The organism is Pseudomonas sp. MF6776, assembly GCF_016613125.1.
Taxonomy (GTDB): Bacteria; Pseudomonadota; Gammaproteobacteria; order Pseudomonadales; family Pseudomonadaceae; genus Aquipseudomonas; species Aquipseudomonas iridis.
In genome coordinates this window covers 56464-104672 of record NZ_JAENSQ010000020.1, presented here as the reverse complement: position 1 = coordinate 104672, position 48209 = coordinate 56464, and the positions used below count along the sequence as shown (strand labels likewise).

General features: G+C 59.1%; 48 protein-coding genes and 3 pseudogenes (1 of these 51 running past the window's edge). 30 read left to right on the top strand and 21 right to left on the bottom strand.

Annotated features, from left to right (window positions below; all coding sequences use genetic code 11):
* Positions 1 to 118, top strand: a pseudogene (locus tag JJD74_RS30900) (IS30 family transposase); the annotation flags it as partial.
* A gap of 54 nt (positions 119 to 172) precedes the next feature.
* Here JJD74_RS30900 and JJD74_RS31270 read toward each other — a convergent pair.
* The 3 genes and pseudogenes from JJD74_RS31270 to JJD74_RS21295 all read right to left on the bottom strand — a co-directional run.
* Positions 173 to 850 (bottom strand): annotated as a pseudogene (locus tag JJD74_RS31270) (WxcM-like domain-containing protein); the annotation flags it as partial.
* A 106-nt stretch (positions 851 to 956) separates the two neighbouring features.
* Positions 957 to 1901 carry a glycosyltransferase family 2 protein gene (locus tag JJD74_RS21300; protein WP_200616742.1) on the bottom strand — a complete coding sequence of 315 codons (945 nt, stop codon included), beginning with the start codon at positions 1899 to 1901 and terminating at the stop codon, positions 957 to 959.
* Positions 1898 to 2995 (bottom strand): DegT/DnrJ/EryC1/StrS family aminotransferase, encoded by a 1098-nt coding sequence (locus JJD74_RS21295; protein ID WP_200616741.1) that lies wholly within the window; start codon positions 2993 to 2995, stop codon positions 1898 to 1900. The genes JJD74_RS21300 and JJD74_RS21295 overlap by 4 nt, the downstream gene beginning before the upstream one ends.
* A gap of 550 nt (positions 2996 to 3545) precedes the next feature.
* Between JJD74_RS21295 and JJD74_RS21290 the strand changes: the two genes are divergently transcribed.
* The 6 genes from JJD74_RS21290 to fabF all read left to right on the top strand — a co-directional run bounded on the left by JJD74_RS21290 (position 3546) and on the right by fabF (position 10394).
* Positions 3546 to 4517, top strand: a complete 972-nt coding sequence (locus tag JJD74_RS21290) for a UDP-glucose 4-epimerase family protein (protein ID WP_200616740.1) — start codon at positions 3546 to 3548, stop codon at positions 4515 to 4517.
* Entirely contained in the window at positions 4514 to 5533 is a 1020-nt protein-coding gene (locus JJD74_RS21285) for an MraY family glycosyltransferase (protein WP_200616739.1), read from the top strand. Before JJD74_RS21290 ends, JJD74_RS21285 begins: the two co-directional genes overlap by 4 nt.
* Before the next feature lie 108 nt (positions 5534 to 5641).
* Positions 5642 to 7636, top strand: a complete 1995-nt coding sequence (locus tag JJD74_RS21280) for a polysaccharide biosynthesis protein (protein ID WP_200616738.1) — start codon at positions 5642 to 5644, stop codon at positions 7634 to 7636.
* A gap of 109 nt (positions 7637 to 7745) precedes the next feature.
* A complete protein-coding gene (locus JJD74_RS21275; RefSeq protein WP_042560336.1) occupies positions 7746 to 8081 on the top strand; it encodes a ComEA family DNA-binding protein in 336 nt (111 codons plus the stop codon).
* A 211-nt stretch (positions 8082 to 8292) separates the two neighbouring features.
* The gene (locus tag JJD74_RS21270; protein ID WP_042560335.1) at positions 8293 to 9087 is read left to right on the top strand and encodes an SDR family NAD(P)-dependent oxidoreductase; all 795 of its coding nucleotides are present in this window, start codon (positions 8293 to 8295) and stop codon (positions 9085 to 9087) included.
* A 32-nt stretch (positions 9088 to 9119) separates the two neighbouring features.
* Positions 9120 to 10394 carry a beta-ketoacyl-ACP synthase II gene (fabF, locus tag JJD74_RS21265; RefSeq protein WP_200616737.1) on the top strand — a complete coding sequence of 425 codons (1275 nt, stop codon included), beginning with the start codon at positions 9120 to 9122 and terminating at the stop codon, positions 10392 to 10394.
* Here the strand turns inward: fabF and JJD74_RS21260 are convergent.
* The 3 genes from JJD74_RS21260 to eat form a co-directional block, all read right to left on the bottom strand.
* A complete protein-coding gene (locus JJD74_RS21260; protein WP_200616736.1) occupies positions 10391 to 10948 on the bottom strand; it encodes a TetR/AcrR family transcriptional regulator in 558 nt (185 codons plus the stop codon). The genes fabF and JJD74_RS21260 overlap by 4 nt on opposite strands.
* Before the next feature lie 139 nt (positions 10949 to 11087).
* On the bottom strand, positions 11088 to 11255 hold the full coding sequence (locus JJD74_RS21255; protein WP_080896048.1) for a DUF2897 family protein: 168 nt from the start codon (positions 11253 to 11255) through the stop codon (positions 11088 to 11090).
* 131 nt (positions 11256 to 11386) lie between these two features.
* Entirely contained in the window at positions 11387 to 12751 is a 1365-nt protein-coding gene (gene eat / locus JJD74_RS21250) for an ethanolamine permease (protein WP_047302406.1), read from the bottom strand.
* A 397-nt stretch (positions 12752 to 13148) separates the two neighbouring features.
* Between eat and kdpF the strand changes: the two genes are divergently transcribed.
* The 6 genes from kdpF (at position 13149) to JJD74_RS21220 (ending at position 21312) form a co-directional block, all read left to right on the top strand.
* On the top strand, positions 13149 to 13238 hold the full coding sequence (gene kdpF, locus JJD74_RS21245) for a K(+)-transporting ATPase subunit F (protein ID WP_007899818.1): 90 nt from the start codon (positions 13149 to 13151) through the stop codon (positions 13236 to 13238).
* 8 nt (positions 13239 to 13246) lie between these two features.
* Positions 13247 to 14941: a potassium-transporting ATPase subunit KdpA gene (kdpA, locus tag JJD74_RS21240; RefSeq protein ID WP_200616735.1), complete on the top strand. Its 1695-nt coding sequence runs from the start codon at positions 13247 to 13249 to the stop codon at positions 14939 to 14941.
* A gap of 10 nt (positions 14942 to 14951) precedes the next feature.
* A complete protein-coding gene (gene kdpB / locus JJD74_RS21235) occupies positions 14952 to 17009 on the top strand; it encodes a potassium-transporting ATPase subunit KdpB (protein WP_200616734.1) in 2058 nt (685 codons plus the stop codon).
* A 228-nt stretch (positions 17010 to 17237) separates the two neighbouring features.
* Positions 17238 to 17783 carry a potassium-transporting ATPase subunit KdpC gene (gene kdpC / locus JJD74_RS21230; protein ID WP_042560329.1) on the top strand — a complete coding sequence of 182 codons (546 nt, stop codon included), beginning with the start codon at positions 17238 to 17240 and terminating at the stop codon, positions 17781 to 17783.
* A gap of 130 nt (positions 17784 to 17913) precedes the next feature.
* Positions 17914 to 20565 (top strand): sensor histidine kinase, encoded by a 2652-nt coding sequence (locus JJD74_RS21225; protein WP_047302403.1) that lies wholly within the window; start codon positions 17914 to 17916, stop codon positions 20563 to 20565.
* Positions 20566 to 20613: 48 nt separating this feature from the next.
* A complete protein-coding gene (locus JJD74_RS21220; protein ID WP_200616733.1) occupies positions 20614 to 21312 on the top strand; it encodes a response regulator in 699 nt (232 codons plus the stop codon).
* Between the two features lie 466 nt (positions 21313 to 21778).
* On the opposite strand, the gene JJD74_RS21215 is transcribed toward JJD74_RS21220, so the two are convergent.
* Positions 21779 to 22825 carry a patatin-like phospholipase family protein gene (locus JJD74_RS21215; RefSeq protein WP_042560326.1) on the bottom strand — a complete coding sequence of 349 codons (1047 nt, stop codon included), beginning with the start codon at positions 22823 to 22825 and terminating at the stop codon, positions 21779 to 21781.
* Between the two features lie 216 nt (positions 22826 to 23041).
* On the opposite strand from JJD74_RS21215, the gene JJD74_RS21210 reads away from it, so the two are divergent.
* The 3 genes from JJD74_RS21210 to JJD74_RS21200 all read left to right on the top strand — a co-directional run bounded on the left by JJD74_RS21210 (position 23042) and on the right by JJD74_RS21200 (position 25203).
* The gene (locus JJD74_RS21210) at positions 23042 to 23320 is read left to right on the top strand and encodes a hypothetical protein (RefSeq protein WP_042560325.1); all 279 of its coding nucleotides are present in this window, start codon (positions 23042 to 23044) and stop codon (positions 23318 to 23320) included.
* 80 nt (positions 23321 to 23400) lie between these two features.
* The gene (locus JJD74_RS21205) at positions 23401 to 24165 is read left to right on the top strand and encodes a CHAD domain-containing protein (protein ID WP_200616732.1); all 765 of its coding nucleotides are present in this window, start codon (positions 23401 to 23403) and stop codon (positions 24163 to 24165) included.
* 243 nt (positions 24166 to 24408) lie between these two features.
* Entirely contained in the window at positions 24409 to 25203 is a 795-nt protein-coding gene (locus tag JJD74_RS21200; RefSeq protein WP_042560323.1) for an acyl-CoA thioesterase, read from the top strand.
* Between the two features lie 23 nt (positions 25204 to 25226).
* Here the strand turns inward: JJD74_RS21200 and JJD74_RS21195 are convergent.
* From JJD74_RS21195 to JJD74_RS21185, 3 genes and pseudogenes are all read right to left on the bottom strand, one after another.
* A pseudogene (locus JJD74_RS21195) lies at positions 25227 to 25457 on the bottom strand (terminase); the annotation flags it as partial.
* Positions 25458 to 25685: 228 nt separating this feature from the next.
* A complete protein-coding gene (locus JJD74_RS21190; protein WP_200616731.1) occupies positions 25686 to 27167 on the bottom strand; it encodes a methyl-accepting chemotaxis protein in 1482 nt (493 codons plus the stop codon).
* Positions 27168 to 27352: 185 nt separating this feature from the next.
* Positions 27353 to 28159, bottom strand: a complete 807-nt coding sequence (locus tag JJD74_RS21185) for a TatD family hydrolase (RefSeq protein ID WP_200616730.1) — start codon at positions 28157 to 28159, stop codon at positions 27353 to 27355.
* Between the two features lie 236 nt (positions 28160 to 28395).
* Here JJD74_RS21185 and JJD74_RS21180 point away from each other — a divergent pair, with 236 nt between their 5' ends.
* The 3 genes from JJD74_RS21180 to JJD74_RS21170 all read left to right on the top strand — a co-directional run bounded on the left by JJD74_RS21180 (position 28396) and on the right by JJD74_RS21170 (position 30916).
* Positions 28396 to 29817 (top strand): transglycosylase SLT domain-containing protein, encoded by a 1422-nt coding sequence (locus JJD74_RS21180; RefSeq protein ID WP_042560320.1) that lies wholly within the window; start codon positions 28396 to 28398, stop codon positions 29815 to 29817.
* Between the two features lie 107 nt (positions 29818 to 29924).
* Positions 29925 to 30359, top strand: a complete 435-nt coding sequence (locus tag JJD74_RS21175) for a DoxX family protein (RefSeq protein WP_047302390.1) — start codon at positions 29925 to 29927, stop codon at positions 30357 to 30359.
* A gap of 248 nt (positions 30360 to 30607) precedes the next feature.
* Complete coding sequence (locus JJD74_RS21170; RefSeq protein WP_042560318.1) at positions 30608 to 30916, top strand: hypothetical protein; 309 nt, start codon at positions 30608 to 30610, stop codon at positions 30914 to 30916.
* On the opposite strand, the gene greB is transcribed toward JJD74_RS21170, so the two are convergent.
* The 3 genes from greB to JJD74_RS21155 are packed head-to-tail and all read right to left on the bottom strand — an operon-like array spanning position 30917 to position 34636.
* Complete coding sequence (gene greB, locus JJD74_RS21165; protein WP_025113125.1) at positions 30917 to 31414, bottom strand: transcription elongation factor GreB; 498 nt, start codon at positions 31412 to 31414, stop codon at positions 30917 to 30919.
* Between the two features lie 34 nt (positions 31415 to 31448).
* The gene (locus tag JJD74_RS21160) at positions 31449 to 33953 is read right to left on the bottom strand and encodes an ABC transporter permease (protein WP_200616729.1); all 2505 of its coding nucleotides are present in this window, start codon (positions 33951 to 33953) and stop codon (positions 31449 to 31451) included.
* Entirely contained in the window at positions 33953 to 34636 is a 684-nt protein-coding gene (locus tag JJD74_RS21155) for an ABC transporter ATP-binding protein (protein ID WP_042560282.1), read from the bottom strand. Before JJD74_RS21155 ends, JJD74_RS21160 begins: the two co-directional genes overlap by 1 nt.
* A gap of 10 nt (positions 34637 to 34646) precedes the next feature.
* Here JJD74_RS21155 and JJD74_RS21150 point away from each other — a divergent pair, with 10 nt between their 5' ends.
* The 3 genes from JJD74_RS21150 to JJD74_RS21140 all read left to right on the top strand — a co-directional run bounded on the left by JJD74_RS21150 (position 34647) and on the right by JJD74_RS21140 (position 36683).
* A complete protein-coding gene (locus JJD74_RS21150; protein ID WP_042560281.1) occupies positions 34647 to 35252 on the top strand; it encodes an arylesterase in 606 nt (201 codons plus the stop codon).
* Between the two features lie 57 nt (positions 35253 to 35309).
* Positions 35310 to 35603 (top strand): hypothetical protein, encoded by a 294-nt coding sequence (locus tag JJD74_RS21145; protein ID WP_007908575.1) that lies wholly within the window; start codon positions 35310 to 35312, stop codon positions 35601 to 35603.
* A gap of 108 nt (positions 35604 to 35711) precedes the next feature.
* The gene (locus JJD74_RS21140) at positions 35712 to 36683 is read left to right on the top strand and encodes a L,D-transpeptidase family protein (RefSeq protein ID WP_042560280.1); all 972 of its coding nucleotides are present in this window, start codon (positions 35712 to 35714) and stop codon (positions 36681 to 36683) included.
* A 124-nt stretch (positions 36684 to 36807) separates the two neighbouring features.
* On the opposite strand, the gene oprI is transcribed toward JJD74_RS21140, so the two are convergent.
* Positions 36808 to 37059 carry an outer membrane lipoprotei OprI gene (oprI, locus tag JJD74_RS21135; RefSeq protein WP_003183784.1) on the bottom strand — a complete coding sequence of 84 codons (252 nt, stop codon included), beginning with the start codon at positions 37057 to 37059 and terminating at the stop codon, positions 36808 to 36810.
* Between the two features lie 636 nt (positions 37060 to 37695).
* Between oprI and JJD74_RS21130 the strand changes: the two genes are divergently transcribed.
* Positions 37696 to 37977, top strand: coding sequence for a GNAT family N-acetyltransferase (locus JJD74_RS21130; protein WP_003226804.1), 282 nt, complete (start codon positions 37696 to 37698; stop codon positions 37975 to 37977).
* Positions 37978 to 38037: 60 nt separating this feature from the next.
* On the opposite strand, the gene JJD74_RS21125 is transcribed toward JJD74_RS21130, so the two are convergent.
* Both JJD74_RS21125 and JJD74_RS21120 read right to left on the bottom strand, forming a co-directional pair.
* Positions 38038 to 39114 carry a 3-deoxy-7-phosphoheptulonate synthase gene (locus JJD74_RS21125; protein ID WP_042560279.1) on the bottom strand — a complete coding sequence of 359 codons (1077 nt, stop codon included), beginning with the start codon at positions 39112 to 39114 and terminating at the stop codon, positions 38038 to 38040.
* 129 nt (positions 39115 to 39243) lie between these two features.
* Positions 39244 to 39687 carry a PilZ domain-containing protein gene (locus JJD74_RS21120; RefSeq protein WP_200616728.1) on the bottom strand — a complete coding sequence of 148 codons (444 nt, stop codon included), beginning with the start codon at positions 39685 to 39687 and terminating at the stop codon, positions 39244 to 39246.
* Here JJD74_RS21120 and JJD74_RS21115 point away from each other — a divergent pair.
* From JJD74_RS21115 to cysB, 5 genes are all read left to right on the top strand, one after another.
* A complete protein-coding gene (locus JJD74_RS21115) occupies positions 39686 to 40072 on the top strand; it encodes a thioredoxin family protein (RefSeq protein WP_047302379.1) in 387 nt (128 codons plus the stop codon). The two genes, JJD74_RS21120 and JJD74_RS21115, sit on opposite strands and share 2 nt — an antisense overlap.
* Positions 40073 to 41026: a putative 2-dehydropantoate 2-reductase gene (locus tag JJD74_RS21110; RefSeq protein ID WP_200616727.1), complete on the top strand. Its 954-nt coding sequence runs from the start codon at positions 40073 to 40075 to the stop codon at positions 41024 to 41026.
* A 30-nt stretch (positions 41027 to 41056) separates the two neighbouring features.
* A complete protein-coding gene (locus tag JJD74_RS21105; RefSeq protein WP_042560275.1) occupies positions 41057 to 41962 on the top strand; it encodes a 5'-nucleotidase in 906 nt (301 codons plus the stop codon).
* A 97-nt stretch (positions 41963 to 42059) separates the two neighbouring features.
* The gene (locus JJD74_RS21100; RefSeq protein WP_200616726.1) at positions 42060 to 42563 is read left to right on the top strand and encodes a universal stress protein; all 504 of its coding nucleotides are present in this window, start codon (positions 42060 to 42062) and stop codon (positions 42561 to 42563) included.
* Positions 42564 to 42676: 113 nt separating this feature from the next.
* Positions 42677 to 43651 (top strand): HTH-type transcriptional regulator CysB, encoded by a 975-nt coding sequence (gene cysB, locus JJD74_RS21095; protein WP_042560273.1) that lies wholly within the window; start codon positions 42677 to 42679, stop codon positions 43649 to 43651.
* A 9-nt stretch (positions 43652 to 43660) separates the two neighbouring features.
* Here cysB and JJD74_RS21090 read toward each other — a convergent pair whose 3' ends face one another.
* Together JJD74_RS21090 and JJD74_RS21085 are read right to left on the bottom strand one after the other, a co-directional pair.
* Complete coding sequence (locus JJD74_RS21090; RefSeq protein WP_200616725.1) at positions 43661 to 44143, bottom strand: GreA/GreB family elongation factor; 483 nt, start codon at positions 44141 to 44143, stop codon at positions 43661 to 43663.
* Between the two features lie 2 nt (positions 44144 to 44145).
* Complete coding sequence (locus tag JJD74_RS21085; protein WP_200616724.1) at positions 44146 to 44553, bottom strand: hypothetical protein; 408 nt, start codon at positions 44551 to 44553, stop codon at positions 44146 to 44148.
* Between the two features lie 124 nt (positions 44554 to 44677).
* Between JJD74_RS21085 and earP the strand changes: the two genes are divergently transcribed.
* Positions 44678 to 45820: an elongation factor P maturation arginine rhamnosyltransferase EarP gene (gene earP, locus JJD74_RS21080; protein ID WP_042560270.1), complete on the top strand. Its 1143-nt coding sequence runs from the start codon at positions 44678 to 44680 to the stop codon at positions 45818 to 45820.
* Between the two features lie 48 nt (positions 45821 to 45868).
* Positions 45869 to 46438, top strand: a complete 570-nt coding sequence (locus JJD74_RS21075; protein ID WP_007908599.1) for an elongation factor P — start codon at positions 45869 to 45871, stop codon at positions 46436 to 46438.
* Positions 46439 to 46519: 81 nt separating this feature from the next.
* Here JJD74_RS21075 and JJD74_RS21070 read toward each other — a convergent pair whose 3' ends face one another.
* The 3 genes from JJD74_RS21070 to JJD74_RS21060 all read right to left on the bottom strand — a co-directional run.
* Entirely contained in the window at positions 46520 to 46939 is a 420-nt protein-coding gene (locus JJD74_RS21070) for an organic hydroperoxide resistance protein (protein ID WP_042560269.1), read from the bottom strand.
* 268 nt (positions 46940 to 47207) lie between these two features.
* Positions 47208 to 47663: a MarR family winged helix-turn-helix transcriptional regulator gene (locus JJD74_RS21065; RefSeq protein WP_196304170.1), complete on the bottom strand. Its 456-nt coding sequence runs from the start codon at positions 47661 to 47663 to the stop codon at positions 47208 to 47210.
* 73 nt (positions 47664 to 47736) lie between these two features.
* Positions 47737 to 48209, bottom strand: the end of a protein-coding gene (locus JJD74_RS21060) for a LysR family transcriptional regulator (RefSeq protein ID WP_150593151.1). The gene runs 484 nt beyond the window's last position; the window shows 473 of its 957 coding nt (coding positions 485-957); its start codon lies off the right edge, out of view — the gene reads right to left on this strand; the stop codon is at positions 47737 to 47739.

Sequence of the window (48209 nt, the reverse complement as noted above, 5' to 3'; positions counted from 1 at the left end):
GACCGTCGAAGCCGTCAATCGGACAGTAGCGAGGATCAATCTACGCCCGCGCAAGCGCTTGGGCTGGAAGACGCCGTACGAAGTGCATACAGGGGTGAGCGTTGCACTTATGTGTTGAATTCAGGTACTGTATTCCCCAAGTGAGCGGCGGCAGATAGATGCCTTTGTTCGGCGCGTCCAGCAAGACTTCGGCACGGTTGGTGCCGTCATCAACAACCACAGCACAACTGCCTTTCACGCAAATCAGGAATTGATGGCATTTGTGGTGGGCATGCTCGCCTCGTGTCTTCTGGCTTGGAACATTGAACACTAGGAAGTAGCGCTTCGGCGTGAAAGGAATTTCCTTGTGAAATTCACCTACGGACAGGTCGCCGCGCATGTCGGCGATGTACTTGAAGCGATGGGTGGTTACATCGCCCACACCGATGCGCACTACAGCTTCCGACTGCTCTTGCGCTTTTACTGCAGGGCTTTTGGCCGCATCACTGGATGCGGAGTTTTCCACATAGCCGGTGATACGCGCCGGTGACCCGGTGACAATGGCGTACGGTGGCACGGATTTGGTGACAACCGCACCCGCACCGACCATTGCACCAGTGCCGATGGTGATGCCCGGTAGAATCACTGCGCCACCGCCAATAGAAGCGCCGTCCTCGATAACGGTCTGCGAAAACGACTCGGGGTAAACCTTGGAGCGCGGGAACTTGTCGTTGGTGAACGTGGCATTTGGGCCGATGAAAACGTCGGCGCCTATTCGAAGGCCGTCCCACACATAAACACCGGATTTGATCGTCGTGCGATCGCCGATTACGACATCGTTTTCGATCAAGGAATGCGAGCAGACGTTCACGTCGTTACCGATCACTGCGTCCGGGAAGACCACCACGTATTGCCAGATGCGCGTGTTTTTGCCGATATTTCCGGATTTAACATCTGCAGTGGCGTGAATGAAGGCATCAGACACTTGAGTTCTCCTTGTTGTCGAGTTTTATGCAGACAATGGCTAGCGGGCGTTGCTTGCTGTTTTCGTAGGCCCGCCAGGCATAAGTGCCAACGAGGCCGATGCCGAGTAAATTCAACGTTCCGAGCAGTAGCACGACCAGGATAGTGGCGGCATAACCGGGTACATCAATCGCACCTGACAGTTTTGCAATAATCACCATCAAGCCGATGAACAGCGAGACGATCGAACCCATTGCGCCCATTCGAGTGAGGAGTCGGATCGGGTAGTCGGTAAAGGCGAACACACTGTCCATCATGTATTCGAACTTTTTCTTGAATGTCCACGCTGACTTGCCTTCCAGGCGGGTCTGGCGTTCGTATTCGATGAATTTTCGGCGGAAGCCCAGCCAGAAGATCAGAGCGATCAACGACGAGCGCGACTCGTTCAGTTGCAATAGTTGCTCGCGGAATGCCTTGTTGCAGCCGAAAATGTCTACGCCGCCCTTGGGCATGTCATGCACCACCAGGCGGCGGTACAAGCCCCAGAAGATCGACGATGCCATCCGGCTGGACAGCGGATCCTGTCGGGCGTTGCGCGTACCAATGGCTACATCGCATTCATCAGCGGCCAGTGATTGGAAGAAGCTGATCAGAAGCTCCGGCGGCTCTTGCAGATCGGCCGCCATTACGCCGAAATACTCGCCCTTGGCGGCCATCAAACCGGTGCGAATGGCCGGAAATGAACCGAAGTTGCGTGAATGGGCAAGTAATTGTGCAGGAAAGCTCATAGCGCCCAATGCCTGCTTGAGCAGCGCAAACGAATCATCCGGGCTGCCGTCGACCACGAAAACCACTTCGAGCTGATTCTCGAGCGCGTGGTTCATGTCCGTCAGGGCTTGAATCAGTCGGGGAATCGAGTCGGAGTTTTTATAGACTGGAACGATGACGGAATATCTCATGCAGCCCATCCATTGACCGCTGCGACAACATTGCTGATTTCTTCGTCGGTCATTTCCGGGTAGCACGGAAGTGTCAGGATCAGAGCGGCCAATTGCTCGGTGTTGGTCAGGCTCAGATCGGCAAATTGCTGGCCGAAGACTGGTTGTTTGTAGTCCGGGATAGGGTAGTGAATGTCGGAGGCGATCTGCGCTTGGCGCAAATGCAGCTGCAGGGCGTCGCGCTTGGGCGACTTGATGACATACAGGTGGGCAACTGATGCCAGGCCGACGTCCTGCGCGTGCTCAATGTCGCTGTGCTGAATTTCGTTTCTGTAGCGTGCAGCGATCTCGCGACGGCGAGCGTTGCCTTCGTCGAGATGGGGTAGGAACTCGGACAGGATGGCCGCCTGCATTTCATCCAGGCGGCTGTTACGGGCCCCGTCCAGTTCAACGCAATATTTGGAGGACCAGCCGTATTGCCGTAATTGAGCCACGCGTTGCGCGATTTGTGCCGAGTTGGTCACAACCGCGCCACCGTCGCCCAGTGCGCCAAGATTTTTGGTCGGATAAAAACTGAAGCTTGACGCATCTCCGAATGTGCCGACGCGTTGTCCATCGCGCTCGGCACCGTGAGCCTGAGCGCAATCTTCTAGCAAAGGAACATTGTTCGTCGCGCAGTACTCAGCGATTGCCTTGATGTCGGGTACCGCCAAGCCATACAAGTGAGTCACGACTATGGCTTTGACGCCGGCTTCGATGGCCTCTTTGACATGGGCAAGGGTCACCACGTGAGTATTGAGATCGACGTCCATGAAAACCGGTGTTGCGCCGATGGCCAGCACCGACGTGGTGGTGTACATGCCAGCATTGGCAGCCGTCGCTACTTGATCCCCTTTACCTACACCCAGCGCTTTAAGCGCGAGTTCGATGGCATCAGTGCCGTTGCCGACGCTGACACAGTGACCAGCATTAAGATATTTCGCGAAATCCGCTTCGAAGCGTTTCACTTCTGGCCCCAAAATCACCCAGCCGCTGGCGACTACCCGTTGCACCGAAGAATTAATTTGAGATTGAAACTTGACTATCTTCGCTGCAAGGTTGTTGATTTGCTGCATGGGGGCTCTCCATTTCGAAGCAAAAAGCGGGCGATATATAATTAATCGGCGAAGTTCGCCGAAATCATCAATGCTGGGATGTGGCCATGTCCTCGATCAGACATGCCATCAGTTCCTTTTCCGGACGGATTCTATCCGTACCCCGGCCCCGCTCCAACCAGCAAAGTGCATTTACAGTGAACAATATCAGCTGTAAGACGCTGCTTTTGCTGTCAAACCGGTGTGTTGGCGAATCGACTAGTCGTCGATTCCGCCGCAGTAAGCTCACTCCATATTTGAGGCGTTTTCGAATTTCAGCGTAAGTTTGAAGCTTTTGGTGCAGATCAGGCCGGTAAATAAGTCGATGGATTAATGCGTTACTTGTGCCGAGAGTGGTCTCGGGAGCGGTGGATGAAGTGGCTAACCGGCCTCCAATTCAATAAACTGCGGGTCTCAAGCTGTTCTTACTTTCAATCTTCGGCCTCGCGCGCCAGCGATCGGGTTCGCCTTTGGTTTACAAAGACTGGCGTCCACCTCTTCACAGATTTTCAAGTTTTCACAAGGGTCGCCCATGAGCTCCAAGACATTTCTGGTAACCGGTGGCAGCGGTTTTGTGGGGCGCGCATTAATCGAGCGATTGGCGAGTTGTGCAAACTTTTCGGTGATAGCTCCAGTGCGCAACGTGTCCACCAGGTTTCCCGATGGTGTGCGTTCGATCCCGTGGGGCGGTTTGAGTGGCGGGCATGACTGGGGGAAGACATTGTGCGGCATCGAATGTGTTATCCATGCAGCTGCACGGGTTCACGTCATGAAAGATGTCGCGGTAGACCCGCTGGCGGAGTTTCGCGCCGTCAATGTCGACGCAACGCTTAATCTGGCACGCCAGGCTGCAGCGGCGGGCGTCAGGCGCTTCATCTTTATCAGTTCGATCAAGGTCAACGGTGAGGCCACTGCTGTGGGTAAGGCCTTCACCAGTGAGGATGTGCCGGCGCCGACGGACCCTTACGGCATTTCCAAGATGGAGGCTGAGCAGGCACTGCAGACGCTGGCCGTCACCTCGGGCATGGAGGTGGTGATCATCAGGCCGGTGCTGGTTTACGGTCCCGGGGTCAAGGCCAACTTCCAGAGCATGATGCGCTGGCTTCATCGCGGAGTTCCGCTGCCGTTTGGTGCAATACGCAACCAGCGCAGCCTGGTTGCGCTCGATAATCTGGTGGATCTCATTCTGACTTGCGCCGAGCATCCTGCGGCAGCGAACCAGGTTTTCCTTGCCAGTGATGGTGAGGATTTGTCGACGACCCAGCTGCTACGCCGACTGGCCAAGGCATTGGGAGCGCCCTCGCGATTATTGCCGATCCCTGTATGGCTCATGAGCGGCGTTGCTATTGTATTGGGACGAAGGGCATTGGCGCAGAGACTGTTCGGTTCTCTGCAAGTAGACATCAGTAAAAACCGGCAACTTTTGAACTGGGTTCCTCCTTTGACCCTTGATCACACCTTGAGCCTTACGGCACAGCATTTTCTGGACTCTCGTCGAACATGAATTACGGATGGTTCATCGCAGTCATCGCCTTTCTCGCTTTTGCGCTGACATGGGCACTGCGCTACTACGCCTTGTCACGCAGCTTGATCGATATTCCCAATGCCCGAAGTTCGCATTCGGTGCCGACGCCTCGTGGTGGAGGCGTTGCGATTGTCTTGACGTTCACACTGGCGCTGGTGTTTCTGGAGTGGCGGGATCTGCTCGCCACTTCGTCGTTTTGGGCGCTTGCAGGTTCAGGGGCGCTGGTGGCGCTGATCGGCTTCATGGATGACCACGGCCACATTGCCGCACGCTGGCGGTTGCTGGGGCATTTCGGAGCGGCGACCTGGCTGCTTTTCTGGATGGGTGGAATGCCCCCGATGCAATTATGGGGCGTCGCGATCGATATGGGTCTGGTGGGGCATGTACTGGCGGCGTTTTATCTGGTGTGGCTACTGAATCTCTACAACTTCATGGATGGCATAGATGGCATCGCTAGTGTCGAGGCCATTTGTGTGTGCCTGGGTGCGGGTTTACTGGCTTGGCTGGGAGGATGGGCACAACTGATCTGGGCGCCGCTGCTACTCGCGGTTTGTGTGGCGGGCTTTCTGGTCTGGAATTTTCCACCGGCGCGTATCTTCATGGGAGATGCCGGTAGTGGGTTCCTCGGCCTGGTGCTGGGGGGGCTGTCAGTGCAGGCGGCGAGCGTCAGCGCCGAAATGTTCTGGGCCTGGCTGATTCTGCTGGGTGTCTTCATAGTCGATGCCACTTTCACGCTGCTTCGCCGTTTGCTGCGCGGGGAACGGATTTACGAAGCCCATCGCAGTCATGCATACCAATTCGCCTCTCGTCGGTTCAATAGTCATTTGGCTGTCACACTGACAGTGGCGGCGATCAATTTGATCTGGTTGTTGCCAATAGCAGTAGCGGTTATACGATTTGGTCTTGACGGCTGCCTAGGACTTATTCTGGCCTATGCTCCATTGCTGTGCTTGGTGGTGCTATTTCGCGCAGGTGAAAGTGAAACGGCTCCATGAAGAACCCGTCACCGTTTTGTCATTTGCGGTTAAAGTGCAATAAAAGCCTCGGCTCGACTACGGTGCTGCGGCAGTTGAAGGGAGGAAGCTGATTTGTTTGAAGAGTCAATGGATAAGATCAGAGAACGTCTGCTAGGGCTGCCCAGACGTCACAAGCGCCTGCTGCAGGTAGCAACGGATGTTATTCTGGTCTGGGCCGCTCTTTGGTTGGCATTCATCGTTCGACTCGGCATCGATGATATGTATAACCCGTTCAGGGTCCACTTCTGGTTGTTCGCGTGCGCGCCGGTGGTGGCAATTCCTCTGTTCATCCGTTTCGGCATGTATCGCGCGGTGATGCGATATTTCGGTAATGACGCGTTGATCGCCATTATCAAAGCTGTCAGTTTGTCCTCATTGATTTTAGCCGTGGTTGTCTATTGGTACAGCAATCATGAAGCAGTGGTGCCTCGTTCGATCATTTTCAATTACTGGTGGCTGAGTCTGGTCATCATTGGCGGCTTGCGGCTATGCATGCGTCAATATTTCATGGGGGATTGGTTCACGGCAGCGCAACATGTGCCATTCACCAACCGCGACAACGGTCTGATCAAAGTGGCCATTTATGGTGCCGGTGTAGCGGGCAACCAGTTGGTGGCGGCGTTGCGCATGGGCAAGGTGATGCGCCCAGTGGCCTTCATCGATGATGACGCGAGCATTGCCGATCGTTCGATCTCCGGTTTACATGTCTACAAACCCAAGCATATTCAGGAAATGATCGATGTCACTGGTGCTCAGGAAATCCTCCTGGCGCTTCCATCCTCTACCCGCGCCAGGCGCCGGGAGATTCTCAACCTGTTGGAAGGCTTCCCGCTTCATATTCGAAGTGTGCCGAACTTTACTGATCTGGCCAGTGGTCGGGTCAAGGTCGAGGATATTCAAGAGGTCGACATCGCCGACTTGTTGGGGCGCGATTCGGTGCCCGCACAAGGCGATCTGCTGGAGCGGTGCATCAAGGGCAAAGCGGTGATGGTCACTGGTGCTGGTGGCTCTATTGGTTCGGAGCTGTGCCGACAGATTTTCGCGCTGGGTCCGACCACGCTGCTGTTGTTCGACCACAGCGAATTCAACCTTTACAGCATCCTGACCGAACTCGAGCAACGTGGCTGCCGGGAGTCGGTTTCCTTACATCTGCTGCCGATTCTTGGCTCCGTCCGCCACCCGGAAAAATTGCTCGACGTGATGCGAACCTGGCGCGTGGATACCGTTTATCACGCCGCCGCTTACAAGCATGTGCCGATGGTGGAGCACAACATTGCCGAAGGTGTATTGAACAATGTGATCGGCACGTTGAACACTGCCCAGGCGGCACTGCAGTCGGGGGTCGCCAATTTTGTACTGATCTCTACCGACAAGGCCGTTCGTCCCACCAACGTAATGGGCAGTACCAAACGCTTGGCCGAGTTGGTCCTGCAGGCATTGAGCAGAGAAATTGCGCCAGTGCTGTTTGGGGACAATGCCAAGGTGTCTCGGGTCAACAAAACCCGTTTCACCATGGTTCGTTTCGGCAATGTCCTGGGCTCGTCAGGATCTGTTATTCCCTTGTTTCACAGTCAGATCAAAAATGGCGGCCCGCTGACTGTCACCCACCCGAAAATCACCCGCTACTTCATGACCATCCCGGAAGCCGCGCAATTGGTCATCCAGGCTGGATCAATGGGGCAGGGGGGCGATGTGTTCGTACTGGATATGGGCGAGCCGGTGAAAATCGTCGAACTGGCGGAAAAAATGATCCATCTGTCCGGTTTAAGCATTCGCTCCGATCGTAATCCACAAGGTGATATCTCTATCGAATTTACCGGCTTGCGCCCGGGTGAAAAGCTCTACGAGGAACTGTTGATCGGCGACAACGTGGCGGTTACGCCACACACGATGATAATGACTGCCAATGAAGACCACTTGCCTTGGGAGATACTCAAGGGCAAGTTGAGTGAGTTACTCGGCGCGGTCGAGCAAGACGACTACTCCCGCGTCCGCCAGCTCCTGCGCGAAACCGTCTCCGGCTACACCCCCGACGGCGAGATCGTCGACTGGATCTACCAGCAACGCCGCCTCGAGCCCTGATTGTTTCACATCCTGTAACGCACGCATTTTTGACTTGAGCCCGTCATGACCTACATTTGAAGAGCAGCTTCGGAAAGCTGCTTTCTCAAATGATGATGGAGCGTCACTAATGCGTACTGGTTATTTCTATTCCCTGATGTTTGCTCTGCTCACTAGCGCCTCTATTGCGGTGGTTGCGGCGCCTGTCTCCCCGCCTGTGCCGCCAGAAGCGTCGATCGTGATCGACGCTGCGGCGTCTTCGAAAAGTGCAAAAATCAATCTCAACGAGGCCGACTCGGCAACGCTGCAAAAGGAACTGTCGGGTGTAGGCGAGGCCAAAGCCAAAGCGATTGTTGCGTATCGTGAAACAAATGGGCCGTTCGCATCCGTGGACGAGTTGCTGGAAGTCAAGGGTATCGGCAAGGCGATCCTGGATCGCAATCGCGACAAGCTGGAAGTGAACTAAGCTTATTGTTCAACGCCAAGGGGCCGGTCATTGACCGGCCTTTTTGTTTTTCTGGTAAGGCGTTTGACTGAGGAAACCAAGAGCACGCCCGTCGGATAGCCAAAAATTACGGCTATCATATTGCGTTGAGATTATGCATATAATAATTTCCACGCGCTCTGTATCAACCCGATCCAGAGGGCTATCTCTCAAGCATTCCAGGAGTCCTGTCATGAATTCTGTTGCGTCCCAAGGTACCGCTCTCGTCACTGGCGCATCCTCTGGTATCGGAGCGATTTACGCAGAGCGGTTGGCATCGCGCGGTTTTGACTTGTTGTTAGTGGCCCGCGACCAAGAGCGTCTGGACAGTGCCGCAAGCAAGCTGCGTGACGCCCATGGTGTTCAGGTCGAAGTGCTTAAGGCGGACCTGACGCAAAAGGATGACGTGCTCAAACTCGAGCAGCGTCTGCGCAGTGATTCGAGCATCAGCCTGCTGGTCAACAACGCCGGCGTTGCGGCTGACGGTCTGTTGGCCAATGCAGATTTAGAGAATCTCGAGCGGCTGATCCAGCTCAACGTCACCACGGTCACTCGTCTGGCATCGGCCGCTGCAGCGAGTTTTGCCAAGGCGGGTCGCGGCACGATCATCAACATTGCCTCGGTCGTGGCGCTGTTTCCAGAGCGTTTCAACGCCACTTACAGTGCCAGTAAAGCCTATGTGCTGAGCCTGACCCAATCGCTGAACGCTGAACTCGACGGCACCGGTGTAAAAGTCCAGGCGGTGCTGCCCGGCGTTACCCGCACTGAAATCTGGGAGCGTTCCGGAATCGATGCCAGCGGCATCCCGGCCGAAATGGTCATGGAAGCTGGCGAGATGGTCGATGCCGCGCTGGCAGGTCTGGACCAGGGCGAGCTCATTACCATCCCGTCCCTTCCGGATGCGGGTGAGTGGCAAGCCTTTGTGGCTGCGCGGCTGGTGATGGCGCCGAACCTGTCCCGCAGTTCGGCTGCCAGTCGCTACAAGTAAGTTCTTCTGAATCAGTTAGAGGTGCACGCGGTATGGATCAGCGTCGAATAGTCGTCACGGGCATGGGCCTGGTTTCACCCTTGGGCAGCGGTGTCGAGGTTGTTTGGCAACGTTTGCTGCAGGGGCGTTCCGGGTTGCGCAATTTGCCTGAAGCAGTGGTCGCTGACTTGCCCACGAGTGTTGGCGGCCGAGTGCCGACTCTGGAAGAAGACGCCGAGGCCGGTTTTGACCCGGATCGCGCCACCGCGCCGAAAGAACAGAAGAAGATGGACCGCTTCATCATGTTTGCCATGGAGGCCGCGCGGCAGGCGCTAGAGCAGGCTGATTGGCATCCGGAAATTGCTGCTGATCAGGAGCGCACCGCGACAATCATCGGTTCCGGTGTCGGTGGTTTCGGTGCGATTGCTGATGCCGTGCGTACGACTGATAGCCGTGGCCCGCGTCGTTTGTCGCCGTTCACCATTCCGTCGTTTCTGGTCAATCTGGCAGCCGGGCACGTATCGATTCAGCACCACCTCAAAGGACCGTTGGGGGCGCCAGTGACTGCTTGCGCTGCCGGCGTTCAGGCGATTGGTGATGCGGCGCGATTGATTCGATCCGGTGAAGCCGATATCGCCGTGTGCGGCGGGGCGGAAGCGTCGATCGATCGAGTCAGCCTTGCCGGTTTCGCGGCTGCGCGGGCGCTGTCCAGTGGCTACAACGACACTCCACAGCGAGCCTCACGTCCATTCGACAGTGGACGTGATGGTTTTGTCATGGGCGAGGGCGCCGGCCTGTTGGTGATCGAGTCTCTTGAACATGCCTTGGCTCGTGGCGCGCAGCCCTTGGCGGAACTGGTCGGTTACGGCACCACGGCCGATGCCTATCACCTGACCGCTGGGCCGGAAGACGGCAGTGGTGCACGGCGGGCAATGGAGCTGGCTCTGGCTCAGGGCGGTATCACGCCGGATCAGGTCCAGCATCTGAATGCTCACGCGACGTCCACGCCGGTTGGCGACCTTGGCGAGTTGGCGGCGATCAAGGCGTTGTTCGGTGCAGAAAGCAAAATCGCCGTGACCTCGACCAAATCCGCCACCGGCCACTTGCTGGGTGCTGCGGGTGGACTTGAGGCGATCTTTACGTTGTTGGCAATTCGCGACCAAGTGGTGCCGCCGACGCTCAATTTTGACAATCCTGATCCTGCCAGCGAAGGCGTGGACATCGTCCATGGCCAGGCCCGGCCGATGCCGATCGAATATGCGTTATCCAACGGGTTCGGCTTTGGCGGTGTGAATGCCAGCGTGCTGTTCAAGCGTTGGCAGGCCTAGTCTTTGGGTTGTTTGAGGTGCTCGCGGGTGACATCGAGGATGCGTTGAGCGAACTCGGTATCCGCGACACTGCGTGACAGCAGTAAGGCGCCAACCAGGGTCGACATGATGACGATGGCCCGGTCGGCGCCATTGTCACCTTCGAGGGTGTCTTCGATCTGATTCAGTCGTGCGTTGAGCACGGCGTCACTGGTTGGACTGGGTTGTCCACGCAATCCCAGTTCCGCAGAGATGGTCAGGAGGGGGCAACCTTCATGTGGCGATGTCTGATGCCATTCGGACAGGTAAGTGTCGATAAACACTTGCAGCGGATGTTCTTGGGCAAAAATTTCAGCGCATAACCCATCAACCTGGTCGCCTGCCTCTTGCAGTGCCTTTTCGACCAACTCGTCCTTCGATCTGAAGTGCGAGTAAAAACCGCCGTGGGTCAGCCCCAGCGCTTTCATCAACGGCTGAAGGCCGGTCGCACCGATTCCATCCTTGCGGAATCGCGCCGAGGCTTCCTTGATTATTCGTTGATGTGTCTGGGCTTTATGGTCCTGCGAGTAACGCATCTGGATCTCTCCGCAACAATACCCGCATATTAACCATGGAAAATTAAATGGTGACTGTACTTCTACTTCTAAAAAAACACGCAGAAGGGCAGATACGGATCTGAAAAACAAACCCCGCCAGTTAGGCGGGGTTTTTTCTTTAGCGGTCTTGGGCTTCTTTCGCGTCCGCCTCGGCATTGCGTGCGGCGACGCGTTTGCGTTCTTCGTCGGTCAGTTCGACCTTGTTGGCGGTGTCTCGCAACATCATCAACCCGCCCACGATCGAGCCGATTGCAACGACAAGAATCAACCAGGCATACCAAGGCATAACGGCTCTCCTTAAAGGCAGATCGGTGGGCGAGGATTTCGCCGTTAACCGCTGCATACAACTTTTGAGCGAAGTTAACTCGCAGTGGTTCCATTCTAGGCCCGTTATGCCCGGTGCACCCGATCAATCCCTCAATGACCCGTGAGCATCGCGTCGGCCGGTGCGTTGGCACGCAGTTGGCCAGTCAGCATGAAATAACCAAACCCCACCGCCATGAAACCGAGGAATATCAGCCCGATCAGTGTGTTGAACCACGCCATCGCCACCAGACACACCACCGCCAGTACCAGCGCAATCATCGGAATCAACGGATAGCACGGCGCACGGAAGGTGCGCTCAAGGTTAGGCTCGGATTTACGCAGTTTGAACAGGCTGAGCATGCTCATGATGTACATCACGATCGCGCCGAACACCGCCATGGTGATCATCGCGGCAGTGAGGGTCATGCCGCCGAGGTTGATCAGGCCGTCGCTATAAATAGCCGCGATGCCGATGATGCCGCCGGCGATGATCGCCCGGTGCGGCGTCTGGAAGCGCGACAGTTTTGCCAGCGATGCGGGCAGATAGCCGGCGCGGGCGAGGGCGAAGAACTGGCGCGAGTAGCCAAGAATGATCCCGTGAAAGCTCGCCACCAGACCGAACAGGCCGATCCATACCAGCATGTGCAGCCAGCCGGAATTATCGCCGACCACGGTTTTCATCGCTTGCGGCAGTGGGTCGTTGATGTTGGCCAAGGTGCGCCAGTCGCCGACGCCGCCGGCAAAAAACATCACTCCCATTGCCAGCAGCACCAGAGTCAGGATGCCGCTGATGTAAGCCTTGGGGATCGTGCGTTTCGGGTCCTTGGCTTCTTCGGCGGCCATGGCTGCGCCTTCGATGGCGAGGAAGAACCAGATGGCGAACGGAATCGCGGCGAACATCCCGGCAATCGCTGGCGCACCGAAAACGTCCGAACCGGCCCAGCCATTGAGCGCGAAGTTACTGAAGCTGAACGCTGGAGCGACGACGCCCATGAACACCAGCAGTTCGGCGACGGCGAGCACGCAGACGATCAACTCGAAGGTCGCCGCCAGTTTCACCCCAAGGATGTTCAATCCCATAAAGACGATGTACGCACCGACTGCCGCGTGTTTCGGATCAAGCGCCGGAAATTGCACATTCAGATAGGCACCGATGGCCAGCGCAATCGCGGGTGGAGCGAAGACGAACTCGATCAGCGTCGCCAGCCCGGCGATCAATCCGCCTTTTTCACCAAACGCTCGACGGCTGTAGGCAAACGGCCCGCCAGCGTGAGGAATTGCGGTGGTGAGTTCGGTGAAGCTGAAGATAAAGCAGGTGTACATGGTCGCGACCATGAACGAGGTCACCAGAAAACCTAGCGTCCCGGCCACGCCCCAGCCGTAACTCCAGCCAAAGTATTCCCCGGAAATCACCAGCCCCACGGCGATACCCCACAAGTGCAGCGTGCCCAGCGTGGGTTTGAGTTGTGTGTTCATGCGTTTGCTCCCTGAACGGTTGGAAAGCTCGGGGGAGGGCGTGTGCAGTGGGCGTGCCATTTTGTATTGGCGGGTCGTAAAGGGCTTGAATCTGTCGTATCGGGGATGTTCGTAGCTGAATGTGCAAGGTTTATGCGCCAGTAGGGTGCGATGTTGCCCGCTCTGCGGTCTTCGCGAGCAGGCTCGCTCCCACAGGGGGAATGCATTTCAATGTGGGAGCGAGCCTGCTCGCGAAAAGGCCAGCCCAGACCCCGCAAAACCTGGCTGTAACGAACGCATAAACCCACTCTTTACGCTTTCTTTATGCCCCGCGCGCACCCTCGCTCTCGTTCCTTTACAGCCTCCTTCCCGACAATCACTCCACACGCGGCAATACGCCGTAACACGGAGATATTCCATGAGCGTTCTGGACGGGGTGTCACTGCTATTGGCAGTGGGGCTGTTCATTTATCTGTTGGTTGCGCTGTTGCGCGCGGATCGGAACTAGGAGCGGCTATGCACAGTTATGACTATTGGCTGATCCTCGCGTTCTTTGCGTTGGTCTTGCTGCCGGCGCCGTTCCTCGGGCGCTTTTACTACAAGGTGATGGAAGGCCAGCGTACCTGGCTGACGCCGATTCTCGGTCCGGTCGAGCGCGGCTGTTTTCGCGTGGCCGGGGTCAATCCGCAGGATGAACAGAGCTGGCAGAAATACGCGCTGGCGCTGCTGGCCTTCAACCTTGCCGGTTTCCTGCTGCTGTTCACGATTCTGCTGTTTCAGGATCACTTGCCGCTGAACCCGCAGAACCTGCCGGGCCTGGAATGGACTCAGGCGTTCAACACCGCGGTCAGTTTCATGACCAACACCAACTGGCAGTCCTACAGTGGTGAAGCGACGCTCAGCTACCTGAGCCAGATGGTTGGCCTCACCGTGCAGAACTTCGTCAGCGCCGCCACCGGCCTCGCCGTGTTGGTCGCGCTGTGCCGTGGCATCGGCCGCAAGTCGAGCAAGACACTGGGCAATTTCTGGGTCGATATGACCCGCGCCACCCTCTACGGTTTGCTGCCGCTGTGCCTGCTGCTGGCGCTGTATCTGGTCTGGCAGGGCGTGCCGCAAACCTTCGCGCAGTATGTGAATGCGGTGACCCTGCAGGGCGTTGATCAAGTGATCCCGCTCGGCCCGGCTGCCAGTCAGATTGCGATCAAGCAACTGGGCACCAACGGTGGTGGCTTCTTCGGCGTCAACTCGGCGCATCCGTTCGAGAACCCGACCGCGTGGAGCAACCTGTTCGAAGTTGCCTCGATCATCCTGATCCCGGCGGCGCTGGTGTTCACTTTCGGCCATTACGTGAAGGACCTGCGTCAGAGCCGCGCGATCATCGCCTGCATGTTGGCGCTGTTCCTGATCGGCGGCGCGACTTCGCTGTGGGCTGAGTACCAGCCGAATCCGACCCTGAACAACGCTGCCGTCGAACAGACCGCACCGCTGGAAGGCAAGGAAGCGCGTTTCGGCACCACCGCTACTGTGCTGTGGTCGGTGACCACCACGGCGGCGTCGAACGGCTCGGTCAACGGCATGCACGACAGCCTCAATCCACTGAGCGGCATGGTTGCGCTGGTCAACATGATGGTCGGCGAAGTGATCTTCGGCGGCGTCGGTGCCGGGCTTTACGGCATGTTGCTCAACGTGTTGATCGCGGTGTTCCTCGCCGGTCTGATGATTGGTCGTACGCCGGAATACCTGGGTAAAAAACTCCAGGCGCGAGAAGTGCAATTGCTCGTGGTCACGCTGCTGGTGATGCCGGTCGGCGTGTTGGTACTCGGCGCGATCGCCGCCACCCTGCCAGGCCCTGCGGCGAGCATCAGCAACCCCGGCCCCCACGGTTTCAGCCAGTTGCTCTACGCCTACACCTCGGCCGGTGCGAACAACGGTTCGGCGTTTGGTGGTTTGAGCGCGAACACTCCGTTCCACAACCTGATGCTCGGCCTGGGCATGTTGATCGGTCGTTTCGGCTACATCCTTCCGGTTCTGGCCTTGGCCGGCAGCCTGGCAATGAAGAAAACCGCACCGATCGGCCAGAACAGCTTCCCGACCCACGGCCCGCTGTTCGTGACCCTGTTGACCGTGACCATTTTGCTGGTGGGCGGCCTGACCTTTTTGCCGGCTCTGGCGTTGGGTCCAATCGCTGAACACCTGAGCCTGGGCTTCTAAGGAGTCAATGATGAATATGCCCGCAATCAAACCCGCTGCCGCCAAAGCACCGGAACAAGCGAAAACCGCGATCTCGGCCCTGTGGCGTCCGGCGCTGGTGCAAGCCTTCGTCAAACTCGACCCTCGGCAACTGAAGCGTTCGCCAGTGATGCTGGTGGTCGAACTGACCGCGATTTTCACCACAGTGCTGTGCTTCATTCCCGATGCTGATGTGCCGACGTTCGTCGCCGCGCAAATTGCCCTGTGGCTATGGTTCACCGTGTTGTTTGCCAACTTCGCCGAAGCCTTGGCCGAAGGTCGCGGCAAGGCCCGCGCCGACAGCCTCAAGGCTGGCAGCGAAGGCTTAAGCGCTCGACGCAAACAGGCTGACGGCAGCTTCCAGGTTGTGCCGGCGACAAGTCTGCGCAAGGACGATGTGGTGCGCGTCGAAGCGGGGGAGATGATCCCCGGTGACGGCGAAGTCATCGAAGGCATTGCTGCGGTCAACGAAGCGGCGATTACCGGTGAATCGGCGCCGGTCATTCGCGAGTCCGGCGGCGACCGCTCGGCCGTCACCGGCAACACCCGACTGGTGTCTGACTGGCTGCTGGTGAAGATCACCGCCAACCCCGGTGAATCGACTCTCGACCGCATGATCGCTTTGGTCGAAGGCGCCAAACGCCAGAAGACCCCAAACGAAGTCGCGCTGGATATCCTGCTGATCGGTCTGACGCTGATCTTTCTGCTGGTGGTGGTGACCCTGCAACCCTTCGCCCATTTCGCTAACGGCAGCCTGCCGCTGGTGTTTTTGGTGGCGCTGTTGGTGACGCTGATTCCGACCACCATCGGCGGCCTGCTGTCGGCGATCGGTATCGCCGGGATGGATCGTCTGGTGCGCCTGAACGTGATTGCCAAGTCCGGTCGCGCGGTGGAAGCCGCGGGCGATGTGCATGTGTTGCTGCTCGACAAGACCGGCACCATCACCTTCGGCAACCGTCGGTGCAGCGCGGTGTATGCCGCGCCTGGCGTGACGGGCCGTGACTTGGCCGAAGGTGCGTTGCTTGCGTCGCTGGGTGACGAAACCGCCGAAGGCAAATCCATCGTCGAGTACCTGCGCGGCCTGCATCCGCAACCTGAGCCTTCGCCGCAAACCCTGACTGTTGTGCCGTTCAGCGCTGAAACCCGCTTGTCCGGTGTCGACTACCAGGGCCGCATCTATCGCAAAGGTGCGGTGGATTCGCTGCTGAGTTTCATCGGTCAACCACGCGCCGATCTGGCGCCGGCCCTGTCGCGGGAAATCGACAAAATCGCCCAGAGCGGCGGCACACCGTTGCTGGTCTGTGTGGACGGTAAATTGCTCGGCGCGATCCACCTCAAGGACGTAGTCAAACCGGGTATCCGCGAGCGTTTTGCCGAGCTGCGCAAACTGGGGATTCGCACGGTGATGGTCACCGGTGACAACCCGCTGACCGCTGCTGCGATTGCGGCTGAAGCGGGCGTCGATGACGTCCTCGCCGAAGCCACCCCGGAAAAGAAACTGGCGCGTATTCGCCTCGAGCAGAACGACGGTCGTCTGGTCGCGATGTGCGGTGACGGCGCCAACGACGCCCCGGCGCTGGCCCAGGCCGACGTCGGTATGGCGATGAACGATGGCACGCAAGCCGCACGCGAAGCGGCGAACATGGTCGACCTCGACAGCGATCCGACCAAGCTGCTGGACGTGGTGCAGATCGGCAAGGAATTGCTGGTGACCCGTGGTGCGCTGACGACCTTTTCCATCGCCAACGACATCGCCAAGTACTTCGCGATTCTGCCGGCGTTGTTCGCCTCGATCTACCCGCAACTGGGCGTGCTGAACATCATGCACCTGAGCAGTCCGCAGAGCGCGATTCTGTCGGCCATTGTGTTCAACGCGTTGATCATCGTAGTGCTGATTCCGCTGGCTCTGCGCGGTGTGCGCGTGCAAGCGGCGAGTGCGGCGGCGTTGTTGCGACGCAATCTGCTGATCTATGGCGTGGGCGGGATTCTGGTGCCGTTCGTGGGGATCAAGGCGATCGACATGCTGCTCACGGCGCTGCATCTGGTGTGAGGCTGAAGAGCTCCTCACCCTAACCCTCTCCCGGGGTGGGAGGGGACTGATTGAGGTGTTTTGGCGAGTTACGCCGACCTGAGATACCGAGCCGAACTCAGGTCTTGAAAAACACATGGATCGGCTCCCTTTCCCCTCGCCCCCTTGGGGGAGAGGGCTGGGGTGAGGGGGAAGAAATTTCCCTGACACGCCACCAAAAGTTTGCCCAACGAATTCGAGGATTATGAAATGTCCACAATGATACGTCCGGCCCTGAGCCTGCTGGTGCTGATGACCCTGGTCACCGGCGTTGCCTATCCGCTGGTCGTCACGGGCGTCGCGCAGGTCGCGTTTCCCGAGCAGGCCAACGGTAGCCTGGTGCACGACGCCGCCGGCAAAGTCCGCGGTTCATCGCAGATCGCCCAGGATTTTGTCGGCGATGCATGGTTCCATCCGCGCCCATCGGCCGGCGCCTTTGCCACTGTTTCCAGTAGCGCAAGCAACTTGGCGCCAAGCAATCCGGCACTGGCCACCCGCGTGATCGATGACGCCAACAAGTTGCAGGTTCCAGGTCAAGGCCCGGTGCCGCTGGCGCTGCTGACTACTTCCGGCAGCGGCCTCGATCCGCACTTGCCTCCGGCGGCAATTGCCTATCAACTGGCGCGTGTCGCGCAAGCGCGTAACCTGCCGGTGTCGACCGTGCAGCAACTGCTTGATGCGCACATCGAGCGGCCGCTGGTGGGACCGCCGGTGGTGAATGTGCTTGAGTTGAACATGGCACTGGAAAAACTCTGAATCGGCGGCGCGGCCATTCGCGAGCAGGCTCGCTCCCACAGGGGCCTGCATACTCCTCGTGGGAGCGAGCCTGCTCGCGAAGAGGGCCACTAGAACACTGCATAACCATCAGCAAGAGAGAACTTCAAGCATGAGCGACTCCGGCCGCGCCGACGCACTGTTAGCAGACCTGCCCCGCGACGGCCGAGGCCGGCTCAAGGTTTTCCTTGGCGCCGCGCCCGGTGTCGGCAAGACCTACGCCATGCTCCAGGCCGCCCACACCCAACTGCGCCAAGGTGTGAAAGTCATCGCCGGCGTCGTTGAAACCCACGGCCGTGCCGAAACCGAAGCGTTGCTCGGCGGCTTGCCGCAGCAGCCTCTGGTGCGCTCGGAATACCGTGGCGTGATGCTCGAAGAAATGGACCTCGACGGCCTCCTCGCCGCCAAACCGAAGCTGGTCCTGGTCGATGAACTGGCCCACAGCAACGCCCCCGGCAGTCGCCATGCGAAACGCTGGCAAGACATTCAGGAACTGCTCTCGGCCGGCATCGATGTTTACACCACGGTCAACGTCCAGCACCTCGAAAGCCTCAACGATCAGGTGCGCGGCATCACCGGCGTGCAGGTGCGCGAAACCCTGCCGGACTGGGTGCTGCAAGAAGCCTTTGAGTTGTTGCTGATCGACCTGCCGCCGCGCGAATTGCTCGAGCGACTGCGCGAAGGCAAGGTCTATGTGCCTGAGCAGGCGCGGGCGGCAATCGATGCATTTTTCACCCAGACCAACCTCACCGCATTGCGCGAACTGGCGATGCAAACGGCAGCGGCACAAGTCGATAACGACCTCGCCCAAGGCTATCGCCAAATGGGTCAGGCCGCGCCGGCGGTGCGCGGACGTTTGCTGGTCGGCATTGATGGCGATGCCCAGGCCGAGCGTCTTGTGCGTCACGCCAGCCGCGTTGCACAGCGTCGGCATTTGCCGTGGAGTCTGGTGCACGTTGACAACGGCAGCGTGCGCGACGAGCAATCACGTTTGCGTTTGCAAAGTGCTCAGCAACTCGCCGAACGTCTCGGTGGCGAAGTGGTGTTGCTGCGCGCCGGCGAGGTGGCGAAAACCCTGATCCAGCATGCTTCCGAACGCCGCGCGAGTCTGGTGCTGGTGGGCCAGTCCCGGCCACGATTGCGCCGTCGTCTGTTCGGTGGAGGGCTGGCCGCGCGGTTGTTGCGTCAGGCTCATGGGCTGGAAATCAACGTCCTCGACAGCGATCAACAACAGGATCAACCGCGTACTCGAAATCCACTGACACTGGTTTGGTTTGACTACATGCTGGCGCTGGTCGCCACGGTGTTGGCCACTGCACTGGCGTGGGCAGTGTCGAGTGTGTTGCCGCTGCCGAACATCTCGCTGGTGTTCCTGGCGGCCGTGTTGCTGGTGGCGGTGCGCAGCAGTCTCGGCCCGGCGCTGGCCTGTGCGGCGTTGTCGTTTCTGACCTACGACTTTTTGTTCATACCGCCAAATTTTTCGTTCAGCATCCAGCGCGAAGAAGACGTGCTGACCTTGCTGTTCTTTCTGTTGATGGCGGCGCTCACAGGCAATCTGGCTGCGCGTCAGCGTCGGCAATTGCAGGCGTTGCGCGACACCCAGGAAGAAACCTCCGAGCTGCTCGACCTGTCGCGCAAACTCACCGCCGCCACCGACCGCCAGGCCGTGGTCAATGCCGCCGCGCAGCACCTCAATGGCTGGAGCGATCTGCAAATCTGCTTGCTCAATCGTGACGGGCAAGCTGGCTGGAAAGTTGAAACCGGTGGGCCGCTGCAATTCACCGAGTCCGAACGCGCTGCCGCCGATTGGGCCTGGCAGCATGATCAACCGGCCGGGGTGGGCACCGGCACGCTGCCGTTCGGTCGCTGGTGGTGGTGGCCGCTGTCGGTCGAGGACGGTCCGCTGGCGCTGCTCGGGGTGTGCGCCAAAGAGGGCCAGACCTTGAGCGGCCAGCGTCGCCGCTTGCTCACCGCGCTCAGTCAGCCGCTGGCACAGGCGTTGGCTCGCGCGCAGTTGGCGGATGATCTGGAAGCGGCGCGCTTGCACGGCGAAACCGAGCAATTGCGCAGTGCGCTGCTGGCCTCGGTTTCCCATGATTTGCGCACGCCGTTGACGTCCATGCGTGGCAGCATCGACAGCCTGTTGGCCCTCGGCGAAGCGATCCCGCTGGAGGATCGACGCGAGCTGCTCGAAGGCACCCGTGATGAAGCCGAGCGCCTCGACCGCTACATCCAGAACCTGCTCGACATGACACGCCTGGGCCATGGCGCGCTGAAACTCGCGCGCGACTGGGTGTCGCCGGCCGATATCGTCGGCAGTTCGCTCAATCGTCTGCGCGCAGTGCTCGCGCCGTTGCAGGTCAGCACCGAGGTGCCAGCCGAGTTGCCGTTGCTGTACGTGCACGCGGCGTTGATCGAGCAGGCGCTGGTCAATGTGCTGGAAAACGCCGCGCGTTTCTCGCCACCCAACGGCCGATTGCAATTGAATGCTGGCGCGAACGACACCGAAATTTACTTCTCGGTCAGCGACGAAGGACCGGGGATTCCCGAAGACGAGCGGGCGAAGATTTTCGATATGTTCTATACCGCCGCACGCGGTGATCGCGGCGGCCAGGGCACCGGCCTCGGCCTGGCGATTTGTCAGGGCATGGTCGGTGCGCATGGCGGACGAATCAGCGTTGCCGATGGCATTGACGGGCGCGGCACCTGCATCACCTTGCACCTGCCATTGCAGGCGCAACCGGGGATGGACGATGAAGCCTGAATCCGACTGCGCTACTCTCTTGCCAATCTTTTGTGTTGATGTGAATTCATGAGCCAGACCGCGACCATTTTGGTCATCGACGACGAACCGCAGATCCGCAAGTTCCTGCGCATCAGCCTCGTTTCACAAGGCTACAAAGTGCTCGAGGCCGGCACCGGCGCCGAGGGCCTGGCGCAAGCCGCGCTGAATAAACCGGACCTGCTGGTGCTCGACCTCGGCCTGCCGGACATGGACGGCCAGCAAGTGCTGCGCGAATTTCGCGAGTGGGCCACGGCGCCGGTGCTGGTGCTGTCGGTGCGCGCCAGCGAAGGGCAGAAGGTCGAGGCATTGGACGGCGGCGCCAACGACTACGTGACCAAACCGTTCGGCATTCAGGAGTTTCTGGCGCGGGTGCGCGCGTTGTTGCGTCAGGCGCCATTGGGAGAAGCGCAGCAGGCCGCGCTGAATTTCGGCCCGCTGACGGTGGACCTGGCCTATCGACGGGTGTTGCTTGATGGCGTCGAAGTGGCCCTGACCCGCAAGGAATATGCGGTGCTGGCGCAACTGGCGCGGCATCCGGGGCGGGTGATCACCCAGCAACAATTGCTCAAGGATATCTGGGGGCCGACGCACACCGAGGACAGTCATTACCTGCGGATCGTGGTTGGGCATTTGCGCCAGAAACTGGCGGATGATCCGACGCGGCCACGGTTTATCGTGACAGAGGCGGGGGTCGGGTATCGGCTGATTAGCGACAACACCCTTTGAATTTTATGTTGTCCTTTCTGGCCTAATCGCTGGCAAGCCAGCTCCCACAGGTTTCTCGGGTGTGTTTGAGCTTGTCTTTCACACTAAACACTTTGGGAGCTGGCTTGCCAGCGATGAGGGCCTGGCATTCAGCAGAGAGTTTTAGGACTCTCCCACAGGTATCTCGGGTGTGTTTGCGCTTGTCTTTCACACTAAACACTGTGGGAGCTGGCTTGCCAGCGATGAGGGCCTGGCATTCAGCAGAGAATTTCAGGGTTCTCCCACAGGTATCTCGGGGTGTGTTTGAGCTTGTCTTTCACACTAAACACTGTGGGAGCTGGCTTGCCAGCGATGAGGGCCTGACATTCAGCAGAGAACTTCAGGACTCTCCCACAGGTATCTCGGGTGTGTTTGAGCTTGTCTTTCACACTAAACACTGTGGGAGCTGGCTTGCCAGCGATGAGGGCCTGGCATTCAGCAGAGAATTTCAGGGTTCTCTGTTTTGCTCCTCTTCATACCGATCCAGGGTATCCCGCGCAATTTCTCTTCCCAGCGCGATCAACTCCGGCGCCTTGTAAAACTCGAAAAACCGGCACACCCGCTTCGGCACGTTGATCAGGATGTCCGGCGGATACCCTGCAATCTTGTACTGCGCCAACGAGGTCTGCATCACCTCGAAACTCTGGTTGATCAAGTCCAGCAATGACGCCGGCCCCACGTTATCGATGATGAATGAACCGGTTGCGGATTTCGGTGCGCCTTCACGCTCCGGGGCGGCTGCCGGTTGCTGGTTTTCCGGTTCGGCGCCTTCAATCCAGGGATTGATTTCAGCGGCCTGCGCGCGCAGCGCTTCCTGCTCAAGTTTCAACATCTTCTCGGCCTGGGTGCGACGGAACGGCATCTTCGAACCGAGCGAATTGATCAGGCTGTCGAACCGCGAGCGGAAGGCGGGCGGGCGCTGGATCACCGGTAATTTGTAATGCCGCTGGTTGGTCGAGTTGAGATTGACCGCGATGATCAGATCGCAATGACTCGACACCACCGGTACGATCGGCAGCGGGTTGAGAATTCCGCCGTCAACCAGCATCCGGTTGCCTTGCATCACCGGGGTGAACAGGCTGGGAATCGCCGCCGAAGCGCGCATGGCCTGATGCAGACAGCCTTCCTGAAACCAGATTTCCTGCTGGTTGGTGAGGTCGGCCGCGACCGCGGTATAAGGGATACGCAGGTCTTCAATGTTGATATCGCCGACGATCTTGCGGATCTGACCGAAGACCTTTTCTCCGCGAATCGCGCCGAGGCGGAAACTCACGTCCACCAGGCGCAGCACGTCGAGGTAATCCAGGCTTTCGATCCAGTTCTTGTATTCATCGAGCTTGCCGGCGGCGTAGATCCCGCCAACCACCGCGCCCATCGAACAACCGGCAATACAGGCGATGTCATAACCGCGTCGTTCGATCTCTTCAATGACTCCGATATGGGCGTAACCCCGGGCGCCACCGGAGCCCAGCACCAGTGCGACACGCTTTTTCATCAAACTTCCTCCCGACAAGGTTGCACAATGCACCCATCGGGCAGGGGGCTCAATCGCCGAGGTCGTTCAGCGCGCCGATGACGTCGTTTTTTCGATACTGTTTGACCACTCGGCGCTATCCTCTGGCCATCGCCTATTCATGGGGCGGCAAGGCACTTTTTCGCAGCCTTATCGTCTTACCTGCACGACTGTTGACCTATCTTTGAGGTGTGAGTGATGAAAGCCTGGATCTGTGTACCGTTGTTGGCCCTGGCATTGGCCGGTTGCGCCGGTAAAACCGCTTACCGCGACAGCTGCGGCAGCCAGCTCGACACCGCGTGGCATGAGTTGGACCTGGCCAAGGCCGAAGGCTTTGCCGGCACCGTGAGTTATTCCAAAGCGCTGTCATTGCTGACGGCCGCCAAGACCCAGCAACAATTTGAAGGCTTCGAAGGCTGTGCGAACAAGGCCGAGAAGGCGCGTTTCTATATTCGCGAATCCCGCGCCGGCCGCTAAGCTGCTGACTTGGCACAAGTCGGCTGAGGCTGCGACATTGCAGACTCGGTCGACAGGCTTTTTGAATCAGGGAGCAAGTGATGTCTGCGTTGGTTGACGGCTTGGTGGCTCATGTCCTGAGCCTGGAAGTACGATTGCTGGCCTGTCAGGCGCGCCTCACCGCGCGTACCGACCCTGAGGCGCTGCACGATCTGCGCACCACGGTGCGACGCTTGCGCAGCCTGTTGCGGCCGTTGCGCGGCTTGCCCGGTGTCGAGCAACTGGAAGACGCAGCGTCGGCGGTCGGCCAGTTGACCACGCCGTGGCGTGATCGCGAGGTGCTGGCGGCGTATCTGCTCGAACACGATCAACCCGAAGCCGCCCAGCGACGCATGGCGCAGATGGCCGAAGCCTACCCGGCGCTGGCGGCGAGCCAGGAAGTGGCCTCGCTGCTGATGATCCTCGACGCTTTCCCGCGCTTCTTGCGTGCCTCGCAGCGTCAGGGCCTGCTCAAGCGTCTGGGCAAGCGCATCGAAAAACGCCTCGGCAAACAATGGGAAAAACTCGACGAAGCGCTGCACGATCCGGCCCATGACCGGCATCGTCTGCGCCTGCTGATCAAGCGTGTGCGTTATGGCATCGAAGCTTATCCCGAACTGGATCGCTTGCCCGAGTCAGCGCTGGAACGGCTGAAATCCGCGCAAGGGGCCTTGGGTGATTGGCACGATTGCTGGCAGTGGCTGGCGCGGGCCGAGCTGGAACCGGACCTGCAGCCATGTGTCGCGACCTGGCAGGCGACCATGATCAAGGCTGAAGCCAAGGCCGATCGGGTGCTCGAAAAACTCAGCTCTTCCTGTTTCAAATAATCCCGCAATCTCCCTGTAGGAGCTGCCGAAGGCTCGGGCCGCGATCGGACGATCTTTTGATTTTTAGTTTTTAAAAACCAGATCAAAAGACCGCAGCCTTCGGCAGCTCCTACAGGGGTTTTTTATTGGGTTTGAAATTGGCGTAAGGCCTATCTGTCTGCCCATTTGACCGGAATAGACGCTGCGGCGCTCTGCGTGGCTGGTTAAGATCCCCGCATTCATTTTTCGTTTTTTGAGGTTGCCATGCGCTTTAGCGATCTGCTTGATGCGGTCCGTCGTGGTCCGGAACTGACCATTCCCGCCGAATGGGGTCAGGGCCGCGCGAGTTTCGGTGGCCTGGTGGCTGCGCTGCAATTCGAGGCCATGCGCGCCAGGGTGCCGGCGGATCGCCCGGTGCGTTCGCTCGCGATCACCTTTGTCGGCCCGGTCGAGCCCGAAGTGCCGGTGCAATTCGAAGTCGATGTTCTGCGAGAAGGCAAAGCCGTCAGCCAAGTGCTGGGCCGGGCGATGCAGAACGGTCAGGTGGTGACGATCGTCCAGGGTAGCTTTGGTGCCTCACGACCATCAGAGGTAGCGGTGGAAGCTTATCCCGCGCCGCAAATGAAGCACTGGGACGAATGCCAGGAGTTGCCGTACATCAAAGGCGTGACCCCGGAGTTCATGCGACACTTGGCGATGCGCTGGACCAACGGCGGCATGCCGTTCACCGGCACCCCATCGCGGCTGATGGGTGGTTGGGTACGACTGCGTGGGGATGTGAAAGAAGAGCCGGTCAGTGAAGCGCATCTGCTGGCGCTGGTGGATGCGTGGCCACCCGCGCTGTTGCCGTATCTGAAAAAGCCTGCACCGGGCAGCACGTTGACCTGGACCATCGAATTCGTTCAGCCGCTACGCGACTTGAGTACGCTGGACTGGTGCCAATATCTGGCAGACATCGAGTACGCCGCCGACGGTTACGGTCATGTCGCCGCCAAGCTGTGGAGCGCGCAAGGGGAACTGATCGCCATGAGTCGTCAGACTGTCACGATCTTTGCCTGACTCGATGCCGACGCTGGCGCTCACGCTTCCAGGTGGTGACCGTGGCGCTGTAAACCCAGCGCCGCGACGATGCCAATCACACCGATGGCCACGCTGACCAGGCTCAGGCTGAACACACCGGAAACGATCAACAGAAACGCCACGATGAACAACGGTACTGCGATCAAGTGCAGCACCTGATGGGTCGGATGCTGGTGATTGCCCGGGTGCGCGCGCCATTGCCACGCGGGAAGGTTGGGGTGACGTTTGCCCATGTCTGATACTCCTCGATCCGTGTTGAACACATGGGTGAAGAATAGGCCGGGGCGTGAAGGGCGGCGAATCAAGCTTGGCTATGAACGCGATAGGCTTCATCGCAGGAATTGATATTGACCGGGCTGACGCCATCGCGTGCAAGCCTGCTCCCACAGGATTGAGCGGTGTTCACATAATTTGCGTCCGCTAAAGATCCCTGTGGGAGCGGGCTTGCCCGCGATGGGCCCTCAGAGTTTCAACTGTCCAATGGCTTTGCTCAGTTCCCCCGCCAACGTCGCCAACTCATTACTGGTCGTCGCCGAATCCACTGTCTGCTGCACGGTGTTCTCGGTCACATCGCGAATGCTCACCACCGCCCGATTCATCTCCTCGGCGACCTGGCTTTGCTGCTCTGCCGCCACGGCGATCTGCGTGTTGCTCTCACGCATCTGCGCGACTGCTCCGGTGATCTCTGCCAGTGCCTCGCCCGCTTCCTGCGCCTGCTGCACACAGTCGTCAGCCTTGTACGAACTCTCCTGCATGAAATCTACCGCATCACGCGTGCCGGCTTGCAACGCCGACACCATGCTGGTGATCTCGTCGGTGGAGGTCTGCACGCGTTTGGCCAGGTTGCGCACTTCATCGGCGACCACCGCAAACCCACGGCCCATCTCACCGGCGCGGGCCGCCTCGATGGCGGCGTTGAGCGCGAGCAGATTGGTTTGTTCGGCGATGCTGTGAATCACGCCGACCACGCCGTTGATCTTCTGGCTGTCCTCGGCCAGCCGTTGAATCATCTGCGCGGTCTGTTGCACGCCGCTGGACAGGCCGGTAATCGAATGCTGAACCCGTGCCACCACTTGCTGGCCGCTGCCGGCGAGGGCATCGGCGGTTTGTGACAGATCGCGGGTGGCGCCGGCGTGCTGGGCGATGTGGTAAACGGTGGCGGTCATTTCGTTGATCGCCGTGGCCGCCTGATCGGTTTCACTCTGTTGGCCGAGCATGCCGTGACGCACTTCGTTCATGCTCGACGCCAGGCGCGCAGCCCCGACATCCAGTTGCCGTGCGGTATTGGCGACAGTGGTGACGACGCGCTGATAACCGGCCTGCATTGCATTGAACGCATTGGCCATCTGCCCGACTTCATCCTTGCCGGCCAGCGGCACGCGGGCGCAGAGGTCGCCGCTTTTTTCAACGTGCAGCATCACGTCTTTCAACGTGTTCAGTTGGCTGAGCAGGAAGCGGATCAGCAGTTGCGAAGCGCCAAGCATGGCAAGCATCAGGATGAACACCGCCACCGCGTAATTGGCGAAGCGCTCCCCGAACACTTGAGTCAGGCTGGGGCCATAAGCGACGACCGCGACTTGCTGACCGTCGGCGCGGCTGAAAACTTCGGCGCCGATCAGCAGGTTGTCGCCGAACAATGGCAGGTGATTGATCTCGTGCCAGCCATTGCTTTCGGTGATCTCCAGCAGCGGCTGATCGTTGAGGCGCGGTACTTCGCCGCGTTTAAACGTCAGCACTTGCTCGGCCTTGGGCAGCGGTTGCCCGGCAGGCCAGGCCTTGAGCAACTGCGCCTGAGTTTGCGCCGACGATTGGGCCGCGTGACTGCGCGCCTGCTGTTCGAGTTGAACGGCATATAGCACCAGCAGCAGGGTGGTGACGAAGGCGACCGCGTTGACCGCCCAGAATTTGTATTTCAGCGAGATGTTGCTAAGCCAGGCACCCATGGAGGTCTTCTCTGATAGCGGAAACAGTTTTGGCAAGGTGCCAGCATTGTGCTGCTATGCAGGGGAGCCTATTTGATGTGGGTCAACAGATCCGGTGGTGAAAGAAAAAGATCGCAGCCTCCGGCAGCTCCTACAAGGGAATGCCGTCCATGTAGGAGCAGCCGAAGGCTGCGATCTTTTGATGTTCAGGCCAATTCAGGGAGACCAAAAAATACCCGGCTGCAAGCGGTCGTGTGCGCCGCCAGATCTTCCTCGGTCTCGCCCCGATGCAACGCCACCTCACGCAACACCTCAGTCAGATACGCCGGCTCATTGCGTCCGTTCTTCGGTTTCGGTCGCAGGGTGCGTGGCAGCAAATACGGCGCGTCACTCTCGAGCATCAGCCGCCCGCGCTTGATCTCCTTGACCAGCGGATGCAGATGCGTGCCTCGGCGCTCGTCACAGATCCAGCCGGTAATGCCGATGTGCAGATCCAGGTCGAGATAGCTGAATAACGCCTTTTGTTCGCCGGTGAAGCAATGCACCACGGCGGCGGGCAGTTGATCGCGGAAATCCTTGAGAATCTCCAGCAGGCGCTGACTGGCATCGCGCTCGTGCAAGAACACCGGCAATTGCAGTTCAACGGCCAGTGCCAGATGCTCTTCGAGGACTTTTTCCTGCTGCGGGCGCGGCGAGAAATCGCGGTTGAAATCCAGCCCGCATTCACCCACCGCGAGCACATTGGATTCCTTCAGCAAACTGCGCAGGCGTCGGGCGCTGTCAGCGTTCCAGTCACTGGCCGAATGCGGGTGAATCCCGGCGGTGGCGAACAGTCGTTGACCGCTTTCATCCAGCTGCTGGCAGAGTTCCAGCGCCTGCTCGCTCCCCTCGACGCTAGTGCCGGTCAGCACCAGTTGGCAGACCCCGGCGGCATAGGCGCGGTCGAGTACGGCCTGGTGTTTGTCGGCGAAACTTGGGCTGGTCAGGTTGACGCCGATATCGATGAGTTGCATGGTTGCTACCTCGGGCCGAAGGCCGGAAAGCATACCAGAGCTGTAGATTCATAAGAAAAACCAAGAACTACAAAGAGTTATCGCTGTTTTTTGATGCCGCGAAACAGCTTGGCTTGGCAGTAATGCCATCACTGTGCCAGTCTCTCGCACGTTGCCAGCGCTCCAGGCGCTCTGTTTTCGTCGGTGATTTCAACCGTTGCGCGGTGATTTTGCCCCGTATCCTTTCCGGAGAGTGGATGATTCGTCCCTCGGTTTTGCTGCTGTTGTGTGCATCGTTGCTACTGCCAATGACGGCGGTTGCGCGTCTGCCCGGGCCGCTACAAGCCGTGCCCGCCGCCAAAGTCCGCGATCTTTCGGAGATTCGCAGCAGCCGCGTGTTGCGGGTGCTGGTCAACCAGAGCCGTAACAGTTCCGGTGAAGTCCAGGGCCAGGCCATCGGCGTCGAATACCATCGCCTGCGTGCCTTCGAGCAATACCTCAATGGCCACTCCCGGGATGGCCAGGAAATTACCCTCAAGATCATTCCCAAAGCCAAGGATCAACTGCTCGGCGCGTTGCAGCGTGGGGAAGGTGACCTGGTGGCGCCCGGGGAATTGCTCGAACTGCAACCGGGTTATGCGGTGGCCAGCAGTGAACCGATCGCCAGCAACGTGCCGTTGGTGCTGGTGGGCATCAAAGGCCAGCGGCGCTACACCAAGGTCGAGCAACTCGCCGGTAAAACCCTCGCGTTGCCAACCGGCAGCGCAGCAGGGGAGGCGATCAGTCAGCTCAATCAAAAACTGGCGTTGCACAAACTCGCGCCGATCAAGATCGAATGGGTCGATCCGACGCTGGCCGTCGAGGATGTACTGGAGATGGTTCAGGGCGGCATTTTTCAACTGACCGTCGTTGAACTGCCGATTGCCGAGCGCTGGGGCAAGATCCTGCCCAAGCTGCGTGTTGATCGACAACTGGTGATCAGTGAGCCGGGTGAGGAAAACTGGTTCGTGCGCCGTGATGCGTCGATGTTGCGGGCCAGCGTCGACCGCTTCCTCAGCGGTTACAAGAAACCGGCGAACGAAGACGCGGCGTTTCTGCGTATTTATCGCAGGCTCTATCAGGTTCACTATCCATTGGCCAAGGCCGACCGTCAGCGTCTGGAAAAACTGCGCCCGACCCTGCAAAAACACGCTGCTGCACAAAATATGGATTGGTTGAATCTGGCGGCGCTGGCGTTCAAGGAATCGGCACTGCAACCCAACGCCCGCAGCGGCAGTGGCCCGACCGGGCTGATGCAGATCACGCCATCCGCCGCCCAGCGCGTCGGCGTGAACAATATCCAGAATCTCGATGCAAACGTGCAGGCCGGGGCCAAGTACCTGGCGCTGATCCGCCGCAAGTTCTTCAACAGCCCCAAACTTAACGAGCGCGAACGCATGGCGTTCACGCTGGCGGCCTACAACATCGGCCCCGAGCGAGTGCAAGGCATGCGCGCCGAAGCCCGGCGCCGTGGACTCAATCCCAACCAGTGGTTCTTTCAGGTCGAGCGTATTGCCATGGAGCAGGTGGGAATGGGGGCCGTCAGCTATGTTAATAGCGTGAACAAGTATTACTTGGCGTTCGATCGGGAGCGCGAGTCGTTGGAGCCCGGTGGACAGAAAGTTGTCTCACGGAAATGATCAAATAAATCGATTGTTATGGCGAAATATTTGCGCTTTAAACATGAAAATAACTGATTAATATAGCGGCCAACCCACACACACTTTCGCAAAACAAGGAACGCAGCATGAGCTCTCTGATCAACAAGGTACTGTTCACCCGCGCTGGCTACGGCCTGACCATCCTGCGCATCGTAGTCGGCGTGATCTTCGCCGCTCATGGCGCACAAAAACTCTTCGGAATGTTCGGTGGGTATGGACTTGCCGGCACTGCACAGTACATGGAGAGCCTGGGTCTGACGCCGGGTTACGCCATGGCCGTCCTGTCGGGTGGTACCGAGTTTTTTGCTGGCCTGGCGCTGATCATCGGCCTGCTGGTCCGTCCGGCAGCCTTGGGTTTGACCGTCCTGTCGCTGGTGGCGATCTTTACCGTGCACATCAGCAACGGTCTGTTCATGGCCAACAACGGTTACGAGTTCGCCTTGGCTTTGCTCGGTGGCAGCCTCGCGGTACTGATCGAGGGCGCCGGCAAGCTATCGGTGGACCGCGCCATCGCCGGTTGACCGCTCTGGCTCAAGCAAAAGGCCCGCATTGTGCGGGCCTTTTTTTGTTGTGGCTGATTCTTGACACTGATCGGTCACGTTCTCTAGGATGTTGCCCATGCGCCGATTTAAACAGCTACTTGCGGGGCGCCAGGTGACTCGATCAGTCACCGTCAGAAGCCGGAACAGGGCTTCGAAATACCGCTAAAGCGCTGGTTCGGTGTTGCCTCTCACCTGCCATGCAGACTTTTGAGGCAGAGACACGACTAATGAATGCATTACGCCCTCCAGCACGTCCCGCGCCGATCACGGCACATATCACCCAGCGCAATCCAAAAATCCTCCTTGGCGGTAAACATCAGCCGACGCTGTTGCGTTATCTCGACGGCTGGCCACGGCGCAGCGGCGGTCCTGCCGCGTTCCTGATCCAGTTCGTTGAGGACGGCGAGTCGCTGACGCGTTTTGCCAGTGACAGTTTCGATCTGGCGGTGATTCAGTCACCGAGTCAGGAAGAGGCCTCTGAAATGATCAAGCAACTGGTGCGTGTCGCGCGGCAGGGGCTGATTACCCGTCGCTGATTACGGGTAATCGATCGCCACGATGTAAACGCATTGTTCGCCGGTCGGGGTTTGCACGCGCACTTCGGCATCCAGCGCCTTGCCAATCAAGGCGCGGGCCAACGGCGAATCAATGCTGATCAGGCCCAGCTTCAGATCCAGTTCATCAGGGCCAACGATGCGGTAGCGCGATTGCTTGCCGTCTTCGTCCTCGATGGTGACCCAGGCGCCGAAGTAGACCTTGTTCGGATCGCTGGGTTTTTCGCTGACAACCTTGAGTGCTTCCAGACGTTTGGTGAGGAAGCGCACACGACTGTCGATTTCGCGCAGCATCTTCTTGCCGTAGGTGTATTCAGCATTTTCCGAGCGATCCCCCTGAGCCGCCGCCTCACTGACCGATTGCGTCACTTGCGGGCGGCGCACGTGCCACAACTCATGGAATTCGGCACGCATCCGCGCTTCACCTTCAGGGGTGATCAGCGCGGTGCCGGCGGTGCGGGGAGGGCGATAACGGCTCATGGCAACTTCTTGTGGTGACGAGCGCTTGAGTCTATCAACCCTCGCGCAACACTGTCAGCGGACTTGCGTTGAGTGCCCGGCGCGTGCCGAACACGCCAGCGCCGCCAATCAGCACTGCGCCAATCAGCGGTAGCACCAGCAGCCACGGATGCGGATGCCACGGAAGATCGAATGCGTAGCGATACAGCACCAGACTCACCACTTCCGAGCCAATCGCCGCAAGCAAACCGCTGACCGCGCCGAGCAGGCCGAACTCGATGCGCCGGGCCTTGATCAGCAATTGCCGCTCCGCACCCAATGCACGCAGGAGCGCGCCTTGGCGAATGCGTTCATCCAGCGTCGCTTGCAACCCGGAAAACAGCACGGCCATACCCGCTGCCAGGACAAACAACAGCACGTATTCCACCGCCAGAGTGACCTGGGCGAGGATGCTGCGTAGCTGTTCAAGCAAGGCTTCGACCTGAAGAATGGTCACTGCCGGGAAGGCGCGCGAGAGTTCGACGATCTGCTGGTCGTGACCCGCGGCCAGATAGAAACTGGTCAGGTAGGTCGCTGGCAGATCCTTCAATGTGCCGGGCTGGAAAATCATGAAGAAGTTCGGCTGGAAGTTGTCCCAATTGATATCGCGCAGGCTGGTGACTTTCGCTTCGCGATTGACCCCGCCAACACTGAACACCATGTGGTCGCCCAGCTTGAGCTTGAGGCTCTCGGCAACTTTGCCTTCCACTGACACTCCCGGTACATCACCGGTTGGCTGGTCGGTCCACCACGATCCGGCTGTCAGTTTGTTGCCGGCGGGCATATCCGCGGCCCAGGTCAGGCTGAGGTCACGTTGCACCGCGCGGTCGCCGGCAGAATCCTTGCTGACGATTTGCCGCACCGGCTCACCGTTGATGCTGATCAGCCGCCCCGGCACGACCGGGTACAGCGGCGCCGCTTGCGCAGACACCTTGATCAGGTGATCGGTGAAAGCCTGTTTGTCCGCCGGCAGAATATTCAGGGCAAAGTAGTTCGGCGCGTTTTTTGGCAGCTGGTTTTGCCAGGTGTCGAGCAGTTCGCCACGCAACAGCGCGATCAGCGCCATGGACAACAGGATCAGTCCGAAGGCCAACGATTGACCCGCTGCGGCCAGTGGGTGGCGCAACAGTTGGCCGAGGCCAAGACGCCACGGCAACGATGCACGGGCGAGCATCCGCCGCAGGCTTTGCAGCAACAACAGCAACAGGCCACCCAGCACCAGCGCAGCGACGACGCCACCGCCGAGCAGTGCGAACGTCAGCAGCAGATCAAGGCTCAGGCGCCACATGATCAGACCTAGAGCGCCCAAAGCGGCGCCGTAAACCATCCAGGTACTCGATGGGATCGGCAGCATGTCGCGGCGTAGCACGCGCAATGGCGGTACACGACCCAGCGCGGCGAGCGGCGGCAGGGCGAAACCTGCCAGCGCCACCAACCCGGTGCCGATCCCTGCGATGGCCGGAAACAGGCCGCCCGGTGGCACATCACTCGGCAACAGATCATGCAGCAGCGCAAACAAACCCAACTGTGCCAACCAGCCAAGCAAAGCGCCGCTGAGGCTGGCGAGCAGACCAAGTACCGTCAGTTGCAGGCTGAACAACACCATGGTTTCGCGGCGTGACAAACCGAGGCAACGCAGCAACGCACTGGCATCGAAACGACGGCTGGCGAAGCGATTTGCCGACAGAGCGACGGCCACCCCGGCCAGCAACACCGCGACCAGGCTGGCCATGTTCAGATAGCGTTCGGCTTTGCCCAACGCGCCACCAATCTGTCGGTTGCCGTCGCGGGCATCCTGAATCCGCTGGTTCGCCGCGAGCCCCGGTTTGATCAACTGTCGATAGGCTTCCAGCGCTTGCGGCTCGCCGCGCCACAGTTCGCGGTAGCTCACCCGACTGCCGGGCTGCACCACTGCGGTGGCGGCAAGATCGTCGAGATTGATCAGCACCCGCGGCGTCAGGCTGTAGAAGTTGCCGGCGCGATCCGGCTCGTAGGTCAGCACCCGGGTCAGCTTCAATGTCTTCGAGCCGACATCGATGCTGTCGCCGATCTTCAGATCCAGCGCAGTCAGCAGACGTGCCTCGACCCAGGCTTCGCCCGGTTGTGGTTCGCCACCGGTCTCTTCAGTGGCGAAGGGCGCCGGCGCGCTTTTCAGTTCGCCGCGCAATGGATAAGCGCGATCAACCGCTTTGATGCTCGACAACTGAATGCCTTTGTCGGTGGCGATGACGCTGGAGAACTCCACCACTTGCGCATGGTTCAGACGCAGTTCGGTGCCGCTCCTGATCTGCTCCTCACGGGCCGGCGAGCTGCCTTCAAGCACCAGGTCTGCGCCGAGAAACTCGGTGGCACGCAACATCATGGCGCCGTTGAGGCGAGCGCCGAAATACCCGATGGCGGTACTCGCCGCCACCGCCACGACCAGGGCGAAGAACAATACCCGCAATTCTCCGGCGCGGGCATCGCGCAGCAGTTGGCGGATGGCGAGGCTGAATAGACGCAATAGCGGCAGACGTGCCATCAAGGCTCCAGTGGGGCGACCAACAGCCCGGCTTCAAGACGGATCAGGCGCCGGCAGCGGTGGGCCAGGCGTTCGTCGTGGGTCACCAGCACCAGCGTGGTGCCGCGTTCCTTGTTCAATTCGAACAGCAAGTCGCTGATGCGTTCGCCGGTGTGGCTATCGAGGTTGCCGGTGGGTTCATCGGCGAACAGCACGTCAGGTTCGGCAGCAAACGCCCGGGCAATCGCCACACGTTGTTGCTCGCCACCGGACAATTGGCGCGGAGAGTGCGTCAGGCGCTGGCCGAGGCCGACCCGTTGCAGCAATTGGGTGGCGCGCTCACGGGCGTCTTTGCGGCCATCAAGCTCCAGCGGCAACATGACGTTTTCCAGGGCATTGAGGCTGTCGAGCAATTGGAATGACTGAAAGACGAAACCAACGTGCTCGGCACGAATGCGCGCGCGCTGGTCTTCGTCGAGACCGCTCAGGTCCTGGCCGGCCAGCGTGACTTCGCCGCTGCTGGGCAGGTCGAGTCCGGCGAGCAGGCCCAGGAGGGTGGATTTGCCGGAACCGGACGCGCCAACGATGGCCAGGCTGTCGCCCTTGTTCAGTTCCAGGCTGAGTTCGTGCAGGATAGTCAGTTCACCTTCCGCGCTGGAAACCACTTTGCTGAGGTTCTTCGCGGTGAGAATGCTTGCGCCCATGGAGAATCCGATGCGAGTGTGGTTTTTGAGTGCTGGCCTGGCCTTGATGTGCATGGCCCAGAACGCAGCGGCGGGTACTGTCCTGATCGTTGGCGATAGTATCAGCGCCGGTTTCGGCCTGGATACCCGTTTGGGGTGGGTGTCGTTGCTTGAGCAACGGCTTGAACAGGAGGGTTTCGACGATAAAGTGGTCAATGCCTCCATCAGTGGCGACACCAGTGCCGGAGGCCAGGCGCGGCTGCCCGCGCTGCTTGCAGAGCATAAGCCTGATCTGGTCATCCTCGAACTGGGCGGCAATGACGGCCTGCGCGGAATGCCGCCAACGCAATTGCAACAAAACCTTGCGGCGATGATCGACAGTTCGCGACAAAGCGGCGCGAAGGTGCTGCTGCTGGGCATGCAGTTGCCGCCCAACTATGGCAAGCGCTACACCGATGCTTTCGCCGAGGTTTACGGCAAACTCGCCGACGACAAGAAAATCCCGCTGGTGCCGTTTTTCCTCGACGGCGTGGGCGGTCATCCGGACCTGATGCAGGCCGATGGTCTGCACCCGGCGGCCGGGGCTCAAGGCAAGTTGCTGGAAAATGTCTGGCCGACGCTGAAACCGCTGCTTTGAGGCTTTTCTAGCGGCAGGCTTTCGGCTAATGTGGCGCCCCCTTAATCGGAGGCCCCGATGTCGCGTTCTGCCTGGTCCCTTTTTGCCTATCAACTGATCGAGCCTGACGAGCAGCTGGATCTGTTCGCCTGCCAGGAAGTGCGGGTGCATCTGGTGACACGTCAACTCGAACTCGGTGGCTCGGCCGATCGCACCTTGTGCGGCAGCCTGCTGCCGGCGCAACCGCGCTGGTCGAGCGTGGATCGCCGGGTCTTTCAGGACCAGCGGCTGTGCTCGCTGTGCCGGGCGATCCTTGAGTCGCAGAAGCGCGGCACTTCGCCGATCTGGCCCGAGTTGCGTTTCGAGCTCTAAGATGAAAAGAGCGCAGGCACGGTCTATCGGCCTGTCTCCCCGAATATTCCAAGTGCGGTGTACAATCGCGCTCTTATACCCTTGTTGATCACGCGAAGGATTTTCCGGATGTTGCCGCGCTTTCCTGCCGTCACCCGCTGCCTGTCACTTGCCGCCCTGTGTGTGGCCGGTCCCGTTGCTGCATTGGAGCTTCCCTTGCCACCACCCGGTGAAGACATCGTCGGCCAGGTGCAAGTGATCAAAGCCAAGTACGAAGACACCTTCGCCGATCTGGGCACCACCTACGATCTGGGCTATTCGGAAATGGTCGCGGCCAACCCGGGCGTCGATGCCTGGCTGCCAGGTGCCGGTACCGAGATCGTTCTGCCGACGCGTTTCATTCTGCCGCCGGGCCCGCGTGAAGGTATCGTCATCAACCTTGCCGAATACCGCCTCTATTACTACCCCAAAGGGCGGAACGTGGTGTACACCTTCCCGCTGGGTATCGGGCGTGAAGGTTGGGGTTCGCCGATCGCGCACACCACCATCACCGCCAAAACCCCTAATCCGACCTGGACGCCTCCAGCGTCGATCAAGGCTGAACACGCCGCTGATGGTGATCCGCTGCCAAACGTGGTGCCGGCCGGTCCTGACAACCCGCTGGGCCCGTTCAAGTTCACCCTGGGCACGCCGGGTTACCTGATCCACGGTTCGAACAAGAAGTTCGGCATTGGCATGCGCACCAGTCACGGTTGCTTCCGCATGTTCAACAACAATGTGCTGGAAATGGCTGGCATGGTGCCGGTCGGGACTTCGGTGCGCATCCTCAATGATGCGTACAAGTTCGGTCGCAGTGGCGGCAAGGTCTATCTGGAAGCGCACACGCCGATCGACGACAAAGGTAATCCGTCGGTGGTCGACAAGCACACGGCGGTGATCAACGCGATGCTCAAGCGTGAAGACATCACCAACAACCTGCGCATGAATTGGGATGTGGTGCGCGATGTAGTCGCAGCCGAAGATGGCCTGCCAACCGAAATCGGTACGCCTGGCACCTCGGCGCCGATGGTCTCCAGCGCCCCGATCGATCTGCAGCAGTAAGCTCAAACAAAGAACCCGCCGATGCGTGAGCGTCGGCGGGTTTTTTATTGTCCGGACAAAAGCATCCGGCACAAAAAAGCCGACCCAAAATATGGGTCGGCTTGATAATAATCCCGAAGGACTATTACTTGCGGCTAGCTTTTTCCAGCATGCGCAGAGCACGCTCGTTAGCTTCGTCAGCAGTCTGTTGTGCTTTTTGAGCAGCAGCCAGAGCTTCATCAGCTTTACGGTAAGCTTCGTCTGCACGAGCCTGGGAGCGAGCAGCTGCGTCTTCAGTAGCGGTCAGACGTGCTTCGGTTTCTTTCGATGCGCTGCTGCAACCGGTAGCCAGAACTGCGGCCAGAGCCAGAGCAGAGAATTTCAGAACGTTGTTCATCGTGTTCCCCTTCAAGGACTTTCAATTAAGTGGCTGTCTCCTCCGATTGAGGAAATAGCCGGCGTACATACTACCCATTACTTGTAGTAAGTAAACTGACGTAGAGCAAGAAGCAAAAAAATTGTAGGCGCTGATTCTTTTTCGAGCAACTTTTAACTGGTCTGTTTAAAAAACAACCAGCTGCAAGCCCCGCGCTGAGCGAGTCAAACAGAAAAAGTTCCCGTCATGGCGTGTTGTTTTTGCAGTGTTGGCTAAAGTCTTTCTAGATGAATTCGTCCACACTTTTGTTCCGATTTTGCGTGCTGCTTCGCTTATCTTTGTACATGTTGAGGTGACTTTAAAAAAGGTTGCACGTCTTAAGTCTCAACATCCGGCAATGTTCAGGTAAGCGGCCCGGGAAGATCTTCTCCCAAACCGCCCCTGCGTCCATCGGAGCAACCCGCGTCAACCCGCTTGATGACGAGCGTACCTTGAGCAATTTTGCCAATGGTGCCTACTATTTATCAGGTGCTCGGTTGTACGAGATCGGTGTGTCTCTTCTCGGTGTCGATCAGGCACGGGGTGGCGTAGATGTTCCTTCGCCGGAAAAACATCGGTAAGGTAGGGGTCAGAATCCAAGACCCGCGAGGAGTAGTGATGAGCGAGGCGTTGTCCATCCACCATGACCAGGCTGGTCATCAGTTCGAGACCAATGTGGACGGTCATCGTGCCTACCTGACCTATATGGATCTGGGGAAACAGACCCTGGATATCTATCGCACGTTCGTGCCCAACGCCTTGCGCGGTCGTGGCATCGCGGCGGCGCTGACGGAAAGCGCGCTGCAATATGCCGAAGAAATGGGCTACACGGTGATTCCATCCTGCTCCTACGTCGAGCGCTACATGGAGCGTCACCAGCGCCGCGCCGCAAAGATCTGAATCGCACACACAAAAACGCCGGGCAATGCCCGGCGTTTTTTTATGCCTGTAAAACGCGTATCAGCTGCGCTGGCGTTTTGGCAGAACATCCTTGAGCTTGGCGTGCATGCTGCGCAGGGTGTTTTCGGTAGCGGACCAATCGATGCAGGCATCGGTGATCGACACGCCGTATTGCAGATCGGCGAGGTCTTTCGGAATCGCCTGGCAGCCCCAGTTCAAGTGACTCTCGACCATCAGGCCGATGATCGACTGGTTGCCTTCGAGGATCTGGTTGGCGACGTTTTCCATCACCAGCGGTTGCAGGGCCGGATCCTTGTTGGAGTTGGCGTGGCTGCAGTCGACCATGATGTTCGGCTTGATCTTCGCCTTGTTCAACGCCTGCTCGCACAGCGCAACGCTGACCGAGTCGTAGTTCGGCTTGCCATTGCCGCCACGCAGCACCACGTGGCCGTAAGCGTTGCCTTTGGTGGTGACGATCGACACGCCACCTTCCTGGTTGATCCCCAGGAAACGGTGCGGGCTGGAGACCGACTGCAAGGCGTTGATCGCCACGGTCAGGCCGCCATCGGTGCCGTTCTTGAAACCGACTGCCGAGGACAGGCCGGAAGCCATTTCACGGTGAGTCTGGGATTCGGTGGTACGCGCGCCGATGGCCGACCAGCTGATCAGGTCCTGCAGATACTGCGGGGAGATCGGGTCGAGGGCTTCGGTCGCGGTAGGCAGGCCTTTTTCAGCCAGGTCCAGCAGCAACTGACGACCGATGTGCAGACCGTCCTGGATCTTGAACGAGTCGTCCAGATACGGATCGTTGATCAGGCCTTTCCAGCCGACGGTGGTCCGCGGCTTTTCGAAATACACGCGCATGACCAGATACAAGGTGTCGGAGACTTCCGCGGCCAGCACCTTCAGGCGCTCGGCGTACTCGTGGGCAGCCTTGATGTCGTGGATCGAGCACGGGCCGATCACTACGAACAGACGGTGGTCGGTGCCATCAAGAATGTTGCGAATGACTTCGCGGCCCTTGGTGACGGTGCGCAGGGCGGCGTCGCTCAGAGGGATATCACGCTTGAGCTGATCAGGTGTGATCAGGGTCTCGTTAGAGGCGACGTTTAGGTCGTTGATCGGTAAATCAGCCATCGTTTACTCGTCAGGTCACGGGTGCCGGCCGCCAGCGATCCCCGCGCGGCGGAGCACAGCGGATTTAAGCGCGTCGGGGAGCGGAACCTTAGCGCGTCAGGCGCTGCTCGACAATGGGCAAACGCCGCTTTAATCCAGCACTGGCAGGGTAAAAGCCTTGCTCACGCTGTCGTGGGAGAACTCGTCGGCGTGTTGTTCGACCCATTGCAGGGCCGCCGCTTGAATATTCTGCAGGCCATCGTGGGCGTCGTTGATGCGGCAGTAGCGTTCAATCTGACACACCTGCTCACCCATTCGTGCACTGAACAGCGTTTGTTCGTCAGTGAAGGCGATGCCCACCAGATAACCTTTTTTGCGGCGCAGACACCACGCCACATAGCCCGGAAAACACATGTCGGCGTTGAGTGTCGGCAGGCGTACTTGCAGCGCCGTGCCATGGCGCCAGGCACGGTGGTAATTGCAAGCGATGCCGCCGAGGCTGATAGTGTGCAGCTGTTGCCTGGAAATACATTCGGGCGTGAGCAACGTCAGTTCAACCGGCACTTCGTCCGGATGAGGAATGAAACGTCCCATGAGCACAGACTCCCTGTGTCAGCCATTTGACATTGTTTCCCCCAGTATAGTGGTCGAATCCGAACTGACCGATTTCGACGCCGACCAAAGGCTGTTGGCGATGAGCGGCGTTTCGCTGGTGATTTTCACCAGCGTCGGCTGCGCCAGTTGCCGCTTCGCCCGCGAAGTGCTGCCGGGATTCGCACTGGCGGTGGATCGTCTGTGCTGGATCGATGCGGGCAACAACGGCGGTCTGGTCGAGCGTTATCAGGTCTTTCATTTGCCGGCGCTGTTTGTCGTGCGCGACGGCGAGTTCTTTGGTGCATTGCACACGCGTCTGACAGCTGACGCACTCAACACTGCATTGGCGCAGGCACTGGGTCGAATTGCAGAGGAGTTGCCATAAATGGGGACAATCAACAAACCGGTGGTGGGGATTATCGGCACCGGTGCGATCGGCGGGTTCTACGGGTTGATGCTGGCGCGGGCGGGGTTCGATGTGCACTTTCTGTTGCGCAGCGAATTTTCTGCCGTGGCCGAACGTGGCTTGCAGGTGGACAGTGCGGTACATGGCCCGCTCAAGCTCGATCCGGTGCAGGCCTATTCGGCAGCTGAAGACATGCCAAAATGCGACTGGCTGCTGGTCGGCGCCAAGACCACCAGCAATGCCGGGCTGGCGCCATCGATCATTGCGGCGGCCAAGCCAGGCGCGAAAGTGCTGGTGCTGCAAAACGGTCTGGACGTCGAAGACAGCCTGCGCGAATTGTTGCCGGACTCCCTGCATCTGCTCGGCGGTCTGTGCTTGATTTGCGTGCATCGCAACGGCCCGGGTCTGATCACCCATCAGGCGCTCGGCGCAGTCAACGTCGGTTATCACAGCGGCCCTGCTACTGATGATGCGGCGCGCATGGCCATCGTCGAAGAGGGTTGCGAGTTGTTTCGTGCCGCCGGCATTGATTCTCAGGCGATGCCCAATCTGCATCAGGCGCGTTGGCAGAAGCTGATCTGGAACATTCCCTACAACGGTCTCTCGGTGCTGCTCGGCGCGGGCACCACGGCGCTGATGGCCGATACTGACAGTCGCGCGCTGATCCAGGCGTTGATGGCCGAGGTTGTGCAGGGCGCCAAGGCGTGCGGCCAGGACGTGGCGCCCGGTTACGCCGACTTCCTGTTTACGATGACCGAGAAACTGCCCGACTATTGGCCGAGCATGTACCACGACTTTGTGCACAAGCGACCGCTGGAACTGGAGGCCATCTACGCCCGGCCCCTGGCGGCGGCGAAAGCGGCAGGGTGTGAACTGCCGCGCATCGAAGCGTTGTATCGAACATTGAGTTTTATTGACCGACGCAACACGTGAGTCGGTTTTTTGCGCAGGGTGGGGGAAGGCATGGCGAAAAACATTGATGACAAACTGGTGCTGGCGATTTCGTCGCGTGCCTTGTTCGACCTGAGCGAGAGCCACAAGGTTTACCTGTCGAGCGGCGTCGAAGCCTACCGGCAATATCAGATCGAACACGAAGACGAGATCCTCGCGCCGGGTGATGCGTTCCCGCTGGTAGAAAAACTCCTGAACCTGAACAGTCGTCTCGGCCGTGCACGGGTAGAAGTGATTCTGGTGTCGCGCAACAGCGCCGACACCGGATTGCGCGTCTTCAATTCGATTCACCATTATGGTCTGGCCATTTCCCGCGCGGCGTTCGTCGGTGGGCGCAGTCCTTATCCCTACCTCAAAGCGTTTGGTTGCGACCTGTTTCTCTCCACGCATGCCGAAGACGTGCGCGCTGCGCTGGATGCCGGTTTTGCGGCGGCGACGATTTTGTCCGGAGGCGCCAGTCGCGCGGCCAGCGATGAATTGCGCATCGCCTTCGACGGTGACGCGGTGATTTTTTCCGACGAGTCGGAGCGGGTTTATCAGTCCGGTGGGCTCGAAGCATTCCAGGCCAAGGAACGAGAGTCGGCGCGTGAGCCATTGCGTGGCGGGCCGTTCAAAGGCTTTCTGGCGGCGCTCAATCTGTTGCAGCGCGAGTTCCCTGACGACGACTGCCCGATCCGCACGGCGCTGGTCACCGCGCGCTCGGCGCCGGCCCATGAGCGGGTGATTCGCACGTTGCGTGAATGGGACATCCGCCTCGACGAATCCCTGTTTCTCGGTGGCCTGACCAAATCGGCGTTTCTCGAAGCGTTTGCCGCCGACGTGTTCTTCGACGATCAGGCCGGTCATTGCGAACTGGCCCGTGAAGTGGTCGCCACCGGCCATGTCCCGCATGGCATCAGCAACGAGCCGTCGATCTAAAGCCCCGTGCTTCAAGACGTTGCGTCTCCCGTCGTACTCGTCAAGGCACTGCTAAGCTGAATCAAATCTCCGCCATGTTGGCTAGCGAGGAGGTCATATGATTCGTTCGATGCTGTATGCCACTGACCTCGGTCTGTACGCACCGTTAGTGATGCAGCATGCCTTGGCGTTGGCTAGGACATTCGATGCCGATCTGTATGTGGTTCACGCGGTGGAGCCGATGGGGCTGTTCGCCGAATCGGTGTTGCAGAGTTATCTCGACGAGCAGGCGTTGAACGAATTCCATAGCCAGGGTCTGAAAACAGTCATCGCCAATATCGAGCAGCGCGTACTGGAGAGTTTTCGCGAAGAGCTTGGGGAAGAGGGCGAGCAGGACTTGCAGCGGATTCGAGCCGTGCGCGTGGTGCAGGGGGATCCGTCACAGGTGATTCTCGACCAGGTGCAGAAACTCTCTGTCGATCTGCTGATCGTAGGAAGTCATAGCCACGGGGTAGGCGCGGAAACACCATTGGGGCGCACGGCGGCGCGGGTCCTGCAATTGGCCAAGGTCCCGGTTTATCTGGTGCCGTTGGTGGAGCGGCGGCGGCGCGAAGATCGCTGAGGCAGGAATAATGGCGCTTTGACAAAAAAGTTCTAGATTTATTCTTTAAACCATTAATATAGTTATATACCGTCGCTGATGCCCGTGGCGTCTACCTGCTTTGAGGGATACATATGAAGCTTCAACAATTGCGCTACATCTGGGAAGTGGCGCACCACGACCTCAACGTTTCCGCTACAGCCCAAAGCCTTTACACCTCGCAACCGGGCATCAGTAAACAGATCCGACTGCTGGAAGACGAACTCGGCGTTGAAGTATTTGCCCGCAGCGGCAAGCACCTGACCCGCGTCACCCCCGCCGGTGAGCGCATCATCACCACCGCCGGTGAGATTCTGCGCAAGGTTGAAAGCATCAAGCAGATCGCCCAGGAATTCTCCAACGAGAAGAAAGGCACCCTGTCGATCGCCACTACCCACACTCAGGCACGTTATGCACTGCCGCCGGTGATCAGCAATTTCATCAAGCAATACCCGGACGTGGCGCTGCACATGCATCAGGGCTCACCGATGCAGATCGCCGAAATGGCAGCTGACGGCACCGTCGATTTCGCCATCGCCACCGAAGCGCTGGAACTGTTCGGCGATCTGGTGATGATGCCCTGCTACCGCTGGAACCGCTGCGTGGTCGTGCCACAGGGCCACCCGCTGACCAAACTGCCGAAGCTGACCCTCGAAGCGCTGGCTGAATACCCGATCGTGACTTACGTGTTCGGCTTCACCGGCCGTTCGAAACTCGACGAAGCCTTCAGCCATCGTGGTCTGACGCCGAAAGTGGTGTTCACCGCTGCCGACGCCGACGTGATCAAAACCTACGTGCGTCTGGGCCTGGGCGTGGGCATCGTCGCCAAAATGGCGGTCGACACCAAACTCGACAGTGACCTGGTGGTGCTGGATGCCAGCGAGTTGTTCGAATCGAGCGTGACCAAGATCGGATTCCGTCGCGGCACCTTCCTGCGTGGTTTCATGTGCGACTTCATCGAGAAGTTTGCCCCGCACCTGACCCGCGAAGTAATGGCCAAAGCCATCGCCTGCCACAACAAGCAGGAGCTGGAAGAGCTGTTCGACGGCGTCGAACTGCCGGTCCACTGATCGCCTGCCTCAGAGCACCTCGGTAACAGCAAATTGTTGCCGGGTGCCCGCCACCAGAATCTCCACCTCATCCCCCTCGAGCTTGCCCAGCAGGCTTTTGCCCAGCGGCGAGCGCGGCGTGATGACGGTAATCGGTTGACCCACCACATCGATTTTCAAGCCTGCGGCGTCCGGCGCCAGGAACAGCCATTGCTCTCGACCCTTTTCGTCTTCCAGGCCGAGAAGGGCGCCGACCTCGATGCCACGTTTTTTGTCATAGGGACGCAGCGTCAGGTTCTGGCACAGCGCCAGTGACTGTCGGATTTCCTCGACGCGTTTCGCTTGCCCCGCCGCCAGATAAGACGCCTCAAGTCCAAGCGTGTCGTACTTGTTCTCGGCGATGTTCTCTTCGTGGGTCGCGGTTTCGTAAGCGGTTTGCGCGGCGCGTTCGGCTATATCAAGGTCGATGCGCAGCTTGTCGAGAATCAGTTGGTGGACGCTGTTTTTGTTCATGATCAATCGCAGAATTGCAAAACGTTGGCGCGGCTTTTTTCGCTGGGCGCGGTTTGGTCCTGTTGCAACCAGAACTGACATTTCGGGTTGGACAGATTGCGGCGGCTGTCGCGTGCCTGATCCAGACGATTCTGTTGCTCGTTCTTGCGCAGGTTTTCTTCGTACTGGTCGAACAGCGGACTCTGCGGCGCAACGTCCGGCGCCGGTTGCACAACGGGTGGAGCCGCCAGTTGCTGCACTGCTTGGGCCACCGGCGCCAGTTGTTCGTTGAACACAAAACGCGAGAGCAGCCAGCAGGTCAGCGCGATCGCGAGGAAACCCAGCCACATACCCAAGGCAATACTGCCGGTCAAATGCAGCGCGCTAAGCTGAACAGGCAAGGGGCGACGCGGGTTGGGACGATAGGGCATGGCTGCCTCCTGGCGGATGGTTGCGGGCAAGGGGCGATTGTCGCACGAAGATTAATCGCCGTCGGCTCTTCTGCATCTGCTCATTAATGCGGACAATCGGCGCTTTTGCCAACGGGAGTCTTGAATGCCGTCACTGAATACCCGCTGGGATATTTTTTGCACCGTCGTCGATAACTATGGCGACATCGGCGTGACCTGGCGTCTGGCCCGACAATTGGTGGCCGAGCATTCGCTGGCCGTGCGGCTGTGGGTTGATGATCTGCGTGCGTTCGAACGTATTTGTCCAGAGATCGATATCAACGCCGCGCAACAATGGCAGCAAGGTGTAGAGGTGCGGCACTGGCCGAGCGAGTGGTTGCCCATCGACGCCGCTGACGTGGTGATCGCAGCGTTCGCCTGCCAGTTACCGAGTGCCTATATGGACGTCATGGCCGAACGGGAGAAGCCACCGCTGTGGTTGAACCTCGACTATCTCAGTGCCGAAGACTGGGTCACCGGGTGCCACGGCCTGCCATCGGTCAAATACAAGTCGGTGCAGAAAATCTTCTTCTTTCCGGGGTTCCGCCCCGGCACGGGTGGACTGCTGCGCGAACGAGGTTTGCTTGAGCAACGACGGAAGTTTCAGCGCGATGCCCACGCGCAGCGACAATTCCTGCAAGGTCTGGGCATCGAGCGTGCGCCCGACGCACAGTTGATCTCGTTGTTTGCCTACGAGAACGCCGGGCTGGCCAGTTGGCTGGACGTGCTGGCCGCAGGCGCGACGCCGACGCATTTGCTGGTGCCGGAAGGGCGGATTCTCGGTGACGTTGCGCGATGGCTCGGGGTGGAATCCCTGGCCGTCGGAGCGATTGATGTCCGTCAGGCGTTGACCGTGCAGGTGCTGCCGTTCATCCGTCAGGATCAATACGATCACTTGCTCTGGTGCTGCGATTTCAACGCGGTGCGCGGTGAAGACTCATTTGTCCGGGCGCAGTGGGCGGGGCGGCCGATGCTGTGGCACATCTATCAGCAGGACGAAGACATCCATCTGGACAAGCTCGATGCCTTCCTTGCCCTGTATACGAAAGGCCTCTCGCCGGCAGCAGCCCATGCGATGAACGGTCTGTGGCAGGCGTGGAGTGCGGGGCAGCCGATTGGCGATCAATGGCTCAGCGCGCGTAAACACTGGCCAGAACTGCAGGAAAATGCCGAAGCATGGTGTCTGGAACAAGGCTTGCAGGCCGATCTTGCCGCAGCGCTGGTACAGTTTTACCTAAATTGGATATGATACGCGGCCTAGATTTATGTAAATCCCATCCAAATTCGGATATTCGCAATGAAAACTGGTAAAGAACTCAAACCCGGTACCGTGATCCGTCTCGAAAACGATCCTTGGCTGGTTCAGAAAGCTGAATTCACCAAGTCGGGCCGTAACAGCGCGATCATGAAGACCAAGCTGAAAAACCTGCTGACCGGTTACAAGACCGAGATCGTTTACAGCGCTGACGACAAACTGGACGACGTGATCCTCGACCGCAAAGAAGCGACCCTGTCCTTCATCAGCGGCGACACCTACACGTTCATGGACACCACTGACTACACCATGTACGAGCTGAACGCTGAAGACATCGAAGCCGTTCTGCCTTTCGTTGAAGAAGGCATGACCGATGTTTGCGAAGCGATCTTCTTCGAAGAGCGTCTGGTTTCGGTAGAACTGCCGACCACCATCGTGCGCGTCGTTGACTACACCGAAGGTTCGGCTCGTGGCGACACTTCCGGCAAGGTAATGAAGCCAGCCAAACTGGCCAACGGTACCGAGCTGCAAGTTGCTGACTTCATCGAAATCGGTGACAAGATCGAAATCGACACCCGCGAAGGCGGTTCCTACAAAGGCCGTGCCAAATAAGCACTGTTTTTTGCGGAAAGAAAAAGCCCGACCATTGAGTCGGGCTTTTTTGTGCCTGCAGGTTACGTTCTTTTGCCTTGTTTACACGGTGACGTGCAGACGTACTTCGACATTGCCACGCGTAGCGTTGGAGTACGGGCAGACCTGGTGAGCAGCGTCGACCAGGCTTTGTGCGTCGGCCTGTTCAAGGCCTGGCAGGCTGATGTGCAAGTCGATGTCCAGACCGAAACCACCAGGGATCTGGCCGATACCGACATGGGCAGTGATCGAGGCGTCGTCCGGGATTTTGCGTTTGGTCTGGCTGGCGACGAATTTCAGTGCGCCGATGAAGCAGGCCGAATAGCCGGCGGCGAACAGTTGTTCAGGGTTGGTCGCCGCGCCGCCAGCACCACCGAGTTCTTTCGGGGTGGCAAGTTTGACGTCGAGGACGTTGTCGCTGGAGATCGCACGACCGTCACGGCCGCCGGTGGAGGTTGCGATTGCGGTGTAGAGAGTTTGCATGGTGTGGGCCTCGTTGGGTGTGTCGAATCGCGCTAATTGTTTGCGCGCTAATCAAGTTCGAGGTGAATGTAGCTCGCTAATGTTTAGTGCGCAAGATAAATTTTCGGAAATAGTTGGCTTCATTGGTCCGGAGGAGCGCCAAGAGCGTCAGAACCCTTGATCCAGAGCCGTTATCAGCATTGAGCGGGGAGGGGAAATTTCACAGCGCAGGGTTCAACTGTAGGAGCAGCGTGCCGCAGCTCCTACATGGATACGGTCCAGCCGGGGTTTAGTTGAGGCTCTCTTGCAGGTGACTGCGCAGTGCCTGCAACTCGGCTTGCAGGCTCTGCAAACGCTCCAGGCTGAAACCGCTCGCGCCGAGGATGCATTGCGGGATGCTTTGGGCTTTGTCTCGCAAAGCGCGTCCCTGCGCAGTCAACTCGACAATCACCACGCGCTCGTCTTCACGGCTGCGCGTGCGACTGAGCAAACCTTCACCTTCCAGTCGTTTGAGCAAGGGTGTTAGCGATCCCGGATCCGTCAGCAGGCGCGTGCTGATTTCTCCCACGGTCAGACCATCCTTCTCCCACAGCACCATCATCGCCAGATACTGCGGATAGGTCAGGCCGATGGCTTGCAGCATGGGCTTGTAAACTTTCGTCATCATCAGCGAAGTGGAATGCAGGGCGAAGCAAGCCTGATTCTTCAGCAGCAGGTCATCGCAGGTGTCGCGGTCGGTGGTCATGTCAAAGCCTTGATCAGTAATGCTCATGAATCTAGCGTTCGAATGTTTAATGCGCCAGATAATTTTCCAAACGTCAGAGTCTGCCTAAATCCCGTTGCAGCGCCAGATCCCACGGTGGCACCGGGCTGAAGCGGGTCTTGAGGTATTCCAGCAACAAACGGCTGCGCGAGTTTGTCTGCTGCTCCATGCGCAAGGCGTAAATGCCGGTGCTCTCGGGTTGCGGCAGGCCGTTTTCACAAAACAGCGGCAGCAGTTCGCCGCGCAGCAGATATTCGCTGGCCAGCCACGTCGGCAGGTGCGCGATGCCCAGCCCGGCCAGCGCGCCGCACACCAGTGCTTCAGCGTTATTGGCGCTCATGCGGATGCGCGCCGGGCGGTGCAACTGCATCTGCCCGTCCTGCTCGAAGCGCCAGGCGAAGGGAGGGGCGAGGCCATCCCAGTCGAGGCCGTCATGTTCGCCCAACTGCGCGGGATGATTCGGTACACCGCGCCGCTTGAGATAGTCGGGGCTCGCGCAGGCGATTCGCACCATGCTCGCCAGTGGAG

What these genes read in the sequence shown, in the direction of transcription:
- JJD74_RS21075 (WP_007908599.1), top strand. Translation starts at nt 45,869, where the DNA reads ATGAAAACTGGTAAAGAACTCAAACCCGGTACCGTGATCCGTCTCGAA.
- fabF (WP_200616737.1), top strand. Translation starts at nt 9,120, where the DNA reads ATGGATCAGCGTCGAATAGTCGTCACGGGCATGGGCCTGGTTTCACCC.
- JJD74_RS21155 (WP_042560282.1), bottom strand. Translation starts at nt 34,636, where the DNA reads ATGGGCGCAAGCATTCTCACCGCGAAGAACCTCAGCAAAGTGGTTTCC.
- JJD74_RS21105 (WP_042560275.1), top strand. Translation starts at nt 41,057, where the DNA reads ATGGCGAAAAACATTGATGACAAACTGGTGCTGGCGATTTCGTCGCGT.
- JJD74_RS21090 (WP_200616725.1), bottom strand. Translation starts at nt 44,143, where the DNA reads ATGAACAAAAACAGCGTCCACCAACTGATTCTCGACAAGCTGCGCATC.
- JJD74_RS21065 (WP_196304170.1), bottom strand. Translation starts at nt 47,663, where the DNA reads ATGACCACCGACCGCGACACCTGCGATGACCTGCTGCTGAAGAATCAG.
- JJD74_RS21200 (WP_042560323.1), top strand. Translation starts at nt 24,409, where the DNA reads ATGCGCTTTAGCGATCTGCTTGATGCGGTCCGTCGTGGTCCGGAACTG.
- greB (WP_025113125.1), bottom strand. Translation starts at nt 31,414, where the DNA reads ATGAGCCGTTATCGCCCTCCCCGCACCGCCGGCACCGCGCTGATCACC.
- JJD74_RS21070 (WP_042560269.1), bottom strand. Translation starts at nt 46,939, where the DNA reads ATGCAAACTCTCTACACCGCAATCGCAACCTCCACCGGCGGCCGTGAC.
- JJD74_RS21100 (WP_200616726.1), top strand. Translation starts at nt 42,060, where the DNA reads ATGATTCGTTCGATGCTGTATGCCACTGACCTCGGTCTGTACGCACCG.
- JJD74_RS21085 (WP_200616724.1), bottom strand. Translation starts at nt 44,553, where the DNA reads ATGCCCTATCGTCCCAACCCGCGTCGCCCCTTGCCTGTTCAGCTTAGC.
- kdpC (WP_042560329.1), top strand. Translation starts at nt 17,238, where the DNA reads ATGTCCACAATGATACGTCCGGCCCTGAGCCTGCTGGTGCTGATGACC.
- JJD74_RS21170 (WP_042560318.1), top strand. Translation starts at nt 30,608, where the DNA reads ATGAATGCATTACGCCCTCCAGCACGTCCCGCGCCGATCACGGCACAT.
- JJD74_RS21220 (WP_200616733.1), top strand. Translation starts at nt 20,614, where the DNA reads ATGAGCCAGACCGCGACCATTTTGGTCATCGACGACGAACCGCAGATC.
- JJD74_RS21140 (WP_042560280.1), top strand. Translation starts at nt 35,712, where the DNA reads ATGTTGCCGCGCTTTCCTGCCGTCACCCGCTGCCTGTCACTTGCCGCC.
- JJD74_RS21145 (WP_007908575.1), top strand. Translation starts at nt 35,310, where the DNA reads ATGTCGCGTTCTGCCTGGTCCCTTTTTGCCTATCAACTGATCGAGCCT.
- JJD74_RS21115 (WP_047302379.1), top strand. Translation starts at nt 39,686, where the DNA reads ATGAGCACAGACTCCCTGTGTCAGCCATTTGACATTGTTTCCCCCAGT.
- JJD74_RS21125 (WP_042560279.1), bottom strand. Translation starts at nt 39,114, where the DNA reads ATGGCTGATTTACCGATCAACGACCTAAACGTCGCCTCTAACGAGACC.
- JJD74_RS21225 (WP_047302403.1), top strand. Translation starts at nt 17,914, where the DNA reads ATGAGCGACTCCGGCCGCGCCGACGCACTGTTAGCAGACCTGCCCCGC.
- earP (WP_042560270.1), top strand. Translation starts at nt 44,678, where the DNA reads ATGCCGTCACTGAATACCCGCTGGGATATTTTTTGCACCGTCGTCGAT.
- JJD74_RS21110 (WP_200616727.1), top strand. Translation starts at nt 40,073, where the DNA reads ATGGGGACAATCAACAAACCGGTGGTGGGGATTATCGGCACCGGTGCG.
- JJD74_RS21210 (WP_042560325.1), top strand. Translation starts at nt 23,042, where the DNA reads ATGAAAGCCTGGATCTGTGTACCGTTGTTGGCCCTGGCATTGGCCGGT.
- JJD74_RS21275 (WP_042560336.1), top strand. Translation starts at nt 7,746, where the DNA reads ATGCGTACTGGTTATTTCTATTCCCTGATGTTTGCTCTGCTCACTAGC.
- JJD74_RS21290 (WP_200616740.1), top strand. Translation starts at nt 3,546, where the DNA reads ATGAGCTCCAAGACATTTCTGGTAACCGGTGGCAGCGGTTTTGTGGGG.
- eat (WP_047302406.1), bottom strand. Translation starts at nt 12,751, where the DNA reads ATGAACACACAACTCAAACCCACGCTGGGCACGCTGCACTTGTGGGGT.
- JJD74_RS21190 (WP_200616731.1), bottom strand. Translation starts at nt 27,167, where the DNA reads ATGGGTGCCTGGCTTAGCAACATCTCGCTGAAATACAAATTCTGGGCG.
- JJD74_RS21160 (WP_200616729.1), bottom strand. Translation starts at nt 33,953, where the DNA reads ATGGCACGTCTGCCGCTATTGCGTCTATTCAGCCTCGCCATCCGCCAA.
- JJD74_RS21205 (WP_200616732.1), top strand. Translation starts at nt 23,401, where the DNA reads ATGTCTGCGTTGGTTGACGGCTTGGTGGCTCATGTCCTGAGCCTGGAA.
- kdpF (WP_007899818.1), top strand. Translation starts at nt 13,149, where the DNA reads ATGAGCGTTCTGGACGGGGTGTCACTGCTATTGGCAGTGGGGCTGTTC.
- oprI (WP_003183784.1), bottom strand. Translation starts at nt 37,059, where the DNA reads ATGAACAACGTTCTGAAATTCTCTGCTCTGGCTCTGGCCGCAGTTCTG.
- cysB (WP_042560273.1), top strand. Translation starts at nt 42,677, where the DNA reads ATGAAGCTTCAACAATTGCGCTACATCTGGGAAGTGGCGCACCACGAC.
- JJD74_RS21180 (WP_042560320.1), top strand. Translation starts at nt 28,396, where the DNA reads ATGATTCGTCCCTCGGTTTTGCTGCTGTTGTGTGCATCGTTGCTACTG.
- JJD74_RS21130 (WP_003226804.1), top strand. Translation starts at nt 37,696, where the DNA reads ATGAGCGAGGCGTTGTCCATCCACCATGACCAGGCTGGTCATCAGTTC.
- JJD74_RS21260 (WP_200616736.1), bottom strand. Translation starts at nt 10,948, where the DNA reads ATGCGTTACTCGCAGGACCATAAAGCCCAGACACATCAACGAATAATC.
- JJD74_RS21295 (WP_200616741.1), bottom strand. Translation starts at nt 2,995, where the DNA reads ATGCAGCAAATCAACAACCTTGCAGCGAAGATAGTCAAGTTTCAATCT.
- JJD74_RS21255 (WP_080896048.1), bottom strand. Translation starts at nt 11,255, where the DNA reads ATGCCTTGGTATGCCTGGTTGATTCTTGTCGTTGCAATCGGCTCGATC.
- JJD74_RS21215 (WP_042560326.1), bottom strand. Translation starts at nt 22,825, where the DNA reads ATGAAAAAGCGTGTCGCACTGGTGCTGGGCTCCGGTGGCGCCCGGGGT.
- JJD74_RS21150 (WP_042560281.1), top strand. Translation starts at nt 34,647, where the DNA reads ATGCGAGTGTGGTTTTTGAGTGCTGGCCTGGCCTTGATGTGCATGGCC.
- kdpA (WP_200616735.1), top strand. Translation starts at nt 13,247, where the DNA reads ATGCACAGTTATGACTATTGGCTGATCCTCGCGTTCTTTGCGTTGGTC.
- kdpB (WP_200616734.1), top strand. Translation starts at nt 14,952, where the DNA reads ATGAATATGCCCGCAATCAAACCCGCTGCCGCCAAAGCACCGGAACAA.
- JJD74_RS21185 (WP_200616730.1), bottom strand. Translation starts at nt 28,159, where the DNA reads ATGCAACTCATCGATATCGGCGTCAACCTGACCAGCCCAAGTTTCGCC.
- JJD74_RS21285 (WP_200616739.1), top strand. Translation starts at nt 4,514, where the DNA reads ATGAATTACGGATGGTTCATCGCAGTCATCGCCTTTCTCGCTTTTGCG.
- JJD74_RS21120 (WP_200616728.1), bottom strand. Translation starts at nt 39,687, where the DNA reads ATGGGACGTTTCATTCCTCATCCGGACGAAGTGCCGGTTGAACTGACG.
- JJD74_RS21175 (WP_047302390.1), top strand. Translation starts at nt 29,925, where the DNA reads ATGAGCTCTCTGATCAACAAGGTACTGTTCACCCGCGCTGGCTACGGC.
- JJD74_RS21300 (WP_200616742.1), bottom strand. Translation starts at nt 1,901, where the DNA reads ATGAGATATTCCGTCATCGTTCCAGTCTATAAAAACTCCGACTCGATT.
- JJD74_RS21270 (WP_042560335.1), top strand. Translation starts at nt 8,293, where the DNA reads ATGAATTCTGTTGCGTCCCAAGGTACCGCTCTCGTCACTGGCGCATCC.
- JJD74_RS21280 (WP_200616738.1), top strand. Translation starts at nt 5,642, where the DNA reads ATGGATAAGATCAGAGAACGTCTGCTAGGGCTGCCCAGACGTCACAAG.